Below are 57,671 nucleotides of genomic sequence, written 5' to 3'. Positions count from 1 at the left end.
CCGCACAGGCGGAAATCAGCAACCCGCCCAGTACCACCACCCGTGGGCCGAAGCGGTCGGCAAGAATGCCCCAGGTGAATTGGCCGACGGCGTAGGCCGTCAGGTAGATGGCGTCGAGGTTGGCCATGGCCATTTTGTCGAGCATGAAGGTCGGGTCTTCGGCGATGCCGAGCTTGGCCACCGAGAAGGCTTTGCGGGTGAAGTAAAACGCGGCGTAGGCGAGCCAGGTGATCGCGAAGATCTGCACGCGCCAACGCTTGATGGTGCCGATGTGCTTGTTCATTGTGATTCTGACCTCAGGGTGTGAGTGTGCCGGCAGAATTGGAATAAAACGCCTGTTTTTTTATTGTTGAGCACTGCGGTATCGCCCTGTCCCTACGGCGGATACCGGTCAGATGAGTCCTGTTATTGCACGCCCAGGCTCATGGCACCCGCTGCTGTTCGACTGACCGGTCAGCGGGGCTGAGGTGGATAAAAACAATTACTGATTAATAAGTGAAATCGATTTATCGTATTTCAAATATAAGGTCAGCTTGTTACTGGAGATTGCCATGTCGGTTTCCCACGCCCAGCTCAAAGCGTTCCACGCCGTGGCGGTCCATGGAAGCTTTACCAAAGCCGCCGAGCGGCTTTTTCTGACGCAACCGGCGATCTCCGACCAGGTGCGCAAGCTCGAAGAGCGCTACGGTGTCTTGCTGTTTCACCGCAACAAGCGCTCGGTGCGCCTGACCGATCTGGGCGAGCGCCTGTTGAGCGTTACCCAGCGGCTTTTCGTGATCGAGGCGGAAGCCCAGGAACTGCTTCAGGAGTCCCAGGCCTTGCAGACCGGCAGCCTGATTCTGGCGGTGGACGCACCGGTGCATGTGCTACCGCAGATTGCCCGGTTCTGCGAACGCTACCCCGGGATCAGCGTGAAGATCGAAACCGGCAACACCGATGAGTCGCTCTTCCGACTGTTCAACTACCAGGCCGACCTGGCGTTGCTGGGTCGTGACGTCAGCGATGATCGCCTGATCTCCCTGCCCCTGCGTAACGACCCGATGGTGGCGTTCGTGTCGCGCCATCACCCGTGGGCCGACCGCGAATCCATCACCCTCGCGGACCTCGACGACACGCCACTGGTGCTGCGGGAAATCGGCTCGGTGACCCGACAGACCCTGGAAGAGGAAATGCAACGCGCCGGGTTCCGCATTCGCCCGGCGATTCAGGTCGAGGGCCGGGAGGCCGCACGGGAAGCGGTGGTGGTCGGGATCGGGGTGGGCGTGGTGTCGGCCGCCGAGTTTGGTGCGGACTCCAGGGTTTGCGCGCTGCCGATTACCGATTGCGAACGACGACTGACTGAAACCCTGGTGTGCTTGCGCGAGCAGAGTTCGCGGCGGGTGGTGGCGACGTTTCTGGAGATGGTGCGCGAAAGCCTGGTGTAGACAGGTCCGGCCCCTTCGCGAGCAAGCCCGCTCCCACAAAGATGGCGCTGAACCTGTGGGAGCGGGCTTGCTCGCGAAGGGCGCGCCTCGGTCTATCTGACCGGCGCCAACCCGAAAAACGCCTGAATCAAGCGTAAATCCCTGCGCCGCTCCATGCACCCGATCATGTGCCGGTTCACCAACCCCTCGCCGATGATCGGTACCGCCGCCACTCGCGGGTCGTGGCTGACCTCCACCGACGACACCACCCCCACCCCCAGTTCGGCGGCCACCGCCTCGGTCACCGCTTCACGGCTGTCCAGTTCCAGCAACACCCGCGGATTGACCCTGGCCTGGGCGCAAGCCTCATCGAAGGTGCGCCGGGTAATCGAACTCGGTTCGCGCAGCACCATGATCACCTGATCCAGCTCCCTGAGCTGCACGCCTTTGGTCTTCTGCGCCCAGGGATGCCCGTCGGGCACCAGCGCGCAAATCCGTGATTCGTTCAACGCTTGCAGATGCAAGCCCTTGCGCGGCTCGACCTCGGTCAGCACCGCCACGTCGGCATGCTCGGACAGCAGCGCCGCCAGGGTTTCCTGGGCGTTGCCCAGACGCAGGTTCACCGTGATCCCCGGATAACGCGCGCGCAGGCTGGCGAGCATCGGCATGACCATGTGCGGACCGTCCGCCGCCACCTCCAGACGCCCGGTCAACAATTGCCGGTTGGCTTCAAGCATCACCTGCGCCTCTTCGGCCAGGCCGAACATCGCCCGGGTGATGGCCGCCAGCTTGGTGCCCTCCTCCGTCAGCTCCACTCGCCGGGCGGTGCGGCGCAGCAGGGTGATCTGGTAGTGCTCCTCCAGGGCCTTGATGTGCCCGGTAACCGCCGGCTGGCTGATAAACAACCGCGCCGCCGCCCGGGTAAAGCTGCCTTCGCGCGCCACGGCATCGAAGGCGCGGAGCTGAAACAGGTTCATGAATAACCCTCACTGATGGCTGGCATAACAACAAACAATTTGATTGATATCACGGCAAATTGCAATTTAAGCCCCGTAGCTTCATCCCATCGATTGCGAGGACATGAGAATGAGTACTGCCGAACCCATCCTGCTCACCCCCGGCCCATTGACCACTTCGGCCCGCACCCGTCAGGCGATGATGATCGACTGGGGTTCATGGGATGACCGCTTCAATCAATTGACCGCCAGCCTCTGCGAGCAACTGCTGGCAATCGTCAACGGCGCCGCTACGCACCACTGCGTGCCCCTGCAAGGCAGTGGCACCTTCGCGGTCGAGGCAGCGATCGGCACGCTGGTGCCTCGGGACGGCAAGGTTCTGGTACTGATCAACGGCGCCTACGGCAAACGCCTGGCGAAGATCTGCGAAGTGCTGGGCCGCTCCTTCAGCACCTTCGAAACCGCCGAAGACGAGCCGACCACCGCCGCCGACGTCGACCGCCTGCTGCGCGCCGATAACGGCATCACCCACGTCGCCCTGATTCACTGCGAAACCAGCACCGGTATCCTCAATCCGCTGCCGGAAATCGCCGATGTGATTGCCCGGCACGGAAAACGCCTGATCATCGACGCCATGAGTTCCTTCGGCGCGCTACCGGTAGACGCGCAACAGATTCCGTTCGACGCGCTGATCGCTGCCTCGGGCAAATGCCTGGAGGGCGTGCCGGGCATGGGCTTTGTCTTTGCCCGCAAGGAATCCCTGGCCGCTGCCGCCGGCAATTCGCATTCGCTGGCGATGGACCTGCAGGACCAGCACGCCTACATGGCCAAGACCGGCCAGTGGCGCTTCACCCCGCCGACCCATGTGGTCGCCGCGCTGCACGAAGCCCTGCTGCAATACAACGAAGAAGGCGGCTTGCCGGCGCGGCACGAACGCTACGCCGCCAATTGCCAGGCATTGATGGAGGAGATGGGCAAACTGGGGCTGCGCAGCTTCCTGCCGGCGGCTATCCAGGCGCCGATCATCGCCACCTTCCATGCCCCGAGAGACCCTCGCTACCAGTTCAAGGAGTTCTACGAGCGGGTCAAGGCCAAGGGTTACATCCTCTACCCCGGCAAGTTGACCCAGGTCGAAACCTTCCGCGTCGGCTGCATCGGCCATGTCCAACCGGCCGAAATGCGCGAAGCCGTGGCCGCGATTGGCGAGGTGTTGCGCGAGATGGAAGTGCTCGACATCTGACCCACACCGCATTCCCTGTGGGAGCGGGCTTGCTCGCGAAAGCGGTCTGACAGCCAACACATTTGTCGACCGACACACCGCCTTCGCGAGCAAGTCGAATCGTCGCACCGCCGCTCCCACCAAAAGCTGCTCTCCAATAGTCAGTTATTACAGGACTTGATCACCATGAACTACGCCAACCCAACCAGACTGCAAGCCGCCATCCTCGACTGGGCCGGCACCGTGGTCGACTTCGGCTCCTTCGCCCCGACGCAGATTTTCGTCGAGGCCTTCGCCGAGTTCGACGTCCAGGTGTCCATCGAAGAAGCCCGAGGCCCGATGGGCATGGGCAAGTGGGACCACATCCGCACCCTGTGCGATCTGCCGGACGTTGCCGAGCGTTATCGCAAAGTCTTCGGCCGCACGCCGACCGACGATGACGTCACCGCGATTTACCAACGCTTCATGCCGCTGCAGATCGAAAAAATCGCCGAACACTCGGCACTGATCCCGGGTGCGCTGGAGACCATCGCCAATCTGCGCCAGCAAGGGATCAAGATCGGTTCCTGCTCCGGTTACCCGAAACAGGTCATGGACAAAGTGGTCGATCTGGCCGCCACCAACGGCTACGTGGCCGATCACGTGGTCGCCACCGACGAAGTCCCGAATGGTCGCCCATGGCCCGCCCAGGCGCTGGCCAACGTCATCGCCCTGGGCATCGACGATGTTGCCGCGTGCGTGAAGATCGATGACACCGTGCCGGGCATTCTCGAAGGTCGCCGCGCCGGCATGTGGACCGTGGCGCTGATCTGCTCGGGCAACGCCCTGGGCCTGGACTACGAAGGTTATCGCGCGCTCGGAAGCGACCAGCTGGACAGTGAGCGCAAGCGTATCCACGCGATGTTCGAAAGTTCGCGCCCGCACTACATGATCGACACCATCACCGATCTGCCGGAAGTGATCGCCGACATCAACAAGCGTCTGGCCAACGGCGAAATGCCGCAATCGAGCTGAAAAACGCCCCCCCCTGTAGGAGCGAGCTTGCTCGCGATGGTGTGTCAGTCGACATCAACGTATCTGACACTCCATCGCGAGCAAGCTCGCTCCTACAAGGGTTTTTCCGTCTATTACCCGAACCAGAGCATCCAGCGGCCAATCGCCTCAGGCAAACCCGGTGAAACAGGATTAAAGTTACCAGACACCGTCAAACAAGAACGGTGGCTTTAAACCGGACCTCTGAGGAATACCGTATGCCGTGGAAAAACTCCGCCTCGCGCTACAGCACCGTATCGATCGCGCTGCACTGGTTGATGCTGGTCCTGCTGGTGCTGGTTTACGCCTGTATCGAGTTGCGCGGGATGTTTCCCAAGGGCAGTGGCGGGCGCACGCTGATCGTCGAATCACACTTCATGCTCGGCCTGACCGTCTTCGTTCTGGTCTGGCTGCGATTGTTCGCACGCAGTCTCGGCCCCGCGCCACAGGTCTTCCCGGCTTCGCCACAGTGGCAAACCACACTGGCCAGGCTGATGCACTGGGCGCTGTACATTTTCATGATCGTTACGCCGATTCTCGGGTGGCTGGTCACCAGCGCCAAAGGCAATCAGGTGATGTTCTATGGGGTCGACCTGCCGATGCCAATCGCGGAAAACAAGGACCTGGCCAGACAACTCCAGGACTGGCACGAGCTCGGCGGCACTATCGGCTATTGGCTGATCGGCCTGCATGCCGCGGCCGCGCTGTATCACCACTACGTGGTGGGCGATAACACCTTGCTGCGGATGATGCCCAAGAGCGTAAACCGCGATAACTGAGGCCACTGGCTCCCACATGAGTTTGCATGTGTGCTTCAGATTTGTGGACTGAACCCCCGTCGCCCCTGCAAACCGCCAGTGTGGACGAAGATCAACCGCGAGCCTCGGGCGAACTTGCCCGCGGCGACTTGTTGTTCGAGGGCCATGAGCGCCTTGCCGGTGTAAAGCGGCTCAAGGGGAATGCTGCCGGTCTGCCCGGTCTTTTCAATGAAGTCGAGCAACAGTTGATCGACCTTCGCGAAGCCGCCGCGACTGGCCGCAAACAGCTCATAGGCCGCATCGACCACACCGGCTTCCTGCACGATCCGCTCGACCTGCTGCGCCACCCCATGATCATCCGGCACCGCCAGGGCGCCGTACACCGGATGATCCCCCGCTTCGGCCAGCACCAGGCCAGCCAGCGTCGTGCCGGTTCCGCAGGCCAGCCACCAGCCGTCGTAATCGCTCCAGCCCAAGCCCTGCAATTGCGCGCATACGGTAGCTCGCAATGGCATGCAACCCTGGGCGCCAGGCAAACCACCTCCCCCTTCAGGCACCGGATGCAATGTCGGATACCGAATTTGCCAGGGTTGCCAGAAACCCGCTTCATGTCGCGCCCTATAGCCGCCGTAACCCAGCCAGTGCAACTGCATGCCGAACGCCTGCAAGTCTTTGACCGTCGGGGTTTCCTGAGGATGCCCGCGTAACAGGCCGACGGTGGAAAAGCCGAAACGCTTGCCCGCCGCCGCCAACGCGTGAAGGTGATTGGAGTGTGCTCCACCGAGGCTGATGATGCCTTCGGCACCCAGGCGGTCGGCGGTCTTCAGGTGTTCGACGAGCTTGAACCATTTGTTGCCGCTGATCAGCGGGTCGATCTGGTCCAGACGCAGGATCGCCACTTCGATGCCGGCGTCGGAGAGCCAGTCGAGGTGAAGGCGTTCGAGGGGAGCCTGGGGGAGCCAGGTGGTGGGAGGGAGAAGCATTGACGCCGGATCCGAGTAGGGAACCAGCATCTTAACAGCCTTGAGGACGCCTTCGCGGGCAAGCCCGCTCCCACAGTGGATTTGTGTCGTTCACAAAACCCACGAACAACGCAATAACTGTGGGAGCGGGCTTGCTCGCGAAAGCCATTGGCACGCTGGACCTGCGTATTACAACTGCGCCGCCAACCGCGAACCCTGATTGATCGCCCGCTTGGCATCCAGCTCTGCCGCGACATCCGCGCCGCCGATCAGGTGCACGTTCTGCCCCGCCGCCACCAGGCTTTCATGCAATTCACGCAGCGGGTCCTGCCCGGCGCAAATCACGATGTTGTCCACTGGCAGCACCTGCGGCTCGCCGGTTTCGCCGATGCGGATGTGCAGGCCTTCGTCGTCGATCTTCAGGTATTCGACGTTGTTGAGCATCTGTACCTGCTTGTTCTTCAGACCGGTGCGATGAATCCAGCCGGTGGTCTTGCCCAGGCCGTCGCCGACCTTGGACTTCTTGCGTTGCAGCAGGAATACCTCGCGGGCCGGCGCATGGGGTGCGGCCTTGACACCGGCAACACCACCGCGTGCCTCAAGGTGCGTATCGATGCCCCACTCTTTCCAGAACGCGGCGCGATCCTGACTGGTAGCCACGCCTTGATGAACCAGGAACTCGGAGACGTCGAAACCGATACCACCGGCACCAATCACCGCGACACGCTTGCCGACCGGTTTGCGCTCCAGGATCACATCCAGGTAGCTCAACACCTTGGCGTTTTCCACACCTGCAATCGCCGGCACGCGCGGCGCAATGCCGGTGGCCAGGATGATCTCGTCATAGCCGCCCTCGACCAGCCGGGCCACGTCGACGCGGGTGTTCAGGCACACCTCGACGTTGGTGGTCTGCAGCTTGCGGTTGAAGTAGCGAATGGTTTCGTAGAACTCTTCCTTGCCCGGAACGCGCTTGGCGATGTTGAACTGACCGCCGATTTCGCTGGCCGAATCGAACAGCGTCACCTGATGGCCACGCTCGGCCGCCACGGTCGCGGCGGACAAACCGGCAGGGCCGGCACCGACCACGGCGATTTTCTTCAGCTGTTGCACGGGCAGGTAATTGAGTTCGGTTTCGTGGCAGGCACGCGGGTTGACCAGGCAACTGGTCAGCTTGCCGCCGAAGGTGTGATCGAGGCAGGCCTGGTTGCAACCGATGCAGGTGTTGATTTCATCGGCGCGACCTTCAGCGGCCTTGTTGACGAAATCCGGGTCGGCGAGGAACGGCCGCGCCATGGACACCATGTCGGCATCGCCCTCCGCCAGGATCTGCTCGGCGACTTCCGGCGTGTTGATGCGGTTGGTGGTGATCAGCGGAATATTGACCGAACCCCGCAGCTTGGCCGTGACCTTGCTGAACGCCGCGCGCGGCACTTTGGTGGCGATGGTTGGAATCCGCGCTTCGTGCCAGCCGATACCGGTGTTGATGATGGTCGCCCCGGCCTGCTCGATGGCCTTGGCCAGTTGAACGATCTCTTCCCAGGTGCTGCCGCCTTCGACCAGGTCGAGCATCGACAGACGGAAAATGATGATGAAGTTCGGGCCGACCGCTTCACGCACGCGACGGACGATTTCCACCGGCAGGCGCATACGGTTTTCGTAACTGCCGCCCCAGCGGTCGGTACGGTGGTTGGTGTGGGCGGCGAGGAACTGGTTAATGAAATAACCTTCGGAGCCCATGATTTCCACACCGTCGTATTCGGCGGTTTGTGCCAGTACCGAGCAGGTGACGAAATCGCTGATCTGCTTCTCGATGCCCTCCTCGTCCAGCTCCTTGGGCTTGAACGGGTTGATCGGCGCCTGGATCGCGCTAGGCGCAACCTGTTTCGGACTGTAGGCATAACGACCGGCATGGAGGATCTGCATGCAGATCTTGCCGCCTGCGTCATGCACGGCACGGGTGACGATACGGTGCTTGAGCGCCTCTTCTTCGGTCGTCAGCTTGGCCGCACCGGAATACACGCCACCTTCATCGTTCGGGCCGATACCGCCGGTGACCATCAGACCGACACCACCACGGGCACGTTCGGCAAAGTACGCCGCCATGCGTTCGAAACCACCCGGTTTTTCTTCAAGGCCAGTGTGCATCGACCCCATCAGGGTGCGATTGCGCAGCGTGGTGAAACCCAGGTCCAGCGGAGCCAACAGGTGCGGGTAATGAGCGGCGGTCATCGGTAACTCCACATCGAGCGATCACGGAAAGTGCAGGAGCTCTACGGCCCCCATCAATCATGTTCGACAGACTAAGAGTCGCGCCGCCGCCACTCAATGACCGTAACTGACAACTTAATGATCGAAATGAGCAGCGGTAATTGGCAAACGCAGGCATGGGTTTGTGATGAACCACAACCCGGACTGATATGTTTTTTTTCACTCTATTGATTATTGATTTTTATTGTGTCATTTATAGTCCCGCCGATCACAGGACTGATCCACCGCGCCAACCTGGATGGCGGGCACCCGTTTCCCCCCCAATGCCCTCCAAGGAGTCAACAATATGAACAAGACAGAACTTCTAGGTGCTCTGGCGCTGTGCGCTTTCAGCTTCCTGGCACATGCCGACGAAGACAGCCTGCGCATCGGTATCGAAGCCGCCTACCCACCCTTCTCCTTCAAGACGCCGGAGGGCAACGTCAGCGGGTTCGATTACGACATCGGCAACGCCTTGTGCGAAGAAATGAAGGTCAAATGCGAGTGGGTCATTCAGGAATTCGACGGCATGATCCCGTCGCTCAAGGTGCGCAAGATCGATGCCGTGCTGTCGTCGATGTCGATCACCGAAGACCGGATGAAGTCCGTGGACTTCAGCAAAAAGTACTACCACACACCGGGCAAGTTCGCGATGAAGGCCGGCAGCGTGATCAATGACCCTCTGGTAGACCTCAAGGGCAAGAAACTCGGCGTGCAACGCTCCTCCACCTACGATCGTTTTGCCAGCGAGCAACTGGAAAAAGCCGGCGTCGTCGTGGTGCGCTACGGCTCACAAAACGAAGCCTTCCTCGATCTCGCCTCGGGTCGACTGGACGCCACCCTCGCCGACATCGTCAACACCGATGAAAGCTTCATCAAGACAGCCGCTGGCCAGGGCTTTGCGCTGACCGGACCGGACATCAACGACCCGAAATACTTCGGCCGGGGCGCCGGGATCGCCGTGCGCAAAGGTGACACCGTCAACGTTGCGCGCCTGAGTGCGGCGATTGATGCGATCCGCGCCAACGGCAAGTACCAGCAAGTGATGGCCAAGTACTTCGCGTTCGATATCTACGGCGAGTAAGCCTTACCCATAGCCCCGGTGCCGGCCCATTGCAGGCGCCGATTCGGGCTTGTCTTGCGCGCCTCGCGGCGCTCGCTTGAGGAACTTCATCATGCTTCACGGCTACGGATCGAGCATTCTCGATGGCGCCTGGCTGACCATAAACCTGGCCTTGACCTCCATGACCATGGCGATTGCCCTGGGCCTGATCGGCGCGGCCTTCCGATTGTCACCGCTCAAATGGCTGGCCATGCTCGGGGAAAGCTACACCACCCTGATACGCGGCATTCCAGACCTGGTGCTGATCCTGCTGATTTTCTACGGCGGCCAGGATCTGGTGAACCGCATTGCCCTGGCGCTCGGTTACACCCGCTATATCGACATCAACCCCTTTATCGCCGGTGTCTGCACCATGGGTTTCATTTTTGGCGCCTACCTCTCGGAAACCTTTCGCGGCGCCTTCATGGCGATCCCCAAAGGTCAGGCCGAAGCCGGCGTGGCCTATGGCATGAGCGGGGCACAGGTGTTCTGGCGAATTCTGGTACCGCAGATGATTCGTTTCGCCATTCCGGGGTTCACCAACAATTGGCTGGTACTGACCAAATCCACCGCGCTGATCTCGGTGATCGGCTTGCAGGACATGATGTTCAAAGCCAAGAACGCAGCGGATGCCACACACGAGCCGTTCACGTTTTTCCTCGCCGTGGCGGCGCTGTACCTGATGCTCACCAGCCTGTCCTTGCTGGTGCTGCGCCATCTGGAAAAACACTACTCGGTCGGCATCAAAGCCGCCGAACTGTGAGGGGAGCCCGCCCATGATTCTCGACTACAACCTGATCTGGGAAAACCTGCCGCTGTACTTCAATGGCGCCTTGTTGACCCTCAAAGTCCTGCTCATTTCCCTGGCCCTGGGCCTGGTCCTGGCGATTCCACTGGCGCTGATGCGGGTGTCGCGATCGCCGCTGATCAACTTCCCGGCCTGGCTCTATACCTACGTGATTCGTGGCACGCCGATGCTGGTGCAATTGTTCCTGATCTATTACGGCCTGGCGCAATTCGAAGCCGTGCGCCAAAGCGTGCTCTGGCCTTACCTGTCCAGCGCCACCTTTTGCGCCTGCCTGGCTTTCGCGATCAACACCAGTGCCTATAGCGCAGAGCTTCTGGCCGGCAGTCTGAAATCCACTGCCCATGGCGAGATCGAAGCCGCCAGGGCCATGGGCATGTCCCGTCTGACCCTGTACCGCCGCATTCTCCTGCCGTCGGCCTTGCGTCGGGCATTGCCGCAGTACAGCAACGAGGTGCTGATGATGCTGCAAACCACCAGCCTGGCCTCCATCGTCACGCTCGTGGATATCACCGGCGCGGCACGCACGGTCAGCTCACGGTTCTACCTGCCGTTCGAGGCGTTCATCACCGCCGGCCTCATCTACCTGGCCCTGACTTTCATTCTGGTGCGCCTGTTCAAGCTGGCCGAGCGCCGCTGGCTGGCGTATCTGGCACCGCGCAAGCATTAAGGAGCTGATATGGAACACATTCAATACCTGCTGCCGTGGAGCGCTTCGGGCACTGAACGAACGCTGTCGCTGTTTCGTTTTGGCAGCGGACCACGCAAGGCGTACATCCAGGCTTCCCTGCATGCCGACGAGCTGCCGGGGATGCGTGTCGCCGTCGAACTCAAGCGCCGCCTGCTTGAACTGGAAGCACAAGGCCGCCTGACGGGGGTCGTCGAATTGGTACCGATGGCCAACCCGATCGGTATCGGCCAGATGTTCCAGGCCACCCATCAGGGTCGCTTCGAGTTCTCCAGCGGCAAGAACTTCAACCGCGACTTCCCGGAGCTGGCCGAAGCCGTCGCACCATTGCTGGAAGGTCGACTGGGAAATGACGCCGACGTCAACGTCGCACTGATCCGCCGTGCCATGGCCGATGTGCTCGCCGACATGCCGCCACCGGCCTCGGAACTCGACGGCCTGCGCCGCGTGTTGCTGCAGCATGCCTGTGACGCCGATGTGGTGCTGGACCTGCACTGCGATTTCGAATCGATCATGTTGTTGTATGCGATGCCGCAACACTGGCCACGCTTGCAGTCACTGGCCGCGCGCCTGGGTGCCGGCGTCACGCTGCTGGCCGAAGGTGCGGGCGGCAGTGCCTTCGACGAAGCCTGCGCGATTCCCTGGTTACGCCTGACCGAGCTCTTCCCTGAAGCCAATATCCCGCTGTCGTGCGCGGCCACCACCATTGAATTACGTGGCATGGCGGACACCGAACGCGAGCAATGCATCGACAGCGCCCAGGCCATTCTCGGTTATCTCGCAGAGCAAGGCCTGATCAGCGGTGAATGGCCGGCAGCACCGCCGTCCCGTTGTGAAGCGATGCCCTTCGCCGGTGCGCAGTACGCGTATGCGCCGCATCCGGGAGTGGTGAGTTTTCTGCAACCGCTGGGAGCGCAGGTCAAGGTCGGCGACCCGTTGTTCGAAGTCATTGACCCGCTGAACGACCACCACAGCGTAGTGCGCGCCAGCACCGACGGCATCCTCTACGCCCGCGAACGTCTGCGTTTCGCCCAACCCGGTCTGTGGCTGGCCAAAGTCGCAGGCTACACCCCTATTCGCCAAGGCCGCTTGCTCAGCGACTGATGCCAGAGAGTTCAAACCATGTACAAACTTGAAATTCAGGACCTGCACAAAAGCTACGGCGACCACCAGGTGCTCAAGGGCATATCCCTGCAGGCCCAGGCCGGTGATGTGATCAGCATCATCGGCTCCAGTGGCTCGGGCAAAAGCACCTTCCTGCGCTGCATCAACCTGCTGGAGCAGCCCAACGCCGGCAACATTGTGCTCAACGGCGAACCGCTCAAACTTGTGACCAACAAACTCGGCGGGCTCAAGGCTGCCGAGCCCAGGCAGTTGCAACGCATGCGTTCACGCCTGTCGATGGTGTTCCAGCACTTCAACCTCTGGTCGCACATGAGTGCCCTGGAAAATGTCATGGAGGCCCCGGTGCATGTGCTGGGCCTGGGCAAGAAAGAGGCTCGGGAAAAGGCTGAGCACTACCTGAACAAAGTCGGGGTGGCGCACCGCAAGGATGCCTGGCCAGCCCATATGTCGGGTGGCGAACAGCAGCGCGTGGCGATTGCCCGCGCACTGGCAATGGAGCCGGAAGTGATGCTGTTCGACGAGCCAACCTCGGCCCTCGACCCCGAACTGGTGGGTGAAGTGCTCAAGGTCATGCAGGATCTGGCACTGGAGGGTCGCACCATGGTGGTCGTGACCCACGAAATGGGTTTTGCCCGTGAGGTCTCCAACCAACTGGTGTTCCTGCACAAAGGCCTGGTCGAAGAACGCGGCGACCCGCGTGAAGTGCTGGTCAATCCACAGTCCGAGCGTCTTCAGCAGTTTCTGGCCGGGAGCCTGAAGTAGTCCGCTGTTCAACGACCGATTGCTCTGCGCTGCCCTGACCGGGTTGGCTTCAGATACACTCCAGCCAACTTTGTCAGGGCATCAGGCACAGCCCTTCTCCCACCTTCAGGAACCGTTGAGCTGGATATGCCAACCCCATCAAAAGACACCACGGTCTACGCCGCACCGGTCATGCGCAAACTGACGGAAATCGTTTCCGAACTGCCACCGTCACTGCGCAAGGTGGCGGACTTTATCCTGCGTCACCCGTTGAAAGCCGCGACGCTGACCATCGAGGAAATGGCTCACGAAACGTCGACCTCACCCGCCGCCGTCAACCGTTTGGCCAAGGCGTTGGACCTCGGTGGCTACACCGGCATGAAGGCCGAACTGGTCGCGACGCTGCAGCAGATGGTGTCGCCGGTCGACAAACTACGCAACGAACTGGCCCATCGCCCTGGCGGCGCATTTGGCCTGCATGAACAAATCCAGAGCGCCAGCAGCAATCTCGCCACGGCGGCGACCAACAACCACGCCGACACCTTTGAAGCGTTCGTCACTCGCCTGACCACCGCGCGCAAGATTTATATCCTGGGGTTCGGCAACAGTGTCTACTTCGCCGGCCTCGCTGCCTCGACCCTGATGCCCTTCTGCGCCGACGCCACCGCTATCAGCATGGAAGGCGGCAACGAAAATGCCGCGTACCGACTGGCCGCGATCACCGATCAGGACGTGTTGCTGGCGATCTCCCTGCCGCGCTACTCCCTCGACACCCTGCAACTGGCACGTTTCGCCAATGAACGCGGCGCGTCGGTGCTGGCAATTACCGACTCACCCGCCTCGCCGCTCACCAGCATTGCCGAGCATGTGCTGTTTGCGCCTTGCGATCATCCGGTGTTGACCAGTTCCAACATCGCAATGCTCGCCTTGATCGAAGGGTTGGTCGCCGGCGTGATGGCGCGCAACAAAGAGGCGGTCAAACTGGCGACCGAACTGACAGAAAGCGTGATGTCGTACCTGCACATCCCAACCAGCGGTAAACCACCGAAAAAGTGATGCCGTTATCGTTTGGCGATGCCTTGAAAGCGAAACAGGCCGGCTGACAAGTGTCAGCCGGCCTGTTTCTCTCGTAGCTCACTCAAATCAGATTAACGCTGAGAGAGGGGGGACTCCTTGGAAATCAGGGCCGCCTGTCCAGCCATCGGTTTGACCCACGTCAGGTAGGCCAGCACCAGCAACACGATCCAGACCACACCGACGATCAACGCAGCCTGTGTGTCCGGGAAATAGCCCAGCACACCGAAGACGAACAGCATGAAGGCAATCGCCGCCATCGGCGCATAGGGCCAGAACGGCACCGGGAACTTCAGTTGCGCAACCTGCTCGGCACTCATGGAGCGACGCATGGCCACCTGGGTCAACAGAATCATCAGCCAGACCCACACCGTGGCAAAGGTCGCGATGGAGGCGATCAGCAGAAAAACGTTTTCCGGGATCAGGTAGTTCAGCAACACGCCCAGCAGCAGCGCGCAGCTCATCACAACGACCGTCAACCACGGTACGCCATTGCGCGACAAGCGGGCGAAGCCTTTCGGGGCGTGCCCTTGCTGAGCCAGGCCATACATCATGCGACCCGCACCGAAGATGTCACTGTTGATGGCCGACACTGCCGCCGAGATCACCACGATGTTGAGGATAGTGGCCGCCGAGCTGATGCCCAGGTTGTCGAAAATCTGTACGAACGGGCTGCCCTGGCTGCCGATCTGCTGCCACGGAAAAATCGACATCAGCACCAGCATCGTCAACACGTAGAACAGCAGAATACGCAACGGCACGGCATTGATTGCCCTGGGCAGCACATGTTGCGGATCCTTGGCTTCACCAGCGGTAACACCGATGATTTCAATGCCGCCAAAGGCAAACATCACCACCGCAAACGAGGCGATCAGGCCTCCTACGCCATTGGGCATGAAGCCACCCTGGGTCCAGAGATTGCTGATATCCGTCGCTTGGGCACCCGGCGCACTGTTGATGCCAAACAGCATGATGCCGAAGCCGCCCAGGATCATTGCGACGATGGCCGCGACCTTGAGCAACGACAACCAGAACTCCATTTCGCCGAAGACTTTGACATTGCACAGGTTCAAGCCGCCGACCACCGAGACGATGCCCAGCACCCAGATCCAGCGGGAGACTTCGGGGAACCAGAACCCCATGTAAATGCCGAACGCCGTCACGTCGGCCATGCCGACGATGACCATTTCAAACGCGTAGGTCCAACCGAGGATGAAGCCCGCCATCGGCCCCAGATAGGTGCTGGCGTACTGGCCGAACGAGCCGGCCACCGGGTTGTGCACCGCCATCTCACCGAGGGCGCGCATGACCATGAACACCGCCGCGCCACCGATCAGGTATGCGAGCAGGACCGCGGGGCCAGCCATTTGAATGGCCGAGGCAGAACCGTAGAACAGCCCGGTTCCGATCGCCGACCCCAGTGCCATGAAGCGAATATGTCGGGCTGAGAGCCCTCGTTTCAAACCTTTTGCTGGCTGATGCATTTCTCGTCCTTATTTATTCTTGTCCGACGCAAAATCGATTCGCTGTAGGAGCGAGCTCGCTCGCGATGGTCGTCAACGATAACGTGCCCTGCCTGAACGCCCGCGTTGCCCAGGCGTTCTTCGCGAGCAGGCTCGCTCCTACAGGAGGAGCCCGTTACAGGCTCGGCAGCAACTTCGCCGTCACCAGCTCATTCAGGCAGCGCGAAGCCAACAACTCAGTCGCCGCATTGATGTCCGGTGCAAAGAAGCGGTCCTTCTCATAGAAGGGCACTTCGTTGCGCAGGATGGCGCGGGCCTGTTCCAGTTTTGGCGAGGTCTTCAGGCCGTTGCGCAGGTCCAGGCCCTGAGCCGCCGCCAGCCATTCCACGGCGAGAATCCCGCGGGTGTTCTCGGCCATTTCCCACAGGCGCTTGCCGGCCGCCGGGGCCATCGAGACGTGGTCTTCCTGGTTGGCCGAGGTCGGCAGGCTGTCCACCGAATGCGGATGGGACAGCGCCTTGTTCTCGCTGGCCAGGGCCGCCGCGGTGACCTGGGCGATCATGAAGCCGGAGTTCACGCCACCGTTGGCCACCAGGAACGGCGGCAGTTGCGACATGTGCTTGTCCATCATCAGCGAGATGCGGCGCTCGCTCAGCGAGCCGATTTCGGCGATGGCCAGGGCCATGTTGTCGGCGGCCATGGCCACCGGCTCGGCGTGGAAGTTGCCACCGGAGATCACGTCGCCTTCGGCGGCGAACACCAGCGGGTTGTCCGAGACGGCGTTGGCTTCGATGGCCAGCACTTCGGCAGCCTGACGGAACTGGGTCAGGCAGGCGCCCATGACTTGCGGCTGGCAGCGCAGGGAGTACGGATCCTGGACCTTTTCGCAGTTCTCGTGGGAGTCGGAGACTTCGCTGCGCTCGCCCAGCAGATCGCGGTAAGCGGCGGCGGCGTCGATCTGGCCTTTCTGGCCACGGGCGGCGTGGATGCGCGCGTCGAACGGCGAACGCGAACCCAGCACCGCTTCAACGGTCAGGCCGCCGAGGGCCAGGGCACCGGCGAACAGGTCTTCACCTTCGAACAGGCCGCGCAGGGCGAACGCGGTGGACACCTGGGTGCCGTTGAGCAGGGCCAGGCCTTCTTTCGCGGCCAGGGTCAGCGGGGTCAGGCCGGCGACTTTCAGCGCTTCGGTCGCTTCCATCCACTCGCCCTTGTAACGCGCCTTACCTTCGCCCAGCAGCACCAGCGACATGTGCGCCAACGGCGCCAGGTCACCGGACGCACCGACCGAGCCTTTCAATGGTATGTGCGGGTACACCTCGGCATTGATCAGGGCGATCAGCGCGTCGATCACCACGCGGCGGATGCCGGAGAAACCACGGCTCAGGCTGTTGACCTTGAGCACCATGATCAGGCGCACCAGCTCGTCGCTGATCGGCTGGCCAACACCGGCGGCGTGGGACAGCACCAGCGAGCGCTGCAGGTTTTCCAGGTCTTCGCTGGCGATGCGGGTCGAGGCCAGCAGGCCGAAACCGGTGTTGATCCCGTAGGCGGTGCGGTTCTCGGCGAGGATCTGCTCCACGCAGGCCACGCTGGCCTCGATCTGGGCCGCAGCGCTGTGGTCGAGGGTCAGTTTCACCGGCTGCTGATAGACGTCACGCAGTTGGGTCAGGCTCAGTTGGCCGGGGATCAGGTTCAGTGTGTGCATTTTCAGGCTCCTATAACCGGGGTAATCATTGGCAGGCTCAAGCCCTGCGCTTTGGCACATTCAATTGCAATCGGGTAACCGGCATCGACGAGTCACGAAACGTTGCAGGTTTACTGTCAGTCACGAAAAAGACGCTCAAGCGATCAATTCAAGCCAACCCAGGCAGTGGGCAAGCCAGCCTGTGCGCATCGTTGCGCGACAAGCGAATCAGTGGCTGTCGCGGAGAGCCTCAAAGGACTCATACGCACACGCATTTACTTGTACATACAATCATATGCAATCAAGCGGCCAACTTGTTGGACAGGCATTCAAGAAAAATTCGGAAGGGCTGGAGAGCGCCAGAATCAAGGGCTCTGGCGTTGGTGAAATTTTCGAGGGGATTTTTTGAGGACGAGGTGATTGTTACCTGAGCGTGGTTTTACGCTACACCGGTGGGGGTTGGTAACACCGAGGCTCACTTCTTCAGGACGGGACAGACTCAAAACAAAAGGGCCTTGCGGTGCAGGTCCGGGTTGAAACCTGCACCAGGAAAATCGCCACCTCTCGGGCTCTGGGCAAGCCCGCAGGATTTACCCGCAGAACCGGCTTAGCATGCGCCTGCCACTGTTCGCTGAGGCGCAACGTAGACGTCCTGTTGTTTCGCTCGCTGGGTCAGCACCAGCATCGCCAGGAACCCGAGCACAATCAGTACCGGATACGCCATCAACAGTTCGGAAAGGGAAAATTTCCAGGCCAAAGGGCGCCCGACACCCAGCATGGCGGCATACATCCAGGACACGGCGGACAACGAACCGCAGGCCAACGCCAGCATCCGTGCACTGAATCCGAGGTTGAGCAAGGAGCCTGCCTTTTGCAGTGCCGGCAGTACCATGCGATGCAACAGGACGCCGTTGTAACTCAGCAACGCGACAATAATCACTTTGGCTTGAAGCTTTGGATTCATGAAGTATTCGACACCTTTATCCTGGTAATCAATACCGACGACAGCGATCCCCGTTATCCACAAAGCTATTAGTGCAACGACCACAGACTTTTGGAGACTTTCCATGTGAGCATTATCATGCTCAGTGAGCACCTTCCGCCTTAAAAGATCTTTAACCATCGCGACATCACTGGTCAACACCAGACCAATGGCTACACAACACGCCACCAAATGAACGTAAACAACACCCAGACGCAAAAATTCCAGGAATTCTTTATTCCCCAGCAGACTCATAATTGTATTTATCGCCACGGTAATTTCTCCACCTTATTCGACAGTACAGATCGACTTTTTAACAAAATTCTTAAACATAAAAACCCTGTGCGACCTTACTTCTACAAGATAAGCCAAATCATCGACTCGGCACTGTTAACCTCATTGATTCGTTTGGCAAATCAATGACCGGCTTGTTTATTACCTCCCTGAACTTCAGATACCCCCCATTTGCACTCACTGCATTTGAGATTCGATTTCCACTTCTTTTTAGCAATTTCGCGAGCAGGTCATGGCTGACACGCTGAAGAATCAGAGGCCCCAGACGCTCCAATGTTCATTTTCCGAACAAGCCACCGACAAACGGTGTCGTAGCGCAAGTGCAACTGAAGTGACAGTAACAAGCAAACTTCCCCGCTATTCCCCGCGACAGCTGGGCTGATTGATTACATGCACTTCGACAACTGCATATTGGATCCACCAGTTGTTATACATCCCATAACTCGCGCAATAGCGAGCGGCTCTCATCCACAACAAATACCAACTGCATACTCCACGATAACCCGGCGACCCTTTTCAAGCCGGCAGCAACGCAGGATTAATTGAAACCATCAGGGTATCAATCAAGTACATCAGCGATGTGGTGGTTTGGTTCACCAAGGCAGCACAAACTGCATTACGAGAATCCAGATTAATACCGGAAGCAACTCACGACTGCACTTGCTGGTTGCGCGGCGTGCTCAAAATCCGAAGTAAACAAATGCCGTAGCTACAGCGATACCCCACGCGGCCAACGCCATCACCGTTGAGTTGTACGCAAACCGGGAATCTCCCAATCGCTGCAAGCCGGGCTTCGAAAAACCGGTCTGGTCATAACGGCAATGCATGATTGCCCGGTAGGTATACAGGAGGCCGACCAGCAGAAACAGGGTGATCAGGCCGAGGACAAGTCCACGCCTGATAGCCGGTTTAACCAATGGCGCCAGGTGATCCTGTTTGCAGGCAACGCTATCGACTTGCGTAACGGTAATTCGCTGATAGTCCGTCAAGGACTTCTTTTGGCCGACCTGGATTGCAGCTTGTTGCTCCAGATCCAGTGCCTGATACTTCCAGAGCGTTGACGATCCTTTTCGGCAGAAGGTAAATGCAGCAGGACTTGAGACGGCGATAATAAAAGCGTCGTTGATATCCAGCTTTTTCAGCGTTTCCGTGGCTGACCTGGTGAAGCCCAGGTCGAAGACCGAAGTAACCCCGGTAGCAGAAGCCGCGACCGCAACCAACAGGCTGCTCAAGAGGCAGATGGCTGAAATGTTCAAGGCCGGGTTTCCTTTTTCCATTGGTTTTTTTGATTTCGCAGTTCGGTTCCAACCTGCTTTGACGAGCGCCAGTACGCTGCTGGCACCCCGATACCTGACGGGCAATTGAATGGAAGGAGAAAGGGAGGGCTTCCATTGCCCTCCCCTCCCTCTACTGTCCCGCCCTCCTGCGACGGTACTGACCAGGACCTCAAGTGGCCAGAATGAAGTCCGTCTGATCAACGGCCGCACTGCTGACACCAACAAGACGGATGGAGTCCGCCCCGAACCCGACCAACGTGTCCGCCCCGTCAGCCGCTATGCTCACGCTGGCAGCGAACGTCGCGCTGGTGATCCCCAGCCCCGTGACATTGAGCAAGTCCTGCCCTGCGGCCGGATTGGCGCCGAAGTTCAGGATCGTATCGTTGCCAAAACCTGCGGCAGCAAACTCGAAAATATCGTTGCCGGCGACGCCGCCACTCATCAGGTCGTTACCGCCACCGCCGATGAGAACGTCGTCACCCGCCCCCCCCACGAGCATGTTGGAGAGCGCGTTGCCGGAGCCCACGAAATTGCCGCCGCCGCCGAAAAACAGATTTTCGACGTCAGCACCCAGGGTGTAGCTGGCGAGCGAGGTCCACACCGAGTCGTTGCCGGCACCGGCAAGCTCGTTCACCACGTCCCCAAAGTCGGTGACTTCGTAGATATCGCTGCCGACACCGCCGGCCATCGTGTCGGCACCTGCGCCACCGATGATGACGTCGTTACCTGCGCCGCCGGTGAGGGTGTCGTTACCCGCGCCGCCCACGATCGTGTTGTTGAGCTCGTTGCCGCTGCCCGCAAAGTTTCCGCTGCCGCCGAAATACAGACTCTCGACGTTGGCACCCAGGGTGTAGCTCGCGAGCGAGCTCCAGACCGCGTCGCTGCCGCCATCGGCGAGCTCGTTCACCACGTCCCCAAGGTCGGTGACTTCGTAGACATCGTTGTCGACACCGCCGGCCATCGTGTCGGCACCTGCGCCACCGATGATGACGTCGTTACCTGCGCCACCGGTGAGAGCGTCGTTTCCTGCACCGCCCACGATCGTGTTGTTGAGCGCGTTGCCGCTGCCCGCAAAGTTGCCGCTGCCGCCGAAGTACAGATTCTCGACGTTGGCACCCAGGGTGTAGCTCGCGAGCGAGGTCCACACCGAGTCGCTGCCGGCACCGACGAGCTCGGTCACCACATCTCCAAGGTCGGTGACTTCGTAGATGTCGCTGCCGACACCGCCGGCCATCGTGTCGGCACCTGCGCCACCGATGAGGACGTCGTTACCCGCACCGCCCACGATCGTGTTGTTGAGCGCGTTGCCGCTGCCCGCAAAGTTGCCGCTGCCGCCGAAATACAGATTGTCGACGTTGGCACCCAGGGTGTAGCTCGCCAGCGAGGTCCAGACCGAGTCGTTGCCGGCACCGGCGAGCTCGGTCACCACGTCCCCAAGGTCGGTGACTTCGTAGATATCGTCGCCAAGACCGCCAGCCATGGTATCGGCACCCGTACCCCCGATGAGCACGTCAGCACCCGCGTCACCATTGAGGAGGTCGTTGCCGCCCAAGCCGTTCAGGAAGTCGTTGCCAGCACCTCCGCTGGCAATGTCGTCGCCTGCCGTGCCGGTCCATGTGTCAGGACCGGCGGTACCGACAAACACATCACCGGAGGCCACCGGGGCCGTAGCGTCGGACGCAACGCTTTCGACCGCACCGAAGTCATCCACGTAACTGACCACCACGCGTACCTGATCGCCGACCTGAGCCTGGCCAAGCGTGAACGTGCTGGCGGTGGCTCCGACGATGTCGACGAAGGTGACCCCATTGGTCTCCTGCCACTGGAAGGTGAACTGCGGATTGCTGAGGCCATCGACGTCGATGATGGTCGACGTGTCGGCGGTCAACACCTGGTTCGGAAACGCGACCCCGAGGATGGTCGGCCCCGCAGTCGGTGCATTGTTCCCCGACGAGTCGACGATCTCCAGCGTCCCCTTGGCATCCTGATACACCGCTCGAACGCGGATGTTCAGACCGGCGACATCATCCGCCACCCGATAGGTGGCGCCGGTTGCCCGCGACACCTCGCCGGCGGCGAAAAAGGTGATGTCTTCAAAGACACCCGAGCCCGCAGCGTTTTCGACCTGCCAGTAGTAAGCCACGGGACCGGTAACCGCACCGGTCGGATTGGCCGCACTCACGTTGTCCGCGTCGCGGACCGACTGGTCGCTGACGCGCAGCAGTTGGCCGGCGACAGACGCGCCGGTACGCACACCGGTGGCATCATCGAGGATCGCCAGACGCCCCACTGGACCGCTGTTCAACGCGGTGCCAACACCGGACGCCTGCGCCTGGTCGGAGAACTGCAGACGCTCGATGCCCGTCAGGCGATCGACACCATCACGCGCCGCCACCAGGTCGGTCACGATGACAGCGTTGCCATCGACTGTGACGGTGTACTCCGATGCATTACCGGAGAACACCGCGGTGTCGAAGTTGTCAGTGCCGGTCAGAATCTCCCGCACGATGACCAACTGACCCGGGTTGTAAGTACCGTTGAGCATCGCCTGGACCATTGGCTCCATGCTGTTGAAACTGGCGATTTCCGCGCCGGTGCCATCAGCGTTTGTCCGTACGCTGATGCGTACGTTCAGCCACTTGTCGCCATCGATGATGTCGTCACCACCGCGCCCTTCGATGAGGTCGCTGCCGCTGCCACCGAGGATGATGTTGCCACCGTCGAAGAATGTCGCTCCGACAGGCAGCAGACCCGCCAGGCCGTTGATCAGGCTGATGTTGGTCAGCACACTGCCGGTTGCACCTGCGGTAGGCAGCGATGTCGCATCTTCGTTATCACCGCGCAGGAAGTCACCGTGGGACGAACCCGACAGACCTTCCATGATGTCGAAACGCACCAGTGCCGAAGCACCCGAACCCGGCTGCACTGGCACATCGAAGAAGCGGTCGCTGTAATCGACGGTCACGCCCTGGGCGAGATCCTTGAAGGTCGCCCAGTCATAGCCGGAGCCGCCGATATAGCGGTCACCCATGCCGAGACTGCCGACCATGATGTCGTCGCCGCCTTCGCCGTTGAACTTATCGTTCTCGTTGCCGCCGACGAATACATCATTGCCAATGACCGGGTCGTTGCCGAGCGGATCGAAGTTATCGCCAGGTGCACCGTCCGAGGTGCCCTTCTCGATCCAGTCGTCGCCTTCGTTACCCATGTCCTGTTCGTTGGCTTTGCTGCCCAGGATGAAGTCGTTGCCCTGACCACCAATGGCCTCGGAGGCGTCCTCACCGGTCACGATGAAGTCGTTGCCGAACCCGCCAATGATCAGGTTGATGCCGTTGCCTCCGTGCAGCACGTCGTTGCCGTCGCCACCCTGGATGTTATCGTCGCCACCGGTGTCGGTGATGATGTCGTCGCCGTCGCCACCGCGCAGCTGGTCGTTGCCGTTACCGCCGTCGATGCGATCGTTGCCGGCATCCCCCCAGACGGTGTCATCGCCATCGCTGGAGATGAGAATGTCTGCGCCGTCAGTACCACCGAGCACGATATGCTCTTCGCCAGCGTAGCGAATGTAGTTGGTGTCCGGCCCCACGGTCAGCGGGTTGTCGCGGAACACCACCTGCTCGCCGTTCGGGCCGAGCGGATCGACGGTGACCAGGCCTTCGTTGAATTGCCTGCCCTGGTCCACTTCCAGGTAGAACCCTGGGTCCGAGAACACCAGGCCCGGCAAGTGCGTGGCCGAGGTGTTGGCCATGATCAACTTGGCGAAGGAGTTGCTTTCAAGTTCGGCATTCATCGACAGGCCAGAGGTACGCTCCAGGTAGTAGAAGCGGTCGCCGTCCTGCAGTTTTTCCAGCTGGTTCTCGAACACGAAGTTGAAGGTCGTGCCGAGCATGCCGCCGAACGGGGTTTTCTCTTCGGCCAGGCCGCCGATCCAGAGGTCGATGGCATCGACACCCGTGATTGTCACGCCCTTCAGGTCGTCGGCAGTACCCAATACCCCATCCTTGCCGGGCAGTGTCACGTTGGCATAGGCCCCCGTACTGTTGAGGAAGTCCAGGCGGTCAGCTGGCGCACCCACACCACCCAGGACCAGCGCCAGGGCTGCAGCGCGTTTGCCTTCCAGCGTGGTTGCCGCGGTGATCGTGTCATGCGTGCCATAGGCCGCGATGAAGTTGATCAACGACTCAGGATGTTTGAGGTGCTGCACCAGGTCGACCCAGCTGGTGTACGGCTTGAGTTGGGTATCACCGGTTTGACTGTAGATGTCGCGGCGGATCGCATTGAGTGAGGGAATTCCCACGTCGCGACCACGGGCGATGTTAAGCGCCGGCAGGTCGAGCGGCAGGCCGAGCAGGTTGTTGCGCAGCGCCTCGGTCACGAACTCGTCGATTTCGTTACCGGTTTGCCGGGTCACCCCTCGCACGATCGCACTGGTCGCATCCTCTGGCGAAACGCCACTGGCGGCGTACGCCAGCGGGTTGAGGAACGCCGCGATCAAGCCCAGTTGCTGATCGGGATTAGCACTGTTCGGATCACCTACCACATTGAAGTCGATATCGTAGCGATCGACGGTCTCGGTCAGCATCGAGTGGCCAAACCGGTACACGGTGTGGGCGAACTCGGCGACGATCGAGGCATCGAGGTCGACGTCGTAGACCTGGGTCGGTGCGAAGAACAGGTCGACGTTGGGCTGGATGGTCCGCGCAAACTCCTCGAACACCAGGTGCTGATACTGCATCTCGGTGCCGAACTTGGCAGCCTGGAACAAGCGCTCGCCATTCCACAGCAGCGCATCGAACTCAGCCTGGGTGGTTGGCAATGCAGCCACCGGATTGAGCAGCCACTCGTTGAGGAAGGCCACGTCACCCGAATCGAGCACGGTGTCCTTGGTCTGCTGGACCAGGCGGTTGTGCTCGGAGTGGAAGATCGCATGCACTGCGGTCAGGCCGATGTTCTCGTTGACCCGGCCGTCGCCAGCGATGTAGTGAGCGTCGAGCAGTTCGTTGTCATAGGTCAGGTTGTTGCCGGCCCCGTCAACAGGCTGCGCATTGCCAACAAGGGTATCGCCATCCGCCTGCAGAACCCCACCGACGATTACCGGCGCCGCATTGTGGTTAATGTCGACGAGGAACTGGTGACCGGTGCGCACAGCATTGGTCAGGTCAAGGGGAGCAAGCGGATTGCCTTCGACAAGGACGTCATCAGGCGTGCCACCCAGACCGTCAACCCCCTTCATCACCACCATCGGGAAGCCGTTCGGCCCCTTGATGAAATTGCCATAGGCGTCCGTCGCCAATAGCGGGGCATTATCGACATCGGCATCGGTAAGGTTGATACCCAGGATGTCGCGGGCCTGCGCCTTGACCACTTTCCAGGTCGCCATGCCACCAATTTCGACGTCGTCAGCGGTTCCAAACTGGCCATCCACCCCCAGGTCCCGGTTGGTGATTAACCGGCCGGTCGCTACGGGGCCGTTGTCGGTCATTTGATAAGCACGCAGGAACACCTGGTGCGACGGGTGCGAGCTATAGGTCTGGTTCTGGTCCACGAACGGCGTGGTGGTGTTGGTTTGCTCATGGATGTCGTCGGCCGTGCCGAGAACGCCATCCGGCCCTGGCAGGTTGGTCGCGCGGGTCAGCACCATGAAGTTGGTCGGGCTGCCAGGCACGAACAACGGATCATCCGGTTGCAGCGGGATGAAGACGGTGCCCGAACCACCTTTGGTGACCAGGTCCAGACCATGATCGAAGAACTGCCCGAAGAAGGTCATCCAGGCGTTGAACGGCGCAGACAACCCTGCGTCCGCCGTGGTGTTCTCGAACAGATACACATCGTGATCGTCGGCAGTACCGAACTGACCATCCATGCCGGGGCTGGCGACGATATGTACGCCATCCTTGAGCACGTCGTCGTTACCCACCGCGCCGAAGTTGAGCACACCATCCAGGCCCGGATCGAAAGCCGCGGCATAGGCCGCCGGGTTGTTCGCCGTCTGATCGACGATCAGGTTACTGATGGTGCGCGGCTGCGAGTCGATCACAAGGCCGCTGTTCTGCGTATACGACGTTCCCCCTTCCGCCGGATTGAAGACCGGATCGGTCAAGCGCGGGAAGACGTTATCGGCGGCACCAAACTCGGTGTGGTTGTTGCCATTGAGGTTCATCAGGTTGTTGTTCGACCCGTCGACCGCACGCAAGCCCAACGGCGCGCGGATATTCGGGATCAGCGAGAGGATGTCCTGACCGGACGCTTCCGCTTCGGCAATCTTGATCTGGTCAAGAATGAAGTTGAGGTCGGAGCGGACCATGTGAAGGCCCGGGCCACCCGCGGTGGCATCGACTACAGGTACCGCCGCCGTTGGCGTGACCGGTGCACCGGGGGCTACGGCAGTCGTTGGCGTGGAGAACAGGATCTCCGTGGTGCCGTGACCGTCCTGATAGATCGCCTTGACCCGCAACGACAACCCGGCGAGGTCAGGAGAGACCTTGAACGCGGTACCATCGGCGCTTTGGAACGCCAGGTCGCCCGCCGGCAACAGGATGATGTCCTCGAATACGCCGCTGCCGGGAGTGGCCTCGAACTGCCAGACGTAGGACACCGAAGAGTTGGTGATTAATCCCTGCGGATTACCAGGCGCGACGTTGTTGCCATCACGTACCCCGGCCACGCTGACAGTCAGCGTGTCGCCCACCGTGATCGCCCCGCCGTTTCCATCCGTAAGGGTAGGACGGCCAACCGGTTGAGCATTCTGCCCCGGCACCAGCACTTGCTGGGTATCGGCGAATTGCAGGCGTTCTATATGCAGCAGGGTATCGGTGCCGTCGCGACCCGCTACGCTATCTGCCACTGTCCAGACATCGTCCGCCACGCTGGCTGTGCCGCGGTCGTCAACGGTAACCGTATACTCGGACGCAATCCCGGAGAAAATGGCGGTGTCGAAGGCCGCCCCGCCCACCGAAGTGCCGGGCATGATTTCCCGCACGGCCTTGAGTTGACCGGGGTTATAGGTGCGGTCCAGCATGAACGGGATCATGTCGACCATGCTGTCGAAGCTGGCGATCTCGGGACCGGTATGGTTGACGTCACCAGGGGCATACACGGCAATTCTGACGTTGATCCATTTGTCGCCATCGATCAGATCATCGCCACCGCGGCCTTCGATCAGGTCACTGCCATTGCCGCCGAGGATGATGTTGCCCGTGGCAAAGCCGGTGGTCGGCAATCCGGCATCGGCCAGGAACTGGTCCAGTCCGCGGATCAACGCGACATTGGTCAGCGCACTGCCCGTGGTACCGCCGTGGTTGATGATAGTGACCGCGTCGACATCATCGCCTTTGAGTACGTCGCCGAAATTCGAACCGGACAAGCCCTCGACCTCGGCAAAACGGTCGAGAATCGAGGCGGGCGAGGCGCCGACCGGATTGAACACGCCGGCATTCTGGTTTGGTGCATTGCCGTGTGGTTGCGCCAGCGCAGCCAGACTCAGGTCAACGGTCACGCCAACCTTGTCATTCTTGTAGGTCACCCAGTCGAAACCGGACATGCCGTCCATCTTGTCCTGGGCATCGCTGCCGACAAAGATGTCGTCGCCACCCTCGCCGATCATTTCGTCGAAGCCGCCACCACCGACAAAGATGTCGTTGCCGATCACATCGTCATTGAGCAGCGGCGAGAAGTTATCGCCAGGCGCGCCGTCCTGGGTGCCCTTCTCGATCCAGTCATCACCTTCGTTACCGGTAGGTGGCAGGTTGGTCTTGGCACCGAGGATGAAGTCGTCACCCTGACCGCCGAAGGTGGTGCTGATGTCCTCGGTGGTGATGATGAAGTCCTGGCCGTCGCCACCCAGGATCAGGTTGCCTGCAGCAAGCATGCTGCCGACCACGATCACATCGTTACCGGCATTACCTTCCAGGCGGTTGTCGCCGAACGAGTCGGAAATGATGTCATCGCCCGCGCCGCCCAGTACCGCATCGTTCCCGGCACCGCCTTCGAGGCGGTCATCACCGGCATCGCCGTAAAGGGTGTCATCGCCGTCACCGGAGATGATGATGTCATTGCCGGCGGTGCCGCCCATGACGACATGGTCTTCACCGGTGTACCGCAGATAATTGGTGTCCGCACCGGGGGTGTCGGGGTTGTCGCGAATCACCAGCGGCACGACTTCCACGCCGTTGATCATGATGCCGCCCGTCGGATCGGCGCGGCTATCCAGGCCAAGGCCGGTGAACTGAGTGGCCTGATTCACTTCGAGGGTGAACGTTGGCGTCAGGAACACGGTGTTCGCCAGGTGGGTGACATCGGTGTTGAGCATGATCAGCTTGGCAAAGGAGTTGTTCTCCAGCTCAGTGCCGAAGTTCAGGCCCGCGGTACGCGACAGGTAGTAGAAGCGGTCGCCGTTCTGCAACGCCTCCATCTGGGTTTCAAACACGAAGTTGAACGTCGAGCCGAGCATGCCGCCGAACGGCATTTTCTGTTCGGCGAGGCCACCGACCCAGAAGTCGATGTCGTCGACGCCTGTGATCGTCACGCCCGTCAGGTCATCTGCAGTGCCCAGTATCCCGTCCTTGCCGGCCGTCGTTACGTTGGCATAGGCACCGGTGCTGTTGAGGAAGTCCAGGCGATCAGCCGGCGAACCCACACCACCCAATACCAGCGCCATGGCAGCGGCGCGCTTGTCTGCCAGCGTGGTCGCCGACGTGATCGAGCTATGCGTGCCAAAGGCCGCGATGAAGTTGACCAGCGACTCGGGGTGCTTGAGGCTGTCCGCCAGGTCAGCCCAACTGATGTATGGCTTGAGTTGGCTGTCGCCGGTCATTGCGTAGAACTCACGGCGCGCCTCGTTCAATGTAGGGATGCCCGTGTCGCGACCACGCGCCAGGTTCAGGCTCGGCAAATCGAGCGGCAGACCGAGCAGGTTGTTGCGCAACGCTTCGGTGACGAACTCATCGATCTCGTTGCCGACCTGGCGGGTCACACCGCGAACGATCGCCCCTGCCGCCTGGTCCGCAGTCACCCCGCTGCCGGCGAACGCCAGCGGGTTGAGGAAGGCCGCGATCAGACCCAGTTGCGAGTCCGGGTTGGCCGGGTTGGTGAGGAGCGGATTGAACGCAGGATCGAAGCGATCGACGGTCTCGGTCAACATCGAGTGACCGAAGCGGTACACCACGTGGGCGAACTCGGCGAGGATTGCCGGGTTGATCGAGGTGTCATACCCATTGGGCGCAAGGAATTCGTCGACCTGCGGCTGAATGGTCCGCGCGAACTCCTCGAACACCAGGTGCTGGTACTGCATCTCGGTGCCGAACTTGGCAGCCTGGAACAGGCGTTCGCCATCCCACACCAGCGCCGCGATCCCGGCGGGGGTAGTTGGTATGGCGGCCACGTCGTCAACCAGCCACTGATTGAGGAAGGCCAGGTCACCGGAGGCCAGGATGGTGTCCTTGGACTGTTGGACCAGGCGGTTGTGCTCGGAGTGGAACACATGGTGCACGGTGGTCAGGCCGATGTTCTCGTTTACCCGTCCGTCGCCGGCAATGTAGTGGGCGTCGAGCAGTTCGTTGTCATAGGTCAGGTTGTTGCCGCCCGGGCCAACGGGCTGTGCATTGCCGACAGCGATGTCGGCATCCGCCTGCAGAACCCCGCCGACGACTACCGGCGCAGCATTGTGGGCGATGTCGTCGAGGAAACCATGTCCGGTGCTCACGGCGTTGGCCAGACTGATCGGAGCAGCCCGGTTGCCTTCGACCAGTTGAGTGACGTCATCCGCTGTCCCGGCGATGCCGTCAGCACCGTTACTGATGCGAATCACCACCTGCGGCATGCCGTTCGGCCCACGGATGAAGTTGCCGTAGGCATCGGTTGCCAGCAATGGCACGTTATGTACATCGGCATCAGTCAGATTGATGCCGAGAATGTCACGGGCCTGGGCCTTGACCACCTTCCAGGTTGCCATGCCACCATTTTCGCCGCTGCCGTCATCGGCAGTGCCAAACAGGCCATCGGCGCCGAGATCGCGGTTGGTGATCAAGCGTCCCGTTGCAACAGGATCGCCTGCCGCGTTGAGGGTGTACTCACGCAGGAACACCTGATGCGACGGGTGCGAGCTGTAGGTCTGGCTCTGGTCCACGAACGGCGAGGTGGTATTGGGCTGGCCATCATCGGTCGTGCCGAGTATTCCGTCCGCGCCGGCGGTACGCACCGCACGTGGCAACACCATGAAGTTGGTCGGGCTGCCCGGTACGAACAACGGATCGTCCGCCTGCAGCGGAATAAACACGAAGTCGGTAGCGCTCTTGGTGACCAGGTCGAGACCGTGGTCGAAGAACTGGCCGAAGAAGGTCATCCACGAGTTGAAGCTGGCGGTCAGGCCGACGTCCGGCGACACGTTGGGCATGAAGAACACGTCCTTGTCATCGGCCGTGCCGAACACCCCATCCAGCCCGGGGCTGGTGACTATCTGTACGCCATCCTTGAGCACGTCGTCATTACCCGGCACGCCAAAGTTGAGCACACCGTCCAGGCCCGGGTCGAACGCTGAGGCATAGGCCGCCGGGTTGTTGGCGGTCTGGTCGACGATCAGGTTACTGATAATCCGTGGTTGCGGATCGGTTACCGACCCTGTGCCGGCGTATGCCGGCGATAGAAAGGAAGGATCGAGCAGGCGCGGGAAGGCATTGTCCGCGGCGCCAAACTCGCTCTGGCCGGTGACCAGGTTGTTGAAGCTGCCATCGACGGTACGCAGGCCGAATGGGACCTGAGAGTTGGGAAGCAAATCAATGAGGCTTGCGCCATTGGCATTCGCTTCTGCAATAAAGATTTGTTTGAGGATGAACTCCAGATCCGACTTGTTGAAATTGGCCATTTTGGATTGCCCTCGATCTATTTGGGTAAAGGCACGGGACGAGAGAATCCGCCCGCGCCAAGTCAAGTGCTGGCTTGCGCAGTTTGTTGGTTATGTTTTTTTGCGAGAGATCTGGCGTTACCCGGGACCCGGGATACGCGCCTGGAATTCGCGTGGTGAATTGCTCGCCGGTCGATCAGGCAGAGCGGATTCGAGCCCTGGGCGGGTCATGGAATCTGGAGGAGAAGGCGAACGTCCTGGACAGCCCCTTCCCTCTGCAAAAACACGAAATGATCGACATAGTTCTGCTCCTCTCCGGGAAATCACCACGCCTTGCGTTGCCAAAGCGATGGCAAGCTTCAGGCGGGCGGGCCCCCCGATAACTAAGACTAAAGTTCCATAGCAAATCTTTGTCAATATTACGTCGCTAAAACAGACGACCGGCGTTTAAGCCTCACAACTAGCTGTTTTTAAAAGACATATAGGCTGTTGAGTGCAGGTATAGAGCGAAATGTTATTTCGAATTGATTCGCCGCCACCTACGCTGCTGCATAAGGGAGCAACGCAGCGATTTCGGAAGACTCGCCATCCACAGAGCGACCAGCCTGCGTCTGCATAAGCTGTTTGAGGAACTACATTTACCGTTAGCTGTTGCGCCACAAGGGCAACCGGCTTTTCGAAGTGGGAGGACCAACATGCCCAAGCAGTCGAGCATCCGTTCCGAACTGACCGACGCGCTCTTTCGCCTGCGCCGCAGTTATTACTCGCTGGCAGGGTTCAGAGGCGTCATAAGCGTCATGATGTTGACGCCAGCTATTTCTATGCTGCAGGTCTATGACCGAGCCCTGGTCAGTCGCAACTCACGACGCTGGCGATGTTGACTGTCCTGGTGGCAGGTCTGTTCCTGCTGATGTCCACGCTGGAAATGGTCCGCACCCGCGTGCTGACCAGGGCCGGCAACTGCCTGGACATGGGCCTCAACCGGCGCATTTTCACTGCGGCATTCGAGCGCAACCTGAGCCGCGCCGGAGGTAATCCGGCCCAGGCCGCCCAGGCTCGTCAGTTCGTCACCGGCAATTCCCTGTTCGCTTTCTTCGAAGCGCCGTGGACGCCGATCTACCTGCTGGTCGCCTACCTGATCCACCCACTGCTCGGGCTGCTCACGCTGATCGGCTCGCTGATTCTGGTTGCCCTGGCTTATCTCACGGAAAAGGCGACGCAGAAGCCCTTGGCCGAAGCCAATCAGGCCGCCCTCTCCTCCGCCCAATATGCCAACAACAACAACAACAACAACAACAACAACAACAACAACAACAACAACAACAACAACAACCTGCGCAATGCCGAGGTCATCAAGGCGCTGGACATGCCTTACGAACAGCGTGGAAGGCCTCAAGGGCTGCTGCTTCACTCGGATCAGTGATCGCAATATGGCAGTCGTCAGTTTCGCCAACGGCTCTGGCGTTACCGCCTGCGCCAGAGCATGAGCCGTCGTGGAAACTGCTGGGATAATGCGCCGATGGAGCGCGTGTTTCGCAGCCTGAAACTGAATGGATACCGACCATGGGCTACATGACGGCCCAAGAAGCGCACCGAGACATCGGCCATTATTTGATGCATCGGTATAACTGGATTCGACCGCTCCAATTCAACGGTGGGTTGGCCCCAGCTCAGGCCGAGAAAAAACTTAACGTCGTGTCCGGGATTAGTTGACCGCTACAGGGCAATGCTTACGCAACTACCTAAGTACCTTTCATGTCCTTCATCCAGAAGAAGGTTGTGTCCTTCCAGCCTTGGGTGGAGAGATTGCGCGCGCCGAACCGGAGGTACGGGTGGCCGTCGAAAAAGGCCTGAAGCAAATACAGAAAGCCTGGTCGATTCAGCCCTCCCTGAATTCCCACACCGAATGCATTCATGAGGCAATTGAGTGGAAAGAGAAAGGGAGGGCATCCATTGCCCTCCCCTCCGCTGTCTACGCTCTCTGCGACAGTACTGGCCAGGACCTCAAGTGGCCAGATTGAAGTCCGTCTGATCAACGGCCACGCTGCTGACACCCACAAGGCGGATGGTGTCCACCCCGATCCCGACCACGGTGTCCGCCCCGTCAGCCGTTATGCTCACGTTGGCAGCGAACGTGGCGCTGTTGATCCCCAGTGCCGCGATATTGAGCAAGTCCTGCCCTGCGGCCGGATTGGCGCCGAAGTTCAGGATCGTATCGTTGCCGAAACCCGCGGCAGCAAACTCGAAAATATCGTTGCCGGCGACGCCGCCACTCATCAGGTCGTTACTGCCACCGCCGATGAGAATGTCGTTACCCGCACCACCCACGAGCATGTTGGAGAGCGCGTTGCCGGAGCCCACGAAATTGCCGCTGCCGCCGAAAAACAGATTCTCGACATCGGCACCCAGGGTGTAGCTGGCGAGCGAGGTCCAGACCGAGTCGTTGCCGGCACCGGCAAGCTCGCTCACCACGTCCCCAGGGTCGGTGACTTCGTAGATATCGCTGCCGACACCGCCGGCCATCGTGTCAGCACCGGCACGACCGATGATGACATCGTTACCTGCGCCGCCGGTGAGGACGTCGTTACCCGCACCGCCCACGATCGTGTTGTTGAGCTCGTTGCCGCTGCCCGCAAAGTTGCCGCTGCCGCCGAAATACAGATTCTCGACGTTGGCACCCAGGGTGTAGCTCGCAAGCGAGCTCCAGACCGTATCCATGTCTGCGCTGGCGAGCTCGGTCACCACGTCCCCAAGGTCGGTGACTTCGTAGATGTCGCTGCCGACACCGCCGGCCATCGCGTCGGCACCTGCGCCACCGACGATGACGTCGTTACCGCCACTGCCGTTGAGGACGTCGTTACCCGCACCGCCCACGATCGTGTTGTTGAGCGCGTTGCCGCTGCCCGCAAAGTTGCCGCTGCCGCCGAAATACAGATTTTCGACGTTGGCACCCAGGGTGTAGCTCGCCAGCGAGGTCCACACCGAGTCGTTGCCGGCATCGGCGAGCTCGTTCACCACGTCCCCAAGGTCGGTGACTTCGTAGATGTCGCTGCCGACACCGCCGGCCATCGTGTCGGCACCTGCGCCACCGATGAGGACGTCGTTACCCGCACCACCCACGAGCGTGTTGGCGAGCGCGTTGCCGGTGCCCGCAAAGTGGCCGCTGCCGCCGAAATACAGATTCTCGACGTTGGCCCCCAGGGTGTAGCTCGCCAGCGAGGTCCAGACCGAGTCGTCGCCGGCACCGGCGAGCTCGCTCACCACGTCCCCAAGGTCGGTGACTTCGTAGATATCGATGCCCGCACCGCCGGCCATCGTGTCGGTACCGCCACCGCCGATGAGCACGTCATTGCCCGCGTCACCATTGAGGATGTCGTTGCCGCCCAAGCCGTTCAGGAGGTCATTGCCATCACCTCCGCTGGCCACGTCGTCGCCTGCGGTACCGGTCCATATGTCGCCCCCGGCGGTACCGACAAACACATCACCGACCACTGTCGTTGCGGCAGAGGTGACTCGCTCAAGTGTGCCGAGGTCATCGGTGTAACTCGCGACGATACGCAGTTGCTGACCGACCTGCGCCTGGCCGGGCGTGAAGGTCGTGCCCGTCGCGCCGGCGATGTCGGCAAAGATTGCACCGTTCCCCGCCTGCCACTGACGGGTAATCACCGAGGTTGTGGTCCCGTTGGCGTCGGTGAACGCATCCGTGGCGGTCAAGGCCGAGCCTTCCGTCGGGGTCGTATCGCTGATCAGCACAGTGCCAACCGGCAGGACGTTGAAGGGGCTGCCGCCGAGCGGCGCAGTTGGCGCGGTCGGCGCCGAGAACACGCTTTCCAGCACGCCGTGGGCGTCCTGATAGACGGCCCGGACGCGCAGCAGCAGTCCCTCCTCAGCCGCGGTCACCGTGAAGGTCGGACCGGTCGCGGTTCCTAGTCCGCCTCCGAGCGCAATACCGATGTCGTCGAAGATACCGGTGCCCGGGTTTGTTTCGACCTGCCATACGAAGGCGATGGGACTGGCGATCGCACCTGCGCTAGCGACATTGTCCGCATCGCTGACGGTATCGGCCAACACCGTCAACACTTGGCCAACGGCCGGCGTGCCATCGCTGATCCTCAGCAAGCCCACCGGCTCGGCGTTCAAGCCCGCCACCAGGACCCGCGACTGATCGGCGAACTGCAGCCGCTCGATACTGCTGAGCCTGTCAGTGCCGTCCCGACCGACGACGCTGTCGGCCACGGTGACCGTGCCGTCGACGTTCTCGGTGACGGTGTAGTCGGCCAGAAGGCCGGTGTACAGGGCCGTGTCGAAGGAATGGCCAGGGTTAAGGGGGTCAGGCGCATCCGTCAGGATCTCACGGACGGCAACGAGTTGGCCGGGGTTGAAGGTGCCGTTGAGCATGAGCGGCTCCAGCTGGACCATGCTGTCGAACGTTGCGATCTCCGGACCTGTGCCATCAATGTTCTGCCGCACGCTGATACGTACGTTGAGCCACTTGTCACCGTCGACCAGGTCATCGCCACCACCACCTTCGATGATGTCGCTGCCGCCGCCGCCGAGGACGATGTTGCCGGCGCCGAACTGATCGTCGGCCGTGCCGGCGATGCCATCCACCCCGTTGCCGGCGGCGCCGACGAACGAGCGCAGGCCGCTGACCAGGTCGAAGTTGGTGAGCACGCTGCCCTGAGCACCGGCAGCCGCGATCACGGTGGCATCGGCATCATCGCCACGCAGGATGTCGCTGAAGTGCGATCCCGTCAGACCTTCCACCAGCTGGAACCGAGCCACGGTTGCCGCCAACTCCGGCAGTGGCGGCGCGATAGCGATGTCGGCGAGGCCCAGGTCGACGGACACGCCGAACGGGTCGTCCTTAAAGCCGGCCCAGTCGTAACCGGAGCCACCCAGGTAGCGGTCCCCCGCGCCGCCGTTGCCGTACATGATGTCGTCGCCACCTTCGGCCATGAATCTGTCGGGCGCGCCGGTGCCGATGAAGATGTCGTTACCGCGTATCAAGTCGAGCCCGTTCGGGTCGAAATTGTCGCCGGGAGCACCATCGGCGGTTCCCCTCTCGATCCAGTCGTCACCTTCGTTACCCATCAGTTGTTCGTCGGCAATACTGCCCATGATGAAGTCGTCGCCCGCGCCACCGAAGACCTCCGAGGAGTCCTCACCGGTGACGACGAAGTCCTTGCCGGAGCCGCCGAGGTTCAGATTCAGGCCGTTGCCACTGTGGATGACGTCGTTGCCGTCGCCGCCATGAATGGTGTCGTCGCCACCCATGTCGGTGATGATGTCGTCGCCGTCGCCCCCGATGATGAAGTCGTTGCCGTAGCCACCTTCGAGGCGGTCATTGGCACCGTCGCCATAGAGCGTGTCGTCGCCGTCGCCAGAAACGAGAATGTCATTGGCGGCCGAGCCACCGAGCACCACATGGTCTTCGCCGGTGTACTGCAGGTAGTTGGTATCAGGGCCGACCGTCGCAGGGTTGTCCCGAATGACCAGCGGCGTGAGGAGAATGCCGCCGACAGGGTCGGCATTACCGGGCAGGTCGTCGATGGTGCCCACGATGCCGTCCGGACCGGCAATCACACTCGCGTTGAACTGCCTGATCGGGTCGACCTCCAGGGTAAAGGCCGGGGTCAGGAACATGACGGCCGGGAGGTGGGTCGCATCGGTGTTGGCCATCACCAGTCTCGCGAACGAGTTGTTCTCCAACTCGGTGACGAAGTTAAGCCCCGCGTTGCGTTCCAGGTAGTAGAAACGGTCGGCGTTCTGCAGTTTCTCCATCTGGTTCTCGAACACGAAGTTGAAGGTCGAGCCGAGCATGCCGCCAAACGGCATTTTTTCCTCGGCGAGGCCACCGATCCAGAGGTCGATGGCATCGACGCCCGTGACCGTCACATCCCTCAGGTCGTCGGCAGTACCCAGTACTCCATCGCTGCCGGCCAGCGTTACGTTGGCAAAGGCGCCGGTGCTATTGAGGAAGTCCAGCCGGTCCGCCGGCTCGCCGGCGCCGCCCAACACCAGGAGCGTGGCCGCTGCGCGCTTCCCGTCGAGCGTGGTGGCGCTGGTAATGGAGGCGTGCGTGCCATAGGCGGCGATGAAGTTGATCAGCGATTCCGGGTGCTTCAGGTGTTGCACCAGATCGGCCCAGCTGATGTAGGGCTTCAGGTTGCTGTCGCCGGTCGCGGTGTAGAACTCACGACGCGCCTCGTTCAGGGTCGGAAGCCCGGTATCCCGGCCGCGCGCGATGTTGATGGCGGGCAGGTCGAGCGGCAGGCCCAGCAAGTTGTTGCGCACCGCTTCGGTGACGAACTCATCGATCTCGTTACCGACCTGGCGCGTCAAGCCGCGGACGATGGCACCGGCCGCCTGTTCCGGGGTCGGGCCGCTGGCCGCAAACGCCAGCGGATTGAGGAAGGCCTGAATCAGGCCGATCTCGCTCGAGGCGAAGTTGGGGTCCAGCCGGTCGATAGTCTCGGTCAGCATCGAGTGGCCGAGGCGGTAGACCGCGTGCGCGAACTCGGCGACGATCGCCGGGTCGATCTCGGTTTGATAATTCTGGTGTTCGCCAAGGAACGGATCGATGTTCGGCTGAATGGTACGCGCGAACTCTTCGAACACCAGGTGCTGGTACTGCATCTCGGTACCGAATCTCGCCGCCTGGAACAGGCGCTCTCCGTTCCAGTGCAGGGCAGCGATCTCAGCCGGGGTTGTTGGCAACACCAACAATTGGGCATCAGGCATCAGCCACTGGTTCAGGAAGTTGACATCGTTGGAGGCGATGGCCACATCCTTGGTGTGCTGGACCAGACGGTTGTGCTCCGAGTGGAAAATCGCGTGGACGGTGGTCAGGCCGATGTTCTCGTTGACCCGGCCGTCACCGGCGATGTAGTGCGCGTCGAGCAGTTCGTTGTCGTAGAAGCCTGCGGCCACCGGTCCGCCGGCAACGAGGTCGGCATCGGCCGTCAGTGGCGCACCGGTCTGGCTGTCCACCGGAACGGCGTTGTGGGCGATATCGATGAGGAACTGGTGGCCGGTGCGCACGGCATTGACCAGGCTGATCGGCGCAGCAGGATTACCCTCGACGAGAACATCATCGGCGGTATCGGCGATACCATCCGCGCCCCTCATCATGACCATCGGGAAGCCGTTCGGGCCCTTGATGAAATTGCCGTAGGCGTCGGTGGCGAGCAGCGGCACGTTGTCGAAGTCGGCATCGGTAAGATTAATGCCAAGCAGATCGCGCGCCTGCGCCTTCACCACTTTCCAGGTGGCCATCCCACCGATTTCGACGTCGTCCGCAGTGCCGAACAGGCCATCGGCGCCCAGGTCACGATTGGTGATCAGCCTGCCGGTCGCCACCGGATCGCCGGCGGCATTGAACTCGTAGGCGCGCAGGAACACCTGGTGCGAAGGGTGCGAGGTATAGGTCTGGTTCTGGTCGACGAACGGCGTGGTGGTGTTTGAAGCCTCGTGGATGTCGTCGGCGGTGCCGAGGATGCCATCAGGCCCTGGCAGGTTGGTGGCCCGCGTCATCACCATGAAGTTGGTCGGGCTGCCCGGAACGAACAGCGGATCGTCCGGCTGCAGCGGGATGAACACCGTGCCGCTGCCGCCCTTGGTCACCAGATCGAGGCCATGGTCGAAGAACTGACCGAAGAAGGTCATCCACGGGTTGAACGGCGCGGACAGACCCACGTCCGGCGACTGGTTAGGCATGAAAAAGGTCTGGAAGGTCGTGCCGTCGGTACGGGTTCCAGTAACGACCTGCGCACCGTCCTTCAAGACATCGTCAACCGTGCCGAGGATGCCATCCGGACCGGGATCGAACGTGGCCGCGACCGCTGCCGGGTTGTTGGCGGTGTTGTCGGCGATCAGATTGCTGATGGTCCGTGGCTGCGAGTCAGTCACCAGGCCGCTGGTCTGAGCGTAAGAGGTTCCCGCTTCCGCCGTATCGAACTGCGCCGGAACCAGTCGCGGGAAGACCGTGTCGGCTGCACCGAACTCGTTCTGACCCGTCACCAGGTTGTTGAACGACCCGTCGACCGTGCGCAGGCCCAAAGGCACCCGTGCATTCGGCAGCATGCTGAGGAGATCCTCACCGGCAGCATTCCTTTCCGAGATCAGAATCTGGTCGAGAATGAACTGCAGATCGGCCCGGATATAGTGCACACCCGTGCTGGCGACCGGAGTCTCGGCCGGCAGCGGGGCTGCCGGTGGCGGAGCAACGCCGGCTACGACCGCTGCGGTTGGAGCAGAGAACGCAGTCTCAAGCACACCATTTTGATCCTTGTAGACGGCCCTGACGCGCAATTCCAGCCCGGCGAGATCCGGGGTCACCCTGAAGGTCGGCCCGGTTATGTGCGCCAATGCTGCGCCCCCGTCCGCAATACGGGTGATGTCCTGAAAGACGCCCGTACCCGGGACTGCTTCGAACTGCCAGTAGAAGGCGATCGGTCCGGTGATGGCACCGCCGGCGTTGTCGGCATCGGTCACGCCGGCAGCCGACACCCTCAGCAGCTGCCCCGTGGTCGGCGTAGCGTCCGGGGTGTTGCTGGCAGCGTCGAGGATGGCCAGCAAGCCCAGCGGGTCGTTGTTGAGCCCGACCCCGCCTGGCAGGGTGAGCGACTGATCGTTGAACTGCAGCCGCTCGATATTGGTCAGGCGGTCGGTGCCGTCGCGCCCGACGACGCTGTCGGCCACGGTGGTCACGCCGCCCACAGTGGTGACGGTATAGTCGAGCCGGTTGCCAGTGAACAAGACCGTGTCAAAGGCGGGGGCATCCGTCAGTACCTCGCGGACGATGACCAACTGACCGGGGTTGAAGGTGCCATCGAGCATGAACGGGATCATGGGCTCCATGCTGTCGAAGGTGGCAATCTCCGGCCCGGTTCCGTCAAGGTTCTGGCGCACGCTGATGCGCACATTCAGCCACATGTCGCCGTCGATCAGGTCGTCACCGCCGCGGCCTTCGACGATGTCGCTGCCACCACCGCCGAGGAGAATGTTGCCAGCGCCGAACTGATCGTCTGCCGTGCCCAGGATACCGTCCGGGCCGGCTGCAGCCGCGCCAAGAAACGCCCGCAGACCGTTGACGAGATCAATATTGGTGAGCACGCTGCCTGGGACGCCGGCAGTGGCGATCGTGAGCGCGTCGGCATCATCGCCGGTCAGCATGTCGCTGAACGCCGACCCAGACAGACCTTCCACCTGGGCGAACTTGGTATGCACGCCTGCAACCGAAGGCGACAGGGCCGATTGTTCGAAGGCGATGCGGCTCATGTCCACAGTCACGCCGTAATGATCATCCTTGTAGGTGGCCCAGTCGAAACCGGACATGCCCAACATCTTGTCCGGGCCCTCACTGCCGATGAAGATGTCATCGCCGCCTTCACCGATCATTTCATCGAAGCCGCCGTCACCGCTGAAGACGTCGTTGCCGGCGACCAACTCTGCCAGCAAAGCCAGTGGCAGGTTACCGGCGAAATTGTCGCCGGGGGCGCCGTCCTGGGTCCCGACCTCGATCCAGTCGTCGCCATCGCCGCCCATCATTTGTGCGTTCAGCCGGCTGCCGAGCATGAAGTCATTGCCGGCGCCGCCGAAGACCTCCGTAAAGTCGTCGCCGGTGACGATGAAATCGTTGCCGTCACCGCCGAGGACGATATTGGTGCCGTTGCCGCTGTGGATGACGTCGTTGCCGGCCTCGCCGTGGATGACGTCGTCGCCGCCCATGTCGGTGATGATGTCGTCGCCATCGCCACCCTCGAGCTCGTCATTGCCGTAGCCGCCTTCGAGGCGATCATTACCGGCGTCGCCCCAGAGCGTGTCGTCGCCGTCGCCAGAGACGAGAATGTCATTGCCGGCGGTGCCGCCGAGCACGACATGGTCTTCGCCGGTGTACTGCAGGTAGTTGGTATCGGGCCCGACCGTCGCGGGGTTGTCGCGAATGACAAGCGGTGTGATCTGGACCCCGTTGATCATGGTGCCGCCAGTGGGATCGGTGTTGCCAGGCAGGTCGTCGACAGTGCCCACAATGCCGTCCGGACCGGCAATCACGCTCCGGTTGAACTGCCTGGTGGGGTCGACCTCGAGAGTAAAGGTCGGGGACGAGAAGATGAGGGCCGGGAGATGGGTCGCGTCGGTGTTGAGCATCACCATCTTGGCGAACGAGTTGTTCTCGAGCTCGCTCAGGAAGTTGAGTCCCTGGGTGCGGTGCAGGTAGTAGAGCCGGTCGCCGTTTTGCAGCTTCTCGAGCTGGTCCTCGAAGACGAAGTTGAAGGTCGAGCCAAGCATGCCGCCGAACGGCATTTTTTCCTCGGCCAGGCCGCCGATCCAGAAGTCGATGGCATCAACGCCGGTAATGGTTGCCCCATTTGCCAGGTTGGCATAGACGCCGGTGCTGTTGAGGAAGTCCAGGCGATCCGCCGGCTCACCGACGCCGCCCAACACCAGGAGCGTGGCCGCTGCGCGTTTCGCGTCGAGCGTGGTGGCGCTGGTAATGGAGGCGTGCGTGCCGTAGGCGGCGATGAAGTTGATCAGCGATTCCGGGTGCTTCAGGTGTTGCACCAAATCGACCCAGCTGGTGTAGGGCTTCAGCTGGCTGTCGCCGGTGCCGGCGTAGAATTCACGGCGCGCCGCGTTCAAGGACGGAATGCCGGTATCACGGCCGCGCGCGATGTTGAGGGCGGGCAGGTCGAGCGGCAGGCCCAGCAAGTTGTTGCGCACCGCTTCGGTGACGAACTCATCGATCTCGTTGCCGACCTGGCGCGTCAAGCCGCGGACGATGGCGCCGGCCGCCTGCTCCGGGGTCGGGCCGCTGGTCGCAAACGCCAGCGGGTTGAGGAAGGCCTGAATCAGGCCGATCTCGCTGGAGACGAAGTTGGGGTCGAGCCGGTCAATGGTCTCGGTCAGCATCGAGTGGCCGAAGCGAAAGACCGTGTGCGCGAACTCGGCGACGATCGACGGATTGATTGTGTCATCGAAGTCAAGGAAGGCATCGACCTGCGGTTGAATGGTGCGCGCGAACTCTTCGAACACCAGGTGCTGATACTGCATCTCGGTGCCGAATTTCGCCGCCTGGAACAGGCGCTCACCGTTCCAGTTCAAGGTCGACAGATCAGCAGGAACAGACGTGACGGGCGTCAGCAGCCACTGGTTCAGGAACGTCAGGTCGCCGGCGGCCGCTGAGGCGAGGACCGTGTCCTTGGTCTGCTGGACCAGCCGGTTGTGCTCCGAGTGGAAGATGGAGTGGACGGTGGTCAGGCCGATGTTCTCGTTGACCCGGCCATCGCCGGCGATGTAGTGCGCGTCGAGCAGCTCGTTGTCGTAGGAGCCTGCGGCAACCGGGCCGCCGGCAACGAGGTCGGCATCGGCCGTCAGTGGCGCACCGGTCTGGCTGTCCACCGGGCTGGCATTGTGCGCGATGTCGATGAGGAACTGGTGACCGGTGCGGATCGCCAGCGACGCGTCGATCGGCGCCAGCGGATTGCCCTCGACCAGGCCGGTCGCGGTCACGATCTGCGCAAAGCCGTTCGCCCCCCGAATGAAGTTGCCGTACGCATCGGTCGCCAGCAGCGGCAGGTCGAGGACGTCGAGATCGTCGAGATCGATGCCAAGCATGTCGCGCGCCTGCGCCTTCACCACTTTCCAGGTGGCCATGCCGCCGATTTCGACGTCGTCGGCAGTGCCGAACAGGCCATCGGCGCCCAGGTCACGATTGGTGATCAGCTTGCCGGTCGCCACCGGCTTGCCGGCGGCATCGAGTTCATAGGCGCGCAGGAACACCTGGTGCGAGGGGTGCGAGCTGTAGGTCTGGTTCTGATCGACGAATGGCGTGGTGGTGTTTGAAGCCTCGTGGATGTCGTCGGCGGTGCCGAGGATGCCATCGGGCCCGGGCAGGTTGGTGGCCCGCGTCAACACCATGAAGTTGGTCGGGCTGCCCGGAACGAACAGCGGATCGTCCGGCTGCAGCGGGATGAACACCGTGCCGCTGCCGCCCTTGGTCACCAGATCGAGGCCATGGTCGAAGAACTGACCGAAGAAGGTCATCCACGGGTTGAACGGCGCGGACAGACCCACGTCCGGCGACTGGTTCGGAATGAAAAAGGTCTGGAAAGTCGTGCCATCGGTACGGGTTCCAGTAATGACCTGCGCACCGGCCTTCAAGACATCGTCAACCGTGCCGAGGATACCATCCAGACCGGGATCGAAAGTGGCCGCGACCGCCGCGGGGTTATTGGCGGTATTGTCGACGATCAGGTTGCTGATGGTGCGTGGCTGCGAGTCGATCACCAGGCCGCTGGTCTGGGTGTAAGAGGTGCCCGCCTCAGCCGGGCGGAAGACTGGAGTGGTCATGCGCGGGAAAATGTTGTCGGCTGCGCCGAACTCGCTCTGACCGAGTCTCAGGTTGTTAAACGTCCCGTCGACTGTACGCAGACCGAAAGCAAATTCCGGGTTCGGTATCAGGCTGGCGAGCGACTGGCCAGCAGTATCCGCTTCCGCGATGAAAATCTGCTGGAGAATGAACTCCAGGTCCGACTTGTTGAAATTGGCCATTTTGGATTGCCCTCGATCTGTCTGCACAAAGGCACGGGACGAGAAAATCCTCCAGCGCCCAGTCAAGTGCTGGCTTACGCAGTTTGTAAGTCATGTTTTTTGGCGAGAGATCTGGCGTTACCCCGGACCCGGGATACGCGCATGAAATTCGCGTAGAGAATTGCTCGCCGGTCGATCAGGCAGAGCGGATACGAGCCATGGGCGGGCCATGGAATCTGGAAGTGAAGGCGAACGTCCTGGACAGCCCTGTCCCTCTGAAAAAGCACGAAATGAGCGACATGATTCTGCTCCTCTCAGGAGAATCACCGCGCCTTGCGTTGCCAAAGCGATGGCAAGCTTCAGGCGGGTGGCCCCCCCGATAACTAAGACTAAAGTCCCATGGCAATTCTTTGTCAATATTACGTCGCTAAAACAGACGACTGGTCCTTTAGTCTTACAACTAGCTGTTTTTAAACGACATATAGGCGGTTGAGCGCAGGTATAGAGCGAAATGTTATTTCGAATTGTTTCACCGCCACCTACGCTGCTGCATAAGGGAGCAACGCAGCGATTTCGGAAGACTCGCCATCCACAGAGCGACCAGCCTGCGTGTGCATAAGCTGTTTGAGGAACTACATTTACCGTTAGCTGTTGCGCCACAAGGGCGACCGGCATTTCGAAGTGGGAGGACCAACATGCCCAAGCAGTCGAGCATCCGTTCCGAACTGGCCGACGCGCTCTTTCGCATGCGCCGCAGTTTTTACTCGCTGGCAGGGTTCAGCGGCGTCATAAACGTCATGATGTTGACGCCAGCTATTTATATGCTGCAGGTCTATGATCGAGCCCTGGTCAGTCGCAACGTCACGACGCTGGCGATGTTGACGGTCCTGGTGGTTGGACTGTTCCTGCTGATGTCCACGCTGGAAATGGTCCGCACCCGCGTGCTGATCAGGGTCGGCAACTGCCTGGACATGGAGCTCAACCGGCGCATTTTCACTGCTGCATTCGAGCGCAACCTGAGCCGCGCCGGAGGTAATCCGGCCCAGGCGTTGCAAGATCTCGCCCAGGTTCGTCAGTTCGTCACCGGCAATTCCCTCTTCGCTTTCTTCGATGCACCGTGGACGCCGATCTACCTGTTGGTCGCCTACCTGATCCACCCACTGCTCGGACTGCTCACACTGATCGGCTCGCTGATTCTGGTGGCCCTGGCCTGGCTCACCGAGAAGGCGACGCAGAAGCCGCTGGCCGAAGCCAACCAGGCCGCCCTCTCCTCCGCCCAATACGCCAACAACAACCTGCGCAATGCCGAAGTCATCGAGGCCATGGGCATGCTGCCGTCGATCAGCAAGCGTTGGTACCTGAGCCATCTGCGCATTCTGGAAATGCAGACCATGGCCTCCGACCGCGCCGCCCTGATCAGCAGCACCGGACGCTTCGTGCGGATCACGTTGCAGTCGCTGATCCTCGGCGCCGGCGCGCTGCTGGCAATCGAAGGCAAGATCACCCCGGGGATGATGATTGCCTGCTCGATCCTCACCGGCCGCGCACTGGGCCCGGTGGAACAGGTCATCGCGTCGTGGAAGCAACTGCTCGGCTGCCGCTCGGCCTGGGGCCGGCTCAACGAGATGCTGCACGACTATCCGCGCCGGCCACCGAGCATGTCGCTGCAGCGGCCGCAGGGCATGCTGGCGGTGGAGAATGTGTATGCCGGTGCCCCCGGTACCAACAACACGATTCTGCGTGGGGTGGGCTTCAGCCTTGTCCCCGGCGAAAGCCTTGGCATCATCGGTCCGTCCGCCTCGGGCAAATCCACCCTCGCCCGCCTGCTGGTTGGCGTCTGGCCAGCGCAGGCCGGCAAAGTGCGCCTGGACGGCGCGGACATATTCACCTGGAACAAGGGCGAACTTGGTCCATGGCTCGGCTACCTGCCACAGGACGTGGAGCTGTTCGAGGGCAACATCGCCGACAATATTGCGCGCTTTGGCGAAGTGGACAGCGAAGCGGTCATCCGCGCCGCCAAGACCACTGGCGTGCACGAGATGATCCTGCGTTTTCCTCAGGGTTATGACACCCGTCTGGGCACCGATGGCAGCCCGCTTTCCGGTGGCCAGAAGCAGCGCATCGCCTTGGCCCGCGCGTTGTATGGCGAGCCCAATCTGATCGTGCTGGATGAGCCGAACGCCAACCTTGACGACGTCGGCGAAAAGGCCCTGGTCGATGCGCTGGCCGAACTGAAGGACCGTGGCGCCACCGTCATTCTGATTTCCCACCGTCCCAACGTACTCTGCGCCGTCGATAAGGTGCTGATGCTGCGCGACGGCGGCGTGCAGATGCTCGGTACGCGCGATGAAGTATTCGCAGCGCTGCGCAAGGCCAGTGTGATGCCTGCAGGCGCGTCGACCCCGCTAGCCTCCGTCAAAGCACGGGAGTGACCGATCATGCAAATGAGCCAACACACCGAGATGATCAAAGCCGATACCAAGAGCGTGGTAGATCTGGATGTCGGTAAGCCCGCACGGTGGGGCGTGTGGCTGGTGCTCGCCGGCTTCGGCGGATTCCTCCTGTGGTCCTGGCTGGCGCCTCTGGATGCCGGCGTGGTAGCCACAGGCACGGTCAAAGTCACCAGCAATCGCAAGGCCGTACAGCACCTCAGCGGTGGTACCGTGGAGGCCATTCTCGTTCGCGAAGGCGATCTGGTGACAAAAGGTCAGGAGGTGGTCCGCCTCGACTCGTTGCGTGCCGCTTCTGAACAGGGGGCAGTCAGCGCCCAGTACATCGTCAGCAAGACCGTGGAAAACCGCCTGGAAGCGGAACGTGACGGCCGCGACGTGGTGAACTTCGACCCCGATTTGCTCCAGCGTTTCAAAGGTGACCACCGCCTGGAAGCCGCCATGGACCTGCAACAGCGCCTGCTGGACACCCGGCGCGTCGGTCTTGCTGGCGAAATCAGCATCCTGCAGGAGAACCTGGCAGCGTCGGCAGTGCAGCTCAAGGGCCTGCAGCAGGTCTATAGCGCCCGCGCCTCGCAGATCAGCTTCCTCAACCAGGAACTGCAAGGCACCCGCGTGCTGACGGCCGAAGGCTATGTGCCGCGCAACCGCCTGCTTGAGCTGGAACGCAGCAATGCCGAGCTCTCCGCCGGTCAGGCCGAGAACCTCAACAACATCGCCCGCGTGCGTAGCCAGACCACCGAAATCAAGCTGCGCATCCTGCAGCGCCAGCACGACTACCTGAAGGAAGTCGAATCACAGCTGACTGAAACCGCCAAGGAAAACACCACCCTGGCCGACCGCTTGCGCGCGCTCGACTATGAAGTGACCCACACGGTGATTCGCTCGCCCATCGATGGCATGGTCCAGGCCCTGAGCATTGCCACTGTCGGCGGGATCATTCAACCGGGCTTCAAGATCATGGAAATCGTTCCGGTCAACGAGCCGCTGCAGGTCGACGCGATGATTCCCGTGCAGGCCATCGACAAGATGGTCCCCGGCCTGCCCGTGGACATTTCCTTCCCGGCCTTCAACCATGCCAGGACGCCAAACATCCCCGGCCGCGTGAAGACCATCTCCGCCGACCGCCTGATGGACGAGGAAAGCAAGCAACCGTTCTATCTGGCTCAGGTGGAGGTCACGCCCGATGGCATGGGTCTGCTTGGCAGCAATCACATTCGCCCCGGCATGCCCGCCAGCGTCACCATAAAGACAGGCGAACGCAACATGATCAGCTATCTTCTTAAACCAATGCTTGATCGTGTGGACAGCTCATTCAAGGAACAATGAGATGGAACGTCGTTGCCTGCTCTTCTGCCTGCTGGGGTTGGCCCTGCCGGCCAACGCCATGGACCTCAAGCAAGCCTGGGATCTGTTGCAGTTCCAGGGCCCTATCTACCAAGCCTCCGTGCATGAAAAACAGGCCGGCGAGGAAAACCGCGCCATCGGCAAGGCCGGCCTGCTACCGCAGATCAATGCCTCGGGCTACCACAACAAGGTCAATGGCTCCCAAAGCCAGAGCGGCATCGACAGAGATCTCCATTACGACTCCAAGGGCGCCAACGTGCGCCTGCGCCAACCGCTGTTCAACAAACAGAAGATGGCCGAGTACCGCCAGGGTCAGCAGCGTGCCGACTACAGCAACGCGGTGTTCGATGCCAAGACCCAGGACGCCGCGGTGCGCTTGTCCGAAAGCTATTTCGATGTGCTCCTGGCCAGCGAAACCATCGTCCTGGCCAAGTCCAAGCTGACCGCCTTCGAAGAGCAACTCGCTTCGGCGAAGCGGCGTATGGAGCTGGGGGCCGGCACCGTCACCGACATCGACGAGTCGGCCGCTCGCCGCGACCTCGCTGACGCCGAGCTGATCGAAGCACAAGACAACCTGATCAACGCGCGCCGCAAGCTTGAGGAATATATCGGCGAACCCCCCGAGTCACTGACCACCTTGCGCCCGAGCTTCGATACACCACCGCTGCTACCGAGCAACCTGCAGGACTGGTTGGTCAAAGCCCAGACCGATAGCCCGCTGATCCATGCGCGCCGTTATAGCAGCGACCTCGCAGCAGAAGAAGTGAATCGTGCCAGGGCTGGCCACTGGCCAACACTGGATTTCATTGCCGGCTACACCGCGGGTGAGAGCCAGTCACTCTCCGAGTTGAATCAACGCAACCACTACGGCTCGATCGGGCTGGAAGTCAATATCCCACTGTACAGCGGTGGCGGCGTCAGCGCGTTGACACGCCAGGCCAGTGCCAATAGCGACAAGGCCATGGACGAACTCGACGCCGCGCGACAGGAAGTCATCACCGAAACCACTCGTGAGTATCAGGGCATTCTGAGCGGCGCCAAACGCATTCGCGCGCTGGAGAAGGCAGTGGAGTCCAACGAACGCTCACTGGCATCGTCACGCAAAGGCTTCAAAGAGGGCGGCACCAGCACCAACTCGGACGTCCTCAATGCCGAAGAGCTGCTCTTCGTTGCGCGCCACGATCTGTTCGAAGCCAAGATACGCTATTTGATGTCACGCCTGCGCCTGGCCTCCTCGGTGGGCAGCCTGGGCGACGACGATATCAACCAGATCAACGACTACCTCGGCCCGGAACTGCTGGTCACCAAATGACGCTTGCCAGCCAGCCGGTCAAGCAAAGTGATGGCTGACCGGCCTCCCCTCTTATGGCCTCCCCCCAGTCAATGCACCTCTCGTTTGACCCATTGGTTCGTTGCTGGATCCCGGCGCAGAAAGGCAGCCGCCAGCGAAAAAACCGCCAACGTTGAAATTTGCCCACCAAGCCCTTGATTCCCTTTATGCTCGATCCAGCCCCTAATGAAAAGCCAAGCCCGGCTCCAGGCTGTAAACTGTTTCCCCATGCGCAAATTCTTGTACCTGACATTCTCCATGGCGTTGCTCGCTGCCCTCACGTCCTACGCGATGTGGGCCGCTGACCGGCCGGTGGGTCATTACCTTTCGGACCTGCGGATCAACCTGGCTGTCGACCGGGGTACGCCTGCGGACCGTGGCAATCTGTTGGGCATTCAGCCCGAACTGTTTCCTACCGATTATCAAAGTCCCGAGCGTTTGCACCGCAAGCTCGCAGCCTATCTGCAGGCAGCCCGGGACCAGGGTTTGTTGAACGGCAAGACTGTCGTCGTGTTGCCGGAACATATCGGTACCTGGCTGATGGTCAGCGGCGAGAAGGATGAGTTGTATCAGGCCAGCACCCTCAAGGAGGCCATGAACTGGCTGGCGGTGAGCAATCCCCTCAAGTTCGCCAAGGCGTTGATCAGTGCCGAGGGTGGCAACCGTCTGGACGATGCCCACCTGCGCATGAAAGCCAAGGCGATGGCCAGGGACTACCAGGCATTGTTCGGAGGGCTGGCCAGGGAATTCCACGTGACGCTGGTAGCGGGCTCCATTGTGCTGCCCGAACCGAGCATCATCGACGGCACCTTGAAAATCGGCCGCGGCGCGCTGTACAACAGCAGTGTAGTGTTCAACAACGAAGGCCTGCCGATCGGCCAGCCACAGCGCCAGATGCACCCGTTTTTCGCAGGACAGAACGGGATCAAGGCGAATGGCGAGCACTCGCTCAACGTCGTTGATACCCCCGCAGGAAGGCTGGGCGTATTGATCGGCCGCGACAGCTGGTACCCGGAAAACTACCTCAAGCTCAACGACCAAAGCGTACAGCTGGTTGCGGTACCGGCCTTTGTCGCCGGCCGTGGCACCTGGGACCAGCCGTGGCGCGGCTACAGGGGATCGCCTGCGCCTGCATCGGTCAACCTGAAGCCTGGAGAAGTCAGTGAAGGCCAGGCCTGGCAGCGCCTGACCCTCACGACCCAGATACCGGCCAGTCAGGCTGTCGCCGGCATCAGTGTGTTCCTGCGGGGCCAGTTCTGGGATCAGGGCAGCGCCGGCCACAGCTTCCTCAGCAGTAACGGCCAGCACTTTGCCGACGGCAACGCCCATGGTGCGCGTTTGCTGAACCTCTGGTTGTAAGCCATGAAAACGCCGCCGATGCGCCTCGGCGATCTGTCGGTGGGCTTTGTTCATAGCCTGGCCGATGCCGTGCGCAGTCATGGCGTCGATCCGCAGCCATTGCTCGATCAATACGGCCTCGATACAGCGCGTCTGAGCGAAGCCGGTGCCCGGCTGTCGATACCTCGCTACATGCGCCTGGGCCACAGCGCCATTCAACTGACCGACAACCCGGCCCTTGGCTTGCGCATGGGTCAACTCAGTCGCCTGAGCCAGATCGGCCTCGCAGGAGTCACCGCAGCCCAGGCGCCGACAGTACGTGAAGCCGCCCGCTGCCTGATTCGATTCGAAGCCTTGTATGGTTCCAATTATCGGGGTCAATCAAGCTTTCACGAAGACGCCCAGGGTGCATGGCTGCGTTTCTATTCGATCAGCCCCTATAACGCCTACAACCGCTTCGTGGTGGATTCGATCATCGCCGGCTGGTTGCAGCAATTATCCAGCGTCAGCCCCGCCCCGCTGCGCGCCGAACGTATCGAGATCGAATTCGAGGAACCCGTTTACCGCGCGGCCTATGACGTTTTGGGTGACTGTCCGATTCAGTTTGGCGGCGAACGCAATCAACTGCGCCTGAGCCTGGCAAGTCTCGCCCAGCGCAACCCCGAGCATTGCCCGAGCACCTGGCGGCATTTGCTGCAACTGTGCGAGCGCGAGCTGGAACAATTGACACGTACCCGCAGCCTGCGTGAACGCATCATCGCGCTGCTGGGACCGTTGCTCAATGGTGGCCGGGAGCCCGACCTGGAAGAAGTGGCGACACGCCTGAATCTGCCTACATGGACCTTGCGCCGCAAACTTGCCGAGGAAGGCACGCAATTTCGCGCAATCCTCAATGAAACCCGTCGCGACCTGGCCATGACCTACATACGCGACACCGAACTGGCGTTCGGTGAAATCGCCTACCTGCTGGGCTTTTCCTCAGCCGAAGCGTTTCAACGCGCATTCAAACGCTGGAACGGGCAGACCCCCGGCGAATTTCGCCGCAGCCATCGCCAATCCGCCTGACGCCTACAACTCGGTAGCGTCTTCCGCCGGTTCCAGTGGGTCCAGTTCGAAAGCCTGGTACTCGAGCAGCTCTTCTTGATAATCGTCCATTTTTGAATCCCCCGACCCGTATTGAAAAACGTCTGAATAAATGACCCATTCCTTGAGCATAAAGTGCCTGCGTGAAAGAAAAATGACGCGGACACGACACTCTGTCGCTACTGAATAAAACGTAGCAGCTGGTCAGGAATTTATCATTGGTTTTTTCGCGGGAGCCCGCAGAACATCGGACTTGCTTGATGCGGGTCAATCATTGAGGCGGCCACAGGATCGGTTCATCTGACCCGATCCTGTGGTGCCACCATCATTGGCCGGAGACAGGCATCGCCGGAATGGGCTCGCTCGGCGGTGGCAAGTCGCTCGGGTTCGCCGGTGGCGTGACGATTTGCGGGGCCAGTGCCGGCTCTACACTGGCCGGTGTGATTGGCGCCGCTTCAGGAGGCGGTGCAACCGGCTCGGAGGCCGCTGGCGTTGCTTCAACGGGTGCCGGTCCAGGAGCAACTGCAGCAGGCTCCGTAGCGGGTGCGGCTGCCGGGGCAGGCGCGAGCGGTGCCGGTGCGGCCTTGGCTTCAGGCATGCCCAGGTCTGTTTTCGGTTTTTCGGTGATGTGCGCAGCCTTTTTCGCTTCCGGCGGCAGGAACAGTTCGACCAATGCGAAGAAACGCTCGTAGAACTTGGCAGACGATACGGTTTCGCTGGCGACCTTGACCATCGAGTCATCGGAGGAGCCGATCGGCATCGACACCGAGCCCAACACACCCACACCAAGACTGGCGGAGTTGTTGGTTTTCTTCAGCGCATAACGATCCTGCAGGGCGTTGGCGAATACGGTCGCGTGATGCCCTTCGCTGCCATCATCGGCACACACCACACTGAAGCTGATCTCCATGTGGTTCTCGCCGGTCTGCTGGAAGCTCTTGTGACCGCTGACCAGCTTCGGATCGTTGCTGGTGATGATGTAGCCCTGGCTGAGCAAGGCACGACGGGCGGCTTCACAGCTCTGGGTATCGGTGACCGGATAGTTTCGGGAAAAGGTGCCGGAATCGTCGAAGTTCTCATGCTCGTAGATGGCGCCTTTGTTCGATGAACAACCGGCCGCAGCGGCAAGCATGGCTGCCAGCCCGACAATCCGCATGGGAAGTGATTTAAACATTGAACATCCTGAGGAAAACGGTTCGGGGCATATTGTGCAACAGATCGATGCTTAGCGGAGCATCGATTGTGTCTTAAAACGGTTACAGGCTGATTGACCCCGGTTTTGCGCAAAAGTCACCGCGGCAAGTGACGTACGGCCAAACAAAAAGACCCCGGCCTTTCGGCCGGGGTCTCCTGTACAGCGCTAAACCTGTTCAGGCATCAGTAACGCTTGATGTCCGCCTGGCTTTCCAGCTGCTTGCGATAAGCCGCAAAGTCTTGCTGGCCGATGCGCGAAGCAAGGTAGCGACGATACTGTGCTTTCTCTTCTTCGGTCGGCGCCGCCGCTTCGTTCACGCCATTGAGACGCACGATCATCAGGCTGCCATCCGCCAGCGTCACGCTGGTGAAGGTCGGCTTGTCCTTGGTCGCAGGCTTCGCCATGCGGAAGAGCGCTTGCAGCACAGCAGGGTCGACCCCTTCCTGAGCGCGAGTCGCCGCTTCAGTGACTTTCCAGGCCTGACCGTCGACCGCCTGATTCAGCGGGGTCTTGCCATCGCGCAGGCTGGCAATCAGGGCTTCAGCCCTGGTCTTGGCATCGGCGCTGGCGTGCTCCTTGGCCAATTGCACACGGATCGCGGCAGAGACGCTTTCCAGCGGCAATTGCGAAGGCTTCAAGTGCTCCTTGGCACGCAACACGACCACGGTTTCCGGATCGAGCTCGATAGCAGTGCTGTTCGCCCCCTCATCCAGGACTTCCGGGCTGAACGCGGCAGTGATCACGGCACGGTTGGCCGCAATACCCTCACCGCCTTCACGGCCGAACGGCTTGGAAGTCTGGACGGTCAGCTTCAGGTCCTGCGCCGGCTGCGCCAGATCGGACGCTTCGAACGAGGCGTCTTCCAGTTGCTTGCTTGCCTCAACGAAACGCTGCTCGACCTGCTGGGTTTTCAGACCACGGGTCAGCTTGTCTTTCAGGCTGGCGAACGTTGGCACTTCCGGGGCTTCCACACCCAACAGCTTGATCAGGTGGAAACCGAAGTCGGTGCGAACCGGCCCCGAGACCTGGTCCTTGGCCAACGAATACAGGGCCTTTTCGAACGCCGGGTCGTAGACGCCGGGACCTGCATAACCCAGGTCACCGCCGTTGTTCGCCGAACCCGGATCCTGGGAGAACTCCTTGGCCAGCGCCTCGAATTTCTCGCCCTTGGCCAGACGGGCCTGAACCTCTTCGATCTTCGCCTTGGCTTGCGCCTCGGTGGTCTTGTCATTCACTTCAATCAGAATGTGCGCAGCCCGGCGTTGCTCGGACAGGTTCGCGATTTCTTTCTGATAGGCCGCTTGCAGGTCTTCGTCCTTGACGCTGACCTGATCGAAGAAGGAAGCCTTCTTCAGCTCGAGGTAATCGATGACCACCTGGTCCGGCGTCATGAATTCCTTGGCATGTTCGTCGTAATAGGCCTTGACCTCTTCGTCGGTCAGCTTCACAGCCGCCGGGTCGGCCTTGATGTTCAGCGAGGCGAAGTCGCGGGTCTGTTTTTCCAGACGAGCAAACGCCAGCACCTGTGCATCGGTCACGAAACCGCTACCTGCCAGGCCGGCACGCAGCTGGCCGATCAGCATTTCCTGAGCCAGCATCTGGCGGAATTGCATACGGCCGTAGCCGAGTTGGCGAATCACCTGGTCGAAACGCTCGGAGCTGAACTTGCCATCAACCTGAAACTCTGGTGTTTGCAGGATGACCTGATCAAGCGCCGCTTCGGAAAAGGCGAACTTCGATTTTTCTGCGCCTTGCAGCAGCAGCTTGCGATCGATCAGGCCCTTGAGAGCCGATTCGCGCAACATTTTTTCATCCAGCAAGGAAGCATCGAAATCCTTGCCCAGCTGTTGCATGAGCTGGCGGCGTTGCATATCGACCGCCTGGCTCAGTTCGTTCTGGCTGATTTCATCGCCGTTGACCTTGGCCGCATCATTGCTGTGCGACGTGGCCTTGAAAATGGCATCGAAACCGGTCAAGGCCATCAGAACAACGATGACCCCGATAATAGTCTTGGCAATCCAGCCTTGTGAATTGTCCCTGATATTCTGCAGCATGCGTCCCCCAGAAACGGTTGAACTTCAAAATTAGGCAACCGTGGAGCGTGGGTAGAATCCGGATAGAAGAAAGGCGCATCCGAGGATGCGCCTTCTCGTAACTGGCGGAGCGGATCGAGGGCTCGAACGGGCGACCCTCGGTATCTTGAACCGGCGACCTGCAGTCAGGACTGCCGCTCCGCTGCCAAGTCAGGCATGACCCCGACCCGGATGGGTAAAAACCTGAATCGAACTTAGTTGACAGCTTCTTTCAGTGCTTTACCGGCTTTGAAACCTGGTTTTTTGGCTGCTGCGATTTCCAGCGTCTTACCGGTCTGTGGGTTACGACCAATGCGAGCTGGACGATCAGTTACGGAGAAAGTACCGAAGCCAACCAGAACAACAGAGTCGCCAGCCTTGAGAGCGCCAGTGACGGATTCGATTACAGCGTCCAGCGCACGGCCAGCAGCAGCTTTCGGGATATCAGCGGATGCAGCGATAGCATCAATCAGTTCCGACTTGTTCACTCTAAGTCCCCTTATATCTATTTGAGTATGATTCTAAGTTTTTTTGGTGAAAGCAAAAACGAGTGCTGAATGGCCTACAGACACTTAAGAGCCGCTTTATAACAAGGGCTCTAAAAAGCTGTCAAGAAAGCCCCCCAGGCAAATACGTACTAATGCGTGCTAATTCTTTCCTTAGAATCTGCGTCGCGTTTCTCATCCTTCGCGACTATCTCCGGAGCCACATCCGGCAAGGGCTCCGGCGCGTATTGCAGCGCAATTTGCAGGACCTCGTCAATCCATTTAACCGGTTTAATCTGTAGATCCTGCTTGATATTGTCCGGAATCTCTTTGAGATCGCGCACATTCTCTTCAGGAATGATCACGGTCTTGATTCCGCCACGATGGGCAGCCAGCAGTTTTTCTTTCAAACCGCCAATCGCCAGTACCTGGCCACGCAAAGTGATTTCGCCGGTCATGGCGACATCCGCGCGTACCGGAATGCCGGTCAATGCCGACACCAGGGCCGTACACATGCCCACACCGGCGCTAGGACCGTCCTTGGGAGTCGCCCCCTCCGGCATATGGATGTGCGTGTCGCGCTTCTCGTGGAAGTCCAGGGGAATGCCCAGGCTTTTCGCCCGGCTGCGAACAACGGTCAACGCAGCGGTGATCGACTCGACCATCACATCACCCAGGGAACCGGTCTTGATCAACTGGCCCTTGCCCGGCACCACGGCGGCTTCAATGGTCAGCAGTTCGCCACCCACCTGAGTCCACGCCAGCCCGGTCACCTGGCCGATCTGATCCTGCTGCTCGGCCAGGCCGTAGCGGAATTTGCGCACGCCCAGGAAATGCTCCAGCGTGTCTGCGGTAACCTTCACCGAGAAGCGTTTTTCCAGCGCATGCTCCTTGACGGCCTTGCGGCAAACCTTGGCAATCTGACGCTCAAGCCCACGCACACCGGCTTCACGGGTGTAGTAGCGAATAATGTCGCGGATCGCTTCTGCGTCAAACTCCAGCTCGCCTTTCTTCAGGCCGTTGGCAGCAATCTGCTTTGGCGAAAGGTATTTGACGGCGATGTTGATCTTCTCGTCTTCGGTGTAGCCCGGCAGACGGATCACTTCCATCCGGTCCAGCAACGCCGGCGGGATGTTCATCGAGTTCGAGGTGCACAGGAACATCACATCGGACAGGTCGTAATCGACTTCCAGATAGTGATCGTTGAAGTTGTGGTTCTGCTCTGGATCGAGCACTTCCAGCAACGCCGATGCCGGATCGCCACGCATGTCGCTGCCCATCTTGTCGATTTCATCGAGCAGGAACAGCGGATTGCGGACACCCACTTTTGTCATCTTTTGAATCAATCTTCCTGGCATCGAACCGATGTAAGTACGGCGATGACCACGAATTTCCGCTTCGTCCCGCACGCCACCGAGGGCCATGCGTACGAATTTGCGGTTGGTGGCGTGAGCGATCGACTCCGCCAGGGACGTTTTACCCACCCCTGGAGGACCGACCAGGCACAGCACCGGACCACGAATTTTCTTCACGCGCTTTTGCACGGCGAGGTATTCGAGGATGCGCTCCTTGACCTCTTCCAGGCCATAGTGGTCGGCATCCAGAATGTCTTCGGCGCGCGCCAGGTCCAGGCGCACCTTGCTCTGGGCCTTCCACGGCACTTGCACCAGCCAGTCGATGTACGAACGCACCACGGTCGCTTCCGCGGACATTGGCGACATCTGCTTGAGCTTGTTCAGCTCGGCCGTCGCCTTGGCCAGCGCGTCTTTCGGCAGGCCGGCGGCATCGATACGCTTTTTCAGCTCTTCGACTTCGTTGTGACCTTCGTCGCTGTCGCCGAGCTCTTTCTGAATGGCCTTCATTTGCTCATTCAGGTAGTACTCGCGCTGACTGCGCTCCATTTGTTTTTTGACGCGGCCGCGAATGCGTTTCTCGACTTGCAGCAGATCGATCTCGGCATCCAGCAACGCCAGAACGTGCTCGACACGGGCCGACAAATCGATGATTTCGAGGATTTCCTGCTTCTGCTCGATCTTCAGGGCCATGTGCGCGGCCATGGTGTCCACCAGGCGGCCCGGCTCGTCGATGCTGTTGAGCGACGACAGGACTTCAGCCGGGACTTTTTTGCCCAACTGCACATATTGCTCGAACTGCGACAACAGGCTGCGCACGAACACTTCCGACTCGCGCTCTGGCGCGTCGACTTCGTCGATCAGGGAGATTTCGGCACGGCAGTGGCCGTCTACTTCGCTGAAGCGCTCAACGGCGCCCCGCTGCTCACCTTCGACCAGAACCTTGACCGTGCCGTCAGGCAGCTTCAGCAGCTGCAGAACGGTAGCAATTGTACCTACGCGATACAGGGCATCTTCACCGGGATCGTCGTCAGCCGGGTTTCTCTGGGCCAGCAGAAGAATCTGCTTGTCACCCGTCATCGCAGCCTCGAGGGCTTCGATGGATTTCTCGCGCCCCACGAACAGCGGGATAACCATGTGCGGATAAACCACGACATCACGCAATGGCAGGAGAGGCAATTCGATGGTTGTCTTCATGATTTCGCCTCTACGGCGGCCATAAGGCCGTAAACAGATGGAAGTAAGCTTGAAACCAAGATGGGGGCTGCCTTGAAAAAAAACAAGCACAAAGACAGTGTTAAAACCCGCAAAAAGCAAAGGGGCCCGAAGGCCCCTTCTTTATTCGAGCTGCGTGACGCTTAAGCGTCTGGCGCGGCCTTGGCGGTCGGCTCACTGTTTTCATAGATATACAGTGGCTTGGACTTGCCTTCTATCACGCTTTCATCGATCACTACTTTGCTCACCTCGGATTGCGAGGGGATTTCATACATAGTGTCGAGCAATACACCTTCGAGAATCGAACGCAGGCCACGGGCACCGGTTTTACGCTCCAGGGCACGCTTGGCGACCGATTTCAGAGCGTCGGAACGGAACTCCAGATCAACGCCTTCCATCTCGAACAGCTTGGCATACTGCTTGGTCAGGGCATTTTTCGGCTCGGTGAGGATCTGCATCAACGCAGCCTCGTCAAGCTCGTCCAGCGTGGCAAGTACCGGCAGACGACCGACGAATTCCGGGATCAGACCGAACTTGACCAGATCGTCAGGCTCGACTTCACGCAGGGATTCACCGACTTTCTTGCCCTCTTCCTTGCTGCGCACTTCGGCACTGAAA

The 57,671-nt window shown here is 60.7% G+C and carries 30 protein-coding genes and 2 pseudogenes (2 of these 32 running past the window's edge); 17 read left to right on the top strand and 15 right to left on the bottom strand.

The features are described from left to right. On the bottom strand, positions 1 to 283 hold the beginning of the coding sequence (locus ACEN8Q_RS02150; RefSeq protein ID WP_413428689.1) for an MFS transporter. 1,043 nt of this gene lie to the left of the window's left edge; the window shows 283 of its 1,326 coding nt (coding positions 1-283); it begins with the start codon at positions 281 to 283; its stop codon lies beyond the left edge, outside the window. A gap of 268 nt (positions 284 to 551) precedes the next feature. Here ACEN8Q_RS02150 and ACEN8Q_RS02145 point away from each other — a divergent pair, with 268 nt between their 5' ends. After that, the gene (locus ACEN8Q_RS02145; protein WP_413428690.1) at positions 552 to 1,424 is read left to right on the top strand and encodes a LysR family transcriptional regulator; all 873 of its coding nucleotides are present in this window, start codon (positions 552 to 554) and stop codon (positions 1,422 to 1,424) included. Positions 1,425 to 1,516: 92 nt separating this feature from the next. Here ACEN8Q_RS02145 and ACEN8Q_RS02140 read toward each other — a convergent pair whose 3' ends face one another. After that, a complete protein-coding gene (locus ACEN8Q_RS02140; RefSeq protein WP_413428347.1) occupies positions 1,517 to 2,380 on the bottom strand; it encodes a LysR substrate-binding domain-containing protein in 864 nt (287 codons plus the stop codon). A 109-nt stretch (positions 2,381 to 2,489) separates the two neighbouring features. On the opposite strand from ACEN8Q_RS02140, the gene ACEN8Q_RS02135 reads away from it, so the two are divergent. The 3 genes from ACEN8Q_RS02135 to ACEN8Q_RS02125 all read left to right on the top strand — a co-directional run bounded on the left by ACEN8Q_RS02135 (position 2,490) and on the right by ACEN8Q_RS02125 (position 5,389). After that, the gene (locus ACEN8Q_RS02135) at positions 2,490 to 3,599 is read left to right on the top strand and encodes a 2-aminoethylphosphonate--pyruvate transaminase (RefSeq protein ID WP_413428348.1); all 1,110 of its coding nucleotides are present in this window, start codon (positions 2,490 to 2,492) and stop codon (positions 3,597 to 3,599) included. A 165-nt stretch (positions 3,600 to 3,764) separates the two neighbouring features. Beyond that, entirely contained in the window at positions 3,765 to 4,592 is an 828-nt protein-coding gene (phnX, locus tag ACEN8Q_RS02130; protein WP_413428349.1) for a phosphonoacetaldehyde hydrolase, read from the top strand. 236 nt (positions 4,593 to 4,828) lie between these two features. After that, the gene (locus ACEN8Q_RS02125) at positions 4,829 to 5,389 is read left to right on the top strand and encodes a cytochrome b (protein WP_413428350.1); all 561 of its coding nucleotides are present in this window, start codon (positions 4,829 to 4,831) and stop codon (positions 5,387 to 5,389) included. A gap of 35 nt (positions 5,390 to 5,424) precedes the next feature. On the opposite strand, the gene ACEN8Q_RS02120 is transcribed toward ACEN8Q_RS02125, so the two are convergent. Together ACEN8Q_RS02120 and ACEN8Q_RS02115 are read right to left on the bottom strand one after the other, a co-directional pair. Next, complete coding sequence (locus ACEN8Q_RS02120) at positions 5,425 to 6,351, bottom strand: 1-aminocyclopropane-1-carboxylate deaminase/D-cysteine desulfhydrase (RefSeq protein WP_413704419.1); 927 nt, start codon at positions 6,349 to 6,351, stop codon at positions 5,425 to 5,427. A 168-nt stretch (positions 6,352 to 6,519) separates the two neighbouring features. After that, positions 6,520 to 8,559 carry an FAD-dependent oxidoreductase gene (locus ACEN8Q_RS02115; RefSeq protein ID WP_413704418.1) on the bottom strand — a complete coding sequence of 680 codons (2,040 nt, stop codon included), beginning with the start codon at positions 8,557 to 8,559 and terminating at the stop codon, positions 6,520 to 6,522. 325 nt (positions 8,560 to 8,884) lie between these two features. Here ACEN8Q_RS02115 and ACEN8Q_RS02110 point away from each other — a divergent pair, with 325 nt between their 5' ends. The 6 genes from ACEN8Q_RS02110 (at position 8,885) to ACEN8Q_RS02085 (ending at position 14,094) form a co-directional block, all read left to right on the top strand. After that, positions 8,885 to 9,661, top strand: coding sequence for an ABC transporter substrate-binding protein (locus ACEN8Q_RS02110; protein WP_413428353.1), 777 nt, complete (start codon positions 8,885 to 8,887; stop codon positions 9,659 to 9,661). A gap of 91 nt (positions 9,662 to 9,752) precedes the next feature. After that, on the top strand, positions 9,753 to 10,442 hold the full coding sequence (locus tag ACEN8Q_RS02105) for an ABC transporter permease (protein ID WP_413428354.1): 690 nt from the start codon (positions 9,753 to 9,755) through the stop codon (positions 10,440 to 10,442). Between the two features lie 13 nt (positions 10,443 to 10,455). Next, positions 10,456 to 11,154 (top strand): ABC transporter permease, encoded by a 699-nt coding sequence (locus ACEN8Q_RS02100; protein WP_008018917.1) that lies wholly within the window; start codon positions 10,456 to 10,458, stop codon positions 11,152 to 11,154. A 9-nt stretch (positions 11,155 to 11,163) separates the two neighbouring features. Next, on the top strand, positions 11,164 to 12,276 hold the full coding sequence (locus ACEN8Q_RS02095; protein WP_413428355.1) for a succinylglutamate desuccinylase/aspartoacylase family protein: 1,113 nt from the start codon (positions 11,164 to 11,166) through the stop codon (positions 12,274 to 12,276). 18 nt (positions 12,277 to 12,294) lie between these two features. Then, positions 12,295 to 13,059: an ABC transporter ATP-binding protein gene (locus ACEN8Q_RS02090; protein ID WP_413428356.1), complete on the top strand. Its 765-nt coding sequence runs from the start codon at positions 12,295 to 12,297 to the stop codon at positions 13,057 to 13,059. 126 nt (positions 13,060 to 13,185) lie between these two features. Then, entirely contained in the window at positions 13,186 to 14,094 is a 909-nt protein-coding gene (locus tag ACEN8Q_RS02085; RefSeq protein WP_413428357.1) for a MurR/RpiR family transcriptional regulator, read from the top strand. Positions 14,095 to 14,186: 92 nt separating this feature from the next. On the opposite strand, the gene ACEN8Q_RS02080 is transcribed toward ACEN8Q_RS02085, so the two are convergent. The 5 genes from ACEN8Q_RS02080 to ACEN8Q_RS02060 form a co-directional block, all read right to left on the bottom strand. Further along, positions 14,187 to 15,596 (bottom strand): amino acid permease, encoded by a 1,410-nt coding sequence (locus tag ACEN8Q_RS02080; protein ID WP_413704417.1) that lies wholly within the window; start codon positions 15,594 to 15,596, stop codon positions 14,187 to 14,189. A 154-nt stretch (positions 15,597 to 15,750) separates the two neighbouring features. Continuing rightward, positions 15,751 to 17,283 carry a histidine ammonia-lyase gene (hutH, locus tag ACEN8Q_RS02075; protein WP_413704416.1) on the bottom strand — a complete coding sequence of 511 codons (1,533 nt, stop codon included), beginning with the start codon at positions 17,281 to 17,283 and terminating at the stop codon, positions 15,751 to 15,753. 586 nt (positions 17,284 to 17,869) lie between these two features. Beyond that, on the bottom strand, positions 17,870 to 18,517 hold the full coding sequence (locus ACEN8Q_RS02070) for a hypothetical protein (RefSeq protein ID WP_413428895.1): 648 nt from the start codon (positions 18,515 to 18,517) through the stop codon (positions 17,870 to 17,872). A gap of 701 nt (positions 18,518 to 19,218) precedes the next feature. Further along, complete coding sequence (locus ACEN8Q_RS02065; RefSeq protein ID WP_413704415.1) at positions 19,219 to 19,794, bottom strand: hypothetical protein; 576 nt, start codon at positions 19,792 to 19,794, stop codon at positions 19,219 to 19,221. A gap of 190 nt (positions 19,795 to 19,984) precedes the next feature. After that, positions 19,985 to 30,673 carry a peroxidase family protein gene (locus tag ACEN8Q_RS02060; RefSeq protein ID WP_413427003.1) on the bottom strand — a complete coding sequence of 3,563 codons (10,689 nt, stop codon included), beginning with the start codon at positions 30,671 to 30,673 and terminating at the stop codon, positions 19,985 to 19,987. A gap of 674 nt (positions 30,674 to 31,347) precedes the next feature. Here ACEN8Q_RS02060 and ACEN8Q_RS02055 point away from each other — a divergent pair. After that, positions 31,348 to 32,021 (top strand): annotated as a pseudogene (locus ACEN8Q_RS02055) (type I secretion system permease/ATPase); the annotation flags it as partial. Then, a pseudogene (locus tag ACEN8Q_RS02050) lies at positions 32,004 to 32,365 on the top strand (DDE-type integrase/transposase/recombinase); the annotation flags it as partial. The pseudogenes ACEN8Q_RS02055 and ACEN8Q_RS02050, both read left to right, overlap by 18 nt. Positions 32,366 to 32,656: 291 nt before the next feature. Here ACEN8Q_RS02050 and ACEN8Q_RS02045 read toward each other — a convergent pair. Further along, positions 32,657 to 43,207: a peroxidase family protein gene (locus ACEN8Q_RS02045; RefSeq protein ID WP_413704414.1), complete on the bottom strand. Its 10,551-nt coding sequence runs from the start codon at positions 43,205 to 43,207 to the stop codon at positions 32,657 to 32,659. Between the two features lie 674 nt (positions 43,208 to 43,881). Between ACEN8Q_RS02045 and ACEN8Q_RS02040 the strand changes: the two genes are divergently transcribed. The 5 genes from ACEN8Q_RS02040 to ACEN8Q_RS02020 all read left to right on the top strand — a co-directional run bounded on the left by ACEN8Q_RS02040 (position 43,882) and on the right by ACEN8Q_RS02020 (position 50,716). Then, on the top strand, positions 43,882 to 45,618 hold the full coding sequence (locus ACEN8Q_RS02040; protein ID WP_413427007.1) for a type I secretion system permease/ATPase: 1,737 nt from the start codon (positions 43,882 to 43,884) through the stop codon (positions 45,616 to 45,618). 6 nt (positions 45,619 to 45,624) lie between these two features. After that, the gene (locus tag ACEN8Q_RS02035; protein WP_413427009.1) at positions 45,625 to 46,965 is read left to right on the top strand and encodes an HlyD family type I secretion periplasmic adaptor subunit; all 1,341 of its coding nucleotides are present in this window, start codon (positions 45,625 to 45,627) and stop codon (positions 46,963 to 46,965) included. 1 nt (position 46,966) lies between these two features. After that, positions 46,967 to 48,295, top strand: coding sequence for a TolC family outer membrane protein (locus ACEN8Q_RS02030; RefSeq protein ID WP_413427011.1), 1,329 nt, complete (start codon positions 46,967 to 46,969; stop codon positions 48,293 to 48,295). 246 nt (positions 48,296 to 48,541) lie between these two features. Then, entirely contained in the window at positions 48,542 to 49,672 is a 1,131-nt protein-coding gene (locus ACEN8Q_RS02025) for a nitrilase-related carbon-nitrogen hydrolase (RefSeq protein ID WP_413427013.1), read from the top strand. Positions 49,673 to 49,675: 3 nt separating this feature from the next. Then, positions 49,676 to 50,716 carry an AraC family transcriptional regulator gene (locus ACEN8Q_RS02020; protein WP_413427015.1) on the top strand — a complete coding sequence of 347 codons (1,041 nt, stop codon included), beginning with the start codon at positions 49,676 to 49,678 and terminating at the stop codon, positions 50,714 to 50,716. A 343-nt stretch (positions 50,717 to 51,059) separates the two neighbouring features. Here ACEN8Q_RS02020 and ACEN8Q_RS02015 read toward each other — a convergent pair whose 3' ends face one another. The 5 genes from ACEN8Q_RS02015 to clpX all read right to left on the bottom strand — a co-directional run. After that, positions 51,060 to 51,908: a DUF2242 domain-containing protein gene (locus tag ACEN8Q_RS02015; protein WP_413427017.1), complete on the bottom strand. Its 849-nt coding sequence runs from the start codon at positions 51,906 to 51,908 to the stop codon at positions 51,060 to 51,062. Between the two features lie 203 nt (positions 51,909 to 52,111). Next, on the bottom strand, positions 52,112 to 53,983 hold the full coding sequence (locus ACEN8Q_RS02010) for a SurA N-terminal domain-containing protein (RefSeq protein ID WP_413704413.1): 1,872 nt from the start codon (positions 53,981 to 53,983) through the stop codon (positions 52,112 to 52,114). Positions 53,984 to 54,216: 233 nt separating this feature from the next. Further along, complete coding sequence (locus ACEN8Q_RS02005) at positions 54,217 to 54,489, bottom strand: HU family DNA-binding protein (RefSeq protein WP_002552737.1); 273 nt, start codon at positions 54,487 to 54,489, stop codon at positions 54,217 to 54,219. 149 nt (positions 54,490 to 54,638) lie between these two features. Beyond that, positions 54,639 to 57,035, bottom strand: a complete 2,397-nt coding sequence (gene lon / locus ACEN8Q_RS02000; RefSeq protein ID WP_413427021.1) for an endopeptidase La — start codon at positions 57,033 to 57,035, stop codon at positions 54,639 to 54,641. A gap of 161 nt (positions 57,036 to 57,196) precedes the next feature. Beyond that, positions 57,197 to 57,671: the final stretch of an ATP-dependent Clp protease ATP-binding subunit ClpX gene (gene clpX, locus ACEN8Q_RS01995; protein WP_008019824.1), read on the bottom strand. The gene runs 809 nt beyond the window's last position; 475 of the gene's 1,284 nt are visible here — the last part of the coding sequence; its start codon lies beyond the right edge, outside the window; it ends in the stop codon at positions 57,197 to 57,199.

Source organism: Pseudomonas sp. Pseusp16 (assembly GCF_047324915.1).
GTDB lineage: Bacteria > Pseudomonadota > Gammaproteobacteria > Pseudomonadales > Pseudomonadaceae > Aquipseudomonas > Aquipseudomonas fluorescens_CD.
The sequence above is the reverse complement of the archived record's forward strand: the minus strand, read 5'-3'. Positions and strand labels throughout refer to the sequence as shown.

Bases quoted from the DNA above. Each gene is read 5' to 3' on its own strand.
- ACEN8Q_RS02105 (WP_413428354.1), top strand. From the start codon at position 9,753: ATGCTTCACGGCTACGGATCGAGCATTCTCGATGGCGCCTGGCTGACC.
- ACEN8Q_RS02035 (WP_413427009.1), top strand. From the start codon at position 45,625: ATGCAAATGAGCCAACACACCGAGATGATCAAAGCCGATACCAAGAGC.
- ACEN8Q_RS02085 (WP_413428357.1), top strand. From the start codon at position 13,186: ATGCCAACCCCATCAAAAGACACCACGGTCTACGCCGCACCGGTCATG.
- ACEN8Q_RS02080 (WP_413704417.1), bottom strand. From the start codon at position 15,596: ATGCATCAGCCAGCAAAAGGTTTGAAACGAGGGCTCTCAGCCCGACAT.
- ACEN8Q_RS02135 (WP_413428348.1), top strand. From the start codon at position 2,490: ATGAGTACTGCCGAACCCATCCTGCTCACCCCCGGCCCATTGACCACT.
- ACEN8Q_RS02010 (WP_413704413.1), bottom strand. From the start codon at position 53,983: ATGCTGCAGAATATCAGGGACAATTCACAAGGCTGGATTGCCAAGACT.
- ACEN8Q_RS02110 (WP_413428353.1), top strand. From the start codon at position 8,885: ATGAACAAGACAGAACTTCTAGGTGCTCTGGCGCTGTGCGCTTTCAGC.
- ACEN8Q_RS02090 (WP_413428356.1), top strand. From the start codon at position 12,295: ATGTACAAACTTGAAATTCAGGACCTGCACAAAAGCTACGGCGACCAC.
- ACEN8Q_RS02115 (WP_413704418.1), bottom strand. From the start codon at position 8,559: ATGACCGCCGCTCATTACCCGCACCTGTTGGCTCCGCTGGACCTGGGT.
- ACEN8Q_RS02030 (WP_413427011.1), top strand. From the start codon at position 46,967: ATGGAACGTCGTTGCCTGCTCTTCTGCCTGCTGGGGTTGGCCCTGCCG.
- ACEN8Q_RS02095 (WP_413428355.1), top strand. From the start codon at position 11,164: ATGGAACACATTCAATACCTGCTGCCGTGGAGCGCTTCGGGCACTGAA.
- ACEN8Q_RS02100 (WP_008018917.1), top strand. From the start codon at position 10,456: ATGATTCTCGACTACAACCTGATCTGGGAAAACCTGCCGCTGTACTTC.
- ACEN8Q_RS02020 (WP_413427015.1), top strand. From the start codon at position 49,676: ATGAAAACGCCGCCGATGCGCCTCGGCGATCTGTCGGTGGGCTTTGTT.
- ACEN8Q_RS02060 (WP_413427003.1), bottom strand. From the start codon at position 30,673: ATGGCCAATTTCAACAAGTCGGATCTGGAGTTCATCCTCAAACAAATC.
- hutH (WP_413704416.1), bottom strand. From the start codon at position 17,283: ATGCACACACTGAACCTGATCCCCGGCCAACTGAGCCTGACCCAACTG.
- ACEN8Q_RS02015 (WP_413427017.1), bottom strand. From the start codon at position 51,908: ATGTTTAAATCACTTCCCATGCGGATTGTCGGGCTGGCAGCCATGCTT.
- ACEN8Q_RS02120 (WP_413704419.1), bottom strand. From the start codon at position 6,351: ATGCTTCTCCCTCCCACCACCTGGCTCCCCCAGGCTCCCCTCGAACGC.
- ACEN8Q_RS02025 (WP_413427013.1), top strand. From the start codon at position 48,542: ATGCGCAAATTCTTGTACCTGACATTCTCCATGGCGTTGCTCGCTGCC.
- ACEN8Q_RS02040 (WP_413427007.1), top strand. From the start codon at position 43,882: ATGCCCAAGCAGTCGAGCATCCGTTCCGAACTGGCCGACGCGCTCTTT.
- phnX (WP_413428349.1), top strand. From the start codon at position 3,765: ATGAACTACGCCAACCCAACCAGACTGCAAGCCGCCATCCTCGACTGG.
- lon (WP_413427021.1), bottom strand. From the start codon at position 57,035: ATGAAGACAACCATCGAATTGCCTCTCCTGCCATTGCGTGATGTCGTG.
- ACEN8Q_RS02145 (WP_413428690.1), top strand. From the start codon at position 552: ATGTCGGTTTCCCACGCCCAGCTCAAAGCGTTCCACGCCGTGGCGGTC.
- ACEN8Q_RS02125 (WP_413428350.1), top strand. From the start codon at position 4,829: ATGCCGTGGAAAAACTCCGCCTCGCGCTACAGCACCGTATCGATCGCG.
- ACEN8Q_RS02045 (WP_413704414.1), bottom strand. From the start codon at position 43,207: ATGGCCAATTTCAACAAGTCGGACCTGGAGTTCATTCTCCAGCAGATT.
- ACEN8Q_RS02140 (WP_413428347.1), bottom strand. From the start codon at position 2,380: ATGAACCTGTTTCAGCTCCGCGCCTTCGATGCCGTGGCGCGCGAAGGC.